Source organism: Butyricicoccus porcorum (assembly GCF_002157465.1).
GTDB classification, from domain to species: domain Bacteria; phylum Bacillota; class Clostridia; order Oscillospirales; family Butyricicoccaceae; genus Butyricicoccus_A; species Butyricicoccus_A porcorum.
This window is the reverse complement of sequence record NZ_NHOC01000008.1, coordinates 54,059-111,729: the sequence shown is the minus strand read 5'-3', so window position 1 is coordinate 111,729 and position 57,671 is coordinate 54,059. Positions and strand designations below refer to the sequence as shown.

General features: G+C 55.3%; 51 protein-coding genes, 2 pseudogenes, 1 CRISPR repeat array and 1 riboswitch (2 of these 55 running past the window's edge). Of the genes and pseudogenes, 43 read left to right on the top strand and 10 right to left on the bottom strand.

Annotation, left to right across the window (positions count from 1 at the left end; translation table 11 throughout):
* Both CBW42_RS10135 and CBW42_RS15005 read left to right on the top strand, forming a co-directional pair.
* A protein-coding gene (locus CBW42_RS10135; RefSeq protein WP_087020877.1) for a M1 aminopeptidase family protein crosses the window boundary here: on the top strand, positions 1-672 show its final stretch. 717 nt of this gene lie to the left of the window's left edge; only the last 672 of its 1,389 coding nucleotides appear in the window; its start codon lies off the left edge, out of view; the stop codon is at positions 670-672.
* Between the two features lie 186 nt (positions 673-858).
* Positions 859-1,041, top strand: a pseudogene (locus CBW42_RS15005) (transposase); the annotation flags it as partial.
* A 350-nt stretch (positions 1,042-1,391) separates the two neighbouring features.
* Here the strand turns inward: CBW42_RS15005 and CBW42_RS10130 are convergent.
* Positions 1,392-2,546, bottom strand: coding sequence for an IS3 family transposase (locus CBW42_RS10130; RefSeq protein WP_087018122.1), 1,155 nt, complete (start codon positions 2,544-2,546; stop codon positions 1,392-1,394).
* A 70-nt stretch (positions 2,547-2,616) separates the two neighbouring features.
* On the bottom strand, positions 2,617-3,708 hold the full coding sequence (locus CBW42_RS10125; protein ID WP_087020874.1) for an IS1182 family transposase: 1,092 nt from the start codon (positions 3,706-3,708) through the stop codon (positions 2,617-2,619).
* Positions 3,709-4,083: 375 nt separating this feature from the next.
* Between CBW42_RS10125 and cas5c the strand changes: the two genes are divergently transcribed.
* The 7 genes from cas5c to cas2 all read left to right on the top strand — a co-directional run bounded on the left by cas5c (position 4,084) and on the right by cas2 (position 11,637).
* On the top strand, positions 4,084-4,746 hold the full coding sequence (gene cas5c, locus CBW42_RS10120; RefSeq protein WP_087020871.1) for a type I-C CRISPR-associated protein Cas5c: 663 nt from the start codon (positions 4,084-4,086) through the stop codon (positions 4,744-4,746).
* Positions 4,743-6,500, top strand: a complete 1,758-nt coding sequence (cas8c, locus tag CBW42_RS10115) for a type I-C CRISPR-associated protein Cas8c/Csd1 (protein WP_087020869.1) — start codon at positions 4,743-4,745, stop codon at positions 6,498-6,500. Before cas5c ends, cas8c begins: the two co-directional genes overlap by 4 nt.
* A gap of 1 nt (position 6,501) precedes the next feature.
* Complete coding sequence (gene cas7c / locus CBW42_RS10110) at positions 6,502-7,386, top strand: type I-C CRISPR-associated protein Cas7/Csd2 (protein ID WP_087020864.1); 885 nt, start codon at positions 6,502-6,504, stop codon at positions 7,384-7,386.
* A 65-nt stretch (positions 7,387-7,451) separates the two neighbouring features.
* The gene (locus tag CBW42_RS10105; protein ID WP_087020861.1) at positions 7,452-9,626 is read left to right on the top strand and encodes a CRISPR-associated helicase/endonuclease Cas3; all 2,175 of its coding nucleotides are present in this window, start codon (positions 7,452-7,454) and stop codon (positions 9,624-9,626) included.
* 18 nt (positions 9,627-9,644) lie between these two features.
* The gene (gene cas4 / locus CBW42_RS10100; RefSeq protein WP_087020858.1) at positions 9,645-10,310 is read left to right on the top strand and encodes a CRISPR-associated protein Cas4; all 666 of its coding nucleotides are present in this window, start codon (positions 9,645-9,647) and stop codon (positions 10,308-10,310) included.
* Positions 10,307-11,338: a type I-C CRISPR-associated endonuclease Cas1c gene (cas1c, locus tag CBW42_RS10095; RefSeq protein ID WP_087020855.1), complete on the top strand. Its 1,032-nt coding sequence runs from the start codon at positions 10,307-10,309 to the stop codon at positions 11,336-11,338. Before cas4 ends, cas1c begins: the two co-directional genes overlap by 4 nt.
* An 8-nt stretch (positions 11,339-11,346) precedes the next feature.
* Positions 11,347-11,637 (top strand): CRISPR-associated endonuclease Cas2, encoded by a 291-nt coding sequence (gene cas2, locus CBW42_RS10090; protein ID WP_087020852.1) that lies wholly within the window; start codon positions 11,347-11,349, stop codon positions 11,635-11,637.
* Positions 11,638-11,807: 170 nt separating this feature from the next.
* Positions 11,808-17,153: a CRISPR direct-repeat array (repeat unit 33 nt; unit sequence GTCGCACCCCGCACGGGGTGCGTGGATTGAAAT).
* A gap of 308 nt (positions 17,154-17,461) precedes the next feature.
* Here the strand turns inward: cas2 and CBW42_RS10085 are convergent.
* On the bottom strand, positions 17,462-18,430 hold the full coding sequence (locus CBW42_RS10085; RefSeq protein ID WP_087020850.1) for a DUF2971 domain-containing protein: 969 nt from the start codon (positions 18,428-18,430) through the stop codon (positions 17,462-17,464).
* 434 nt (positions 18,431-18,864) lie between these two features.
* On the opposite strand from CBW42_RS10085, the gene CBW42_RS10080 reads away from it, so the two are divergent.
* From CBW42_RS10080 to CBW42_RS09950, 27 genes are all read left to right on the top strand, one after another.
* Positions 18,865-19,884, top strand: a complete 1,020-nt coding sequence (locus tag CBW42_RS10080) for a 3D domain-containing protein (RefSeq protein WP_165761135.1) — start codon at positions 18,865-18,867, stop codon at positions 19,882-19,884.
* Positions 19,885-20,097: 213 nt separating this feature from the next.
* Positions 20,098-20,964 carry a 16S rRNA (adenine(1518)-N(6)/adenine(1519)-N(6))-dimethyltransferase RsmA gene (gene rsmA / locus CBW42_RS10075; RefSeq protein ID WP_087020844.1) on the top strand — a complete coding sequence of 289 codons (867 nt, stop codon included), beginning with the start codon at positions 20,098-20,100 and terminating at the stop codon, positions 20,962-20,964.
* Between the two features lie 13 nt (positions 20,965-20,977).
* Positions 20,978-21,163: riboswitch (cobalamin riboswitch) on the top strand.
* A 121-nt stretch (positions 21,164-21,284) separates the two neighbouring features.
* Positions 21,285-22,007: an energy-coupling factor ABC transporter permease gene (locus tag CBW42_RS10070; protein WP_087020842.1), complete on the top strand. Its 723-nt coding sequence runs from the start codon at positions 21,285-21,287 to the stop codon at positions 22,005-22,007.
* 10 nt (positions 22,008-22,017) lie between these two features.
* On the top strand, positions 22,018-22,326 hold the full coding sequence (locus CBW42_RS10065; protein WP_087020839.1) for an energy-coupling factor ABC transporter substrate-binding protein: 309 nt from the start codon (positions 22,018-22,020) through the stop codon (positions 22,324-22,326).
* Positions 22,323-23,105 carry a cobalt ECF transporter T component CbiQ gene (gene cbiQ / locus CBW42_RS10060; protein WP_242969849.1) on the top strand — a complete coding sequence of 261 codons (783 nt, stop codon included), beginning with the start codon at positions 22,323-22,325 and terminating at the stop codon, positions 23,103-23,105. The genes CBW42_RS10065 and cbiQ overlap by 4 nt, the downstream gene beginning before the upstream one ends.
* Positions 23,102-23,953, top strand: a complete 852-nt coding sequence (locus tag CBW42_RS10055) for an ATP-binding cassette domain-containing protein (protein WP_087020837.1) — start codon at positions 23,102-23,104, stop codon at positions 23,951-23,953. Before cbiQ ends, CBW42_RS10055 begins: the two co-directional genes overlap by 4 nt.
* Position 23,954: 1 nt before the next feature.
* Positions 23,955-25,106 (top strand): cobalt-precorrin-5B (C(1))-methyltransferase CbiD, encoded by a 1,152-nt coding sequence (cbiD, locus tag CBW42_RS10050; RefSeq protein WP_087020834.1) that lies wholly within the window; start codon positions 23,955-23,957, stop codon positions 25,104-25,106.
* Positions 25,103-25,786 (top strand): precorrin-2 C(20)-methyltransferase, encoded by a 684-nt coding sequence (cobI, locus tag CBW42_RS10045; protein ID WP_087020831.1) that lies wholly within the window; start codon positions 25,103-25,105, stop codon positions 25,784-25,786. Before cbiD ends, cobI begins: the two co-directional genes overlap by 4 nt.
* Positions 25,783-26,538, top strand: a complete 756-nt coding sequence (gene cobM / locus CBW42_RS10040; RefSeq protein ID WP_087020828.1) for a precorrin-4 C(11)-methyltransferase — start codon at positions 25,783-25,785, stop codon at positions 26,536-26,538. The genes cobI and cobM overlap by 4 nt, the downstream gene beginning before the upstream one ends.
* On the top strand, positions 26,535-27,551 hold the full coding sequence (locus CBW42_RS10035; RefSeq protein ID WP_087020825.1) for a cobalt-precorrin 5A hydrolase: 1,017 nt from the start codon (positions 26,535-26,537) through the stop codon (positions 27,549-27,551). The genes cobM and CBW42_RS10035 overlap by 4 nt, the downstream gene beginning before the upstream one ends.
* Entirely contained in the window at positions 27,548-28,783 is a 1,236-nt protein-coding gene (gene hemA, locus CBW42_RS10030) for a glutamyl-tRNA reductase (protein WP_087020822.1), read from the top strand. Before CBW42_RS10035 ends, hemA begins: the two co-directional genes overlap by 4 nt.
* Complete coding sequence (cobJ, locus tag CBW42_RS10025; RefSeq protein WP_087020819.1) at positions 28,780-29,508, top strand: precorrin-3B C(17)-methyltransferase; 729 nt, start codon at positions 28,780-28,782, stop codon at positions 29,506-29,508. Before hemA ends, cobJ begins: the two co-directional genes overlap by 4 nt.
* The gene (cobK, locus tag CBW42_RS10020; protein ID WP_087020816.1) at positions 29,505-30,680 is read left to right on the top strand and encodes a precorrin-6A reductase; all 1,176 of its coding nucleotides are present in this window, start codon (positions 29,505-29,507) and stop codon (positions 30,678-30,680) included. The genes cobJ and cobK overlap by 4 nt, the downstream gene beginning before the upstream one ends.
* A complete protein-coding gene (gene hemC, locus CBW42_RS10015; protein WP_087020813.1) occupies positions 30,677-31,561 on the top strand; it encodes a hydroxymethylbilane synthase in 885 nt (294 codons plus the stop codon). Before cobK ends, hemC begins: the two co-directional genes overlap by 4 nt.
* A gap of 2 nt (positions 31,562-31,563) precedes the next feature.
* Positions 31,564-33,069, top strand: coding sequence for a uroporphyrinogen-III C-methyltransferase (cobA, locus tag CBW42_RS10010; RefSeq protein ID WP_330395851.1), 1,506 nt, complete (start codon positions 31,564-31,566; stop codon positions 33,067-33,069).
* A gap of 18 nt (positions 33,070-33,087) precedes the next feature.
* Positions 33,088-34,368: a glutamate-1-semialdehyde 2,1-aminomutase gene (gene hemL / locus CBW42_RS10005; RefSeq protein ID WP_087020806.1), complete on the top strand. Its 1,281-nt coding sequence runs from the start codon at positions 33,088-33,090 to the stop codon at positions 34,366-34,368.
* Between the two features lie 4 nt (positions 34,369-34,372).
* Complete coding sequence (gene cbiE, locus CBW42_RS10000) at positions 34,373-35,551, top strand: precorrin-6y C5,15-methyltransferase (decarboxylating) subunit CbiE (protein ID WP_087020803.1); 1,179 nt, start codon at positions 34,373-34,375, stop codon at positions 35,549-35,551.
* Complete coding sequence (locus CBW42_RS09995; protein WP_087020800.1) at positions 35,548-36,897, top strand: cobyrinate a,c-diamide synthase; 1,350 nt, start codon at positions 35,548-35,550, stop codon at positions 36,895-36,897. The genes cbiE and CBW42_RS09995 overlap by 4 nt, the downstream gene beginning before the upstream one ends.
* Complete coding sequence (cobT, locus tag CBW42_RS09990; RefSeq protein WP_087020797.1) at positions 36,894-37,952, top strand: nicotinate-nucleotide--dimethylbenzimidazole phosphoribosyltransferase; 1,059 nt, start codon at positions 36,894-36,896, stop codon at positions 37,950-37,952. The genes CBW42_RS09995 and cobT overlap by 4 nt, the downstream gene beginning before the upstream one ends.
* A 3-nt stretch (positions 37,953-37,955) precedes the next feature.
* Positions 37,956-38,492, top strand: coding sequence for a bifunctional adenosylcobinamide kinase/adenosylcobinamide-phosphate guanylyltransferase (locus CBW42_RS09985; protein WP_087020794.1), 537 nt, complete (start codon positions 37,956-37,958; stop codon positions 38,490-38,492).
* Positions 38,485-39,258 (top strand): adenosylcobinamide-GDP ribazoletransferase, encoded by a 774-nt coding sequence (cobS, locus tag CBW42_RS09980; RefSeq protein ID WP_165761134.1) that lies wholly within the window; start codon positions 38,485-38,487, stop codon positions 39,256-39,258. The genes CBW42_RS09985 and cobS overlap by 8 nt, the downstream gene beginning before the upstream one ends.
* Before the next feature lie 24 nt (positions 39,259-39,282).
* The gene (locus CBW42_RS09975; RefSeq protein ID WP_087020788.1) at positions 39,283-39,606 is read left to right on the top strand and encodes a bifunctional adenosylcobinamide kinase/adenosylcobinamide-phosphate guanylyltransferase; all 324 of its coding nucleotides are present in this window, start codon (positions 39,283-39,285) and stop codon (positions 39,604-39,606) included.
* Positions 39,603-40,568 (top strand): adenosylcobinamide-phosphate synthase CbiB, encoded by a 966-nt coding sequence (gene cbiB, locus CBW42_RS09970; protein WP_087020785.1) that lies wholly within the window; start codon positions 39,603-39,605, stop codon positions 40,566-40,568. Before CBW42_RS09975 ends, cbiB begins: the two co-directional genes overlap by 4 nt.
* Before the next feature lie 17 nt (positions 40,569-40,585).
* Positions 40,586-41,683: a threonine-phosphate decarboxylase CobD gene (gene cobD, locus CBW42_RS09965; RefSeq protein WP_087020782.1), complete on the top strand. Its 1,098-nt coding sequence runs from the start codon at positions 40,586-40,588 to the stop codon at positions 41,681-41,683.
* Positions 41,671-43,170, top strand: a complete 1,500-nt coding sequence (locus tag CBW42_RS09960) for a cobyric acid synthase (protein WP_087020779.1) — start codon at positions 41,671-41,673, stop codon at positions 43,168-43,170. Before cobD ends, CBW42_RS09960 begins: the two co-directional genes overlap by 13 nt.
* Position 43,171: 1 nt before the next feature.
* On the top strand, positions 43,172-43,693 hold the full coding sequence (locus CBW42_RS09955; RefSeq protein WP_087020776.1) for a cob(I)yrinic acid a,c-diamide adenosyltransferase: 522 nt from the start codon (positions 43,172-43,174) through the stop codon (positions 43,691-43,693).
* Between the two features lie 5 nt (positions 43,694-43,698).
* Positions 43,699-44,340: a precorrin-8X methylmutase gene (locus CBW42_RS09950; RefSeq protein ID WP_087020773.1), complete on the top strand. Its 642-nt coding sequence runs from the start codon at positions 43,699-43,701 to the stop codon at positions 44,338-44,340.
* Between the two features lie 316 nt (positions 44,341-44,656).
* Here the strand turns inward: CBW42_RS09950 and CBW42_RS09945 are convergent, their stop codons facing one another.
* Both CBW42_RS09945 and CBW42_RS09940 read right to left on the bottom strand, forming a co-directional pair.
* Positions 44,657-45,073 (bottom strand): hypothetical protein, encoded by a 417-nt coding sequence (locus tag CBW42_RS09945; RefSeq protein WP_087020770.1) that lies wholly within the window; start codon positions 45,071-45,073, stop codon positions 44,657-44,659.
* A gap of 3 nt (positions 45,074-45,076) precedes the next feature.
* On the bottom strand, positions 45,077-45,361 hold the full coding sequence (locus CBW42_RS09940) for a hypothetical protein (protein ID WP_087020767.1): 285 nt from the start codon (positions 45,359-45,361) through the stop codon (positions 45,077-45,079).
* Positions 45,362-45,580: 219 nt separating this feature from the next.
* On the opposite strand from CBW42_RS09940, the gene CBW42_RS09935 reads away from it, so the two are divergent.
* The gene (locus CBW42_RS09935; RefSeq protein ID WP_165761133.1) at positions 45,581-46,078 is read left to right on the top strand and encodes a metallophosphoesterase family protein; all 498 of its coding nucleotides are present in this window, start codon (positions 45,581-45,583) and stop codon (positions 46,076-46,078) included.
* Positions 46,079-46,115: 37 nt separating this feature from the next.
* Positions 46,116-46,952: a type III pantothenate kinase gene (locus CBW42_RS09930; protein ID WP_087020761.1), complete on the top strand. Its 837-nt coding sequence runs from the start codon at positions 46,116-46,118 to the stop codon at positions 46,950-46,952.
* Positions 46,953-47,005: 53 nt separating this feature from the next.
* On the opposite strand, the gene CBW42_RS09925 is transcribed toward CBW42_RS09930, so the two are convergent.
* The gene (locus CBW42_RS09925; RefSeq protein WP_087020758.1) at positions 47,006-47,233 is read right to left on the bottom strand and encodes a helix-turn-helix domain-containing protein; all 228 of its coding nucleotides are present in this window, start codon (positions 47,231-47,233) and stop codon (positions 47,006-47,008) included.
* A 269-nt stretch (positions 47,234-47,502) separates the two neighbouring features.
* On the bottom strand, positions 47,503-48,144 hold the full coding sequence (locus CBW42_RS09920) for an endonuclease III domain-containing protein (protein WP_087020755.1): 642 nt from the start codon (positions 48,142-48,144) through the stop codon (positions 47,503-47,505).
* Positions 48,145-48,375: 231 nt separating this feature from the next.
* Between CBW42_RS09920 and glyA the strand changes: the two are divergent.
* From glyA to CBW42_RS09900, 4 genes and pseudogenes are all read left to right on the top strand, one after another.
* A pseudogene (gene glyA, locus CBW42_RS09915) lies at positions 48,376-49,633 on the top strand (serine hydroxymethyltransferase).
* A gap of 17 nt (positions 49,634-49,650) precedes the next feature.
* Positions 49,651-50,898, top strand: coding sequence for a replication-associated recombination protein A (locus CBW42_RS09910; RefSeq protein WP_087020753.1), 1,248 nt, complete (start codon positions 49,651-49,653; stop codon positions 50,896-50,898).
* A 227-nt stretch (positions 50,899-51,125) separates the two neighbouring features.
* Positions 51,126-52,472 (top strand): S-layer homology domain-containing protein, encoded by a 1,347-nt coding sequence (locus tag CBW42_RS09905; protein WP_165761131.1) that lies wholly within the window; start codon positions 51,126-51,128, stop codon positions 52,470-52,472.
* 152 nt (positions 52,473-52,624) lie between these two features.
* Positions 52,625-53,914: an S-layer homology domain-containing protein gene (locus CBW42_RS09900; RefSeq protein WP_087020747.1), complete on the top strand. Its 1,290-nt coding sequence runs from the start codon at positions 52,625-52,627 to the stop codon at positions 53,912-53,914.
* Positions 53,915-53,973: 59 nt separating this feature from the next.
* Here CBW42_RS09900 and CBW42_RS09895 read toward each other — a convergent pair whose 3' ends face one another.
* The 3 genes from CBW42_RS09895 to CBW42_RS09885 are packed head-to-tail and all read right to left on the bottom strand — an operon-like array spanning position 53,974 to position 56,790.
* Complete coding sequence (locus CBW42_RS09895) at positions 53,974-54,693, bottom strand: lysophospholipid acyltransferase family protein (RefSeq protein ID WP_087020744.1); 720 nt, start codon at positions 54,691-54,693, stop codon at positions 53,974-53,976.
* Between the two features lie 16 nt (positions 54,694-54,709).
* Entirely contained in the window at positions 54,710-55,204 is a 495-nt protein-coding gene (locus CBW42_RS09890; protein ID WP_087020741.1) for a DNA-deoxyinosine glycosylase, read from the bottom strand.
* A gap of 11 nt (positions 55,205-55,215) precedes the next feature.
* Positions 55,216-56,790, bottom strand: a complete 1,575-nt coding sequence (locus CBW42_RS09885) for a ClC family H(+)/Cl(-) exchange transporter (RefSeq protein ID WP_242969848.1) — start codon at positions 56,788-56,790, stop codon at positions 55,216-55,218.
* A 201-nt stretch (positions 56,791-56,991) separates the two neighbouring features.
* Here CBW42_RS09885 and CBW42_RS09880 point away from each other — a divergent pair, with 201 nt between their 5' ends.
* Positions 56,992-57,671, top strand: partial view of a Bax inhibitor-1/YccA family protein gene (locus tag CBW42_RS09880; RefSeq protein ID WP_087020738.1) — the 5' portion only. The gene runs 10 nt beyond the window's last position; only the first 680 of its 690 coding nucleotides appear in the window; the start codon lies at positions 56,992-56,994; its stop codon lies beyond the right edge, outside the window.

The window sequence follows — 57,671 nt, the reverse complement described above, 5'->3', positions numbered from 1 at the left end:
AAAAAGCGGAAACTGTGCATATCTGGATGTTTGCTGCTGGCATGCAGTGTTGCGTGTCTGGTCTATGCCCAATTGCCAGCCAGCACATATCGCCATTATAATAGCAATACAGATTTTTACCTCTATAAAGAGCAGGCAAACGGTTTGCAGGAAGCGGCGGATATCGGCTATACGATTCAAGATTACGATTTGAAGTTGGACTTTGGTCGACAGTTGAAGGTTGAGGGAACACTTGTAATAGAGGCGGAAAAACCAATGGATGCGTTCGTTTTTACGCTCTACCGCGGCTATAAATTAAAGAGCCTGGAGAGTACACAACCGATCACATGGTCTTTGCAGGATGATCTTGTCACTATCCATACGGAAAAACCAACGGAACAATTGTCAATTACACTGCAATATCAGGGGTATAATAACTTGTTTTACAGCAACATGGACGGAGCAATGCTGCCCGGCTGGTTTCCATGGTATCCGATGGCAGGTGAAAAACAGATTTACTTAAATTTTGAAACTTGGAACTCCGAATATAATACATATAATAGAATTGAACCGGCACATATCCGGCTGGACGTTCAGGCGCCGTTTACACTGGTCAGTAATTTGGCGCAGACATCGGAACGGGTATATGAAGGCGAAAGCGACAGCATTTGTGTGGCCATGTCTGTTCTCTAACCCGGCTTTTTTGCGCTCATACCAGCGGTAAAGCGTAGACTCGCTCGGGTATCCTAACCGACGGATTACAGCAGCTATTGATCCCAGCCGCTCGTATTCTCTTAGTGCGATTTCTTCCTGCTCTTTTGTATACATTCAGTTCCCTCCTTTTGGAGTCCAACTTTTTGTCCGCAGACCCCTCCCTGCCAAGAAAAGCATGGCATGCGCTATACACAATATCGAGGCTTGGCTCAAGTTACCAACTGGGTGAAGCTTAAATTTGCTGCCATGAATCTGAAAAAGCTGGCTATGTGGAAGTGGAAGATCCATTTCCCTATTCCAGTTTTCCGGCTTTTTCCATATATGTGCCAAAACCCGGCTCTCGCTTAATGCGCAGCCGGGTTCTTCGACAGGCTCAAACGCCTGATTTCATCAAAATCAGGCGTTTATATGGAGCTGCTAAGCAGATTTGAACTGCTGACCTCATCCTTACCAATTGGCTAAAGTTGCTGTTATCGGGTGTTTGCTCCTGTTATCCTGTCCTTTCCTGTTGAAAAAGTTCAGGATTTATACGTTTTTTGTTTGAAATGCATCTCGTTTCGTACCTGCTGATATCGGCTGGTTTATAGTGGCTCAGTTGTCAAGACAAAAATCTAAGATTTTTATAATGAACTGATATAGTGGACAAGTTACAAGGAACATGTGGAGAACAGTGGAGCACTCCCCAGATTCAATATATGCTAAGCTACATATGGCATCAACATTGCCGGATAGTAGCATTCAGCCGGTGTTTGGTAATCAAGTGCAGAATGGCGCCGCTCAAAGTTGTAGATGTGGATATACTGTCCGATAGCAGCTCTTGCTTCCCTGATGTTGTTGTACTGTGTCAGATAGGCTTCCTCATACTTGAAGCTGCGGAACCAGCGTTCAATCATGATGTTGTCTGCCCAGCGACTTTTTCCATCCATACTCTGACGGATGCCGTTTTCCTTTACAAAGTCAATGTATTGCTGACTTGTAAACTGACAACCCTGATCTGAATTCAGGATTTGAGGTTTTGCCACTTTGAAAGCTTTTTTCAGGGCACTGATAACCATTCTGGTATCAAGTGTGTCATCCACTTCCCAGCCGACAATACAACGGCTATACCAGTCGATCACGGCTGTCAGATACAGAAATCCGCGCTTGATCGGGATATATGTAATGTCAATAGACCATGCTTGATTTGGCTTGTCTATGACCGCATTACGAAGAAGATATGGACATACTTTCGCCTGCTGCATTCGCTTGGAAAGATTCACCTTTGGATAGATCGGGTAAATATCCATCTCATTCATGTAGCGTCTTGCCTTGCGGCGCCCAACCTGGTAACCACGGGCTTTTAACTGTGCAGACATTTGTCTTGCGCCCCAAGTGGGATTATCTGTATGGAGATGATCAATGATCTCTTTGCAGGCCAGTTCCTCATCTGAAATAGGGGTGCCCGTGTAATAAATGCTTGTACGGTTGATGTCAAGCAACCTGGCACCAACGGAAGCCGGAATTTCCTTAGTCGTCAAAAGGTTTTGGACTAAACTTACTCTCGTAGTCAGGTCCACAAATTTCTTCAGATTTTTTTTGAGCCAGTCAACCTGCATGGTTAACTGACCAACCTTTTTGGCATACTCCGCTTTCTCTTTTCGCTCTTCGGCAAGCTTTTCTTTGAGGTTTTCCTCGCGCTTGTCGTCGAACACAACCGAAGCATTGTTCAGGAACTCCTTTTTCCAGTTACGGAGCAGATTTGGTTGGATGCTATTTTCAGCTGCCAGGGTATTGAGATCTTTCTCACCCTTAAGCAGCTCAATTACAAGGTTTGATTTGAATTTGGCACTAAAACTTCTTCTCTGTCTGGACATGATAATGGCTCCTTTCTTACATACTGGTTTAAGTATATCAGATTCATTAAAATCTGTCCGAAAAAGTGTCTTAATTTATGAGACCATTATACTCTCTGGTCGGACAATGTTCGCAGACGTATGACCTGCTCTTATATTCACGATATCCATCTTTGTTCGTTGTTGCATAATGAAGTGTTTTATACTCCGGACAGATTACACAATCATAATACTCATCATAAACATATTTCCACCATTCATGACCGCCTTTCTTTGTCATTGGACGTTTATATGCTGTAGATAATACTCTTCCACTCTCAAAAATACGTTTACAAATCGAAGGAGTTTTGTAGGCGCTGTCTGCTACTATCGTTTTATGTTCTGGGTAATGTTCGCAAAGCTGGTCATATAACGGGTCAAATGCTACACTGTCATGTACATTTCCTGCTGTTACTTCTACGTCGAGAATAAAATTATGCTTGTCACAGGCTGTATGCGCTTCGTAGGCAAAACACTTCTTGTGTTCACCTTTATGGAATACGCCGGCATCCGGATCCGTTGTCGAAACTGTTATTTCTTTCTCCTTTGGCGGTGTTGAATCGTCATCATCATCGAATGGCTTTTTGTCGTGTTCTTCGCGATCTCTGTTAATTTCTTCCCGCAGCTCCTTTGCATATCGTTTTGCTTCAACTGGAACAGCTTTTCGTGCTTTTTTCTTCATGTTTGCACTTGCTTTGATATGTGTCCCATCGATAAAAATTGCACTCGTATCCAGAAATCCTTCCTTTGCTGCTGTGTTCAATATCCACCGAAATATATATTCTACAGTTGCTGTTGTAAAACGATGCTTAAAATTATAGCTTACTGTTGAAAAATGCGGCACCTGTTCATTCAATGGATAACCGATAAACCACCTGTATGCAACATTCATATTCACTTCTTCCAGCGTCCGCCGGAGCGATGGTATCCCATATATGTGCTGTATCATTACAATCTTAAACAATACTACCGGATCGATACTTGGCCTGCCGTTGTCCTTGCAGTACAAATCATCTACAAATTCATAAATTTGTTTGAAATCTACTGCTGCATCTATTTTCCTCAGTAGATGATCCTCGGGCACTAACATATCCAGACTTACAATCTCTACTGCCTCTCTGTTTTCCTTCCCTTTTACTATCATTTTATCACCTGTCTTTCTTATCTTTATTATAACAGAAAAAGCCGCCTTTCGGCGACTTTTTCGACAGGCTGATAACTCTTCATAAAGTTCGATCAGACGATATTTGAAAATGCTGAGAGCCTGTTCTTGCTTTGGACTAAAAAATGTGATATGATATAAACAGCAGGAACTGTCAGAAAAACATATCAGTATAACGGCAGATGGGAGAATAACAGCGGAAATTTATCAAAAAAAGCTGAATCTCGGCCAAATGCATTCGGCGCTGGCAGTATTCTGATAAGAAGAGAGACTGCTGATTATGAACTGCGAGATGCACCGCTGCCTGCTGTAAGCAAATGGAATCATTTGAACATCTGTCTTGAGAGGAGAGATGATATGGCCATACGATTGGAGGTATGGGGGGAGTATGCGCTGTTTACGCGGCCGGAGATGAAGACGGAACGTGTGTCCTATGACATCATAACTCCTTCGGCGGCGAGAGGGGTGTTGGAAAGTATTTACTGGCATCCGGGTATGCGTTGGTCCATTGATCGCATTCATGTCTGTGCACCGATCCGTTTTATGAATCTGCGGCGCAATGAAGTAAAATCGGTCATCAGCGCACGATCTGCGCGCACAGTAATGGAACGCGGTACAGGAGAGCTATATCTGTCCACATCGAACGACATTCAGCAGAGAGCAGCGATGCTTCTGACCGATGTGCGTTATGTAATCGAAGCGCATTTTGATATGACAGAGCGCGCGGCTCCCGGAGATAATCCCGGTAAATTTCAGGATATTATCAAGCGGCGCATCCGGCGTGGACAGTGCTACAGCCAGCCGTATTTTGGCTGTCGTGAATTTGCTGCACAGTTCCGCGAATGTGACCACATCCCGCGCTGCCCCGAGGAGTTGAAGGGCGAACGGGATCTTGGATATATGTTATATGATCTGGACTATTCCGATCCGCAGGATATTCGCCCGCTGTTTTTCCGTGCAAAGCTGTGCAATGGTATCCTGAATGTTCCCTCTCGTGACAGTGAGGAGGTGAAGGGATGATCTTACAGGCGCTGGTTCAGCATTACGAAGACTTGGCGGCATGCGGAAAAGTAGCAAAACCGGGTTGGGGCCTGGCAAAGGTGTCGTATGCTCTGTATTTAAACGATCAGGGAGAGGTCGTCCGTATTGTCTCGGTCAAAACGGAACAGCAGCGGGGTAAGAAAATGATTTGGGCGCCACAGGAAATGGTTGTCCCGGCGCCAGTCAAGCGCAGCAGTGGTGTGCTGGCCAATTTCCTGTGCGACAATTCCAGTTATATTCTGGGTGTGGACAGCAAGGGAAAACCGAAACGAGCGCGGGAATGTCTGGAGGCCTGCCGCGAGCTGCACGAAAACATCCTTTCCGATGTCGGACATCCGGCGGCACAGGCTGTTCTGGCGTTTTTCCGAAGCTGGGATCCGGAGCAGCTACAAACACATCCGGCATTTCAGGCTGTACAGGAGGAAATGGATGATATTCTTGGAAACGCCAATTTTGTATTTCGGTATGATGGGGAATATGTACATGAAATAGAAGAAATTCGGCGCGCATGGCAGGCGTATTCGACGGCGGACGATGATGCACAGCTGCGAATCTGCCTGGTTACAGGGCAGTTTGCACCGGCAGCACAGCTGCATCCGGCCATTAAGGGAATCAAAGACGCACAGTCCAGTGGCGCTTCACTGGTATCGTTCAATGCACCTGCGTTTTGTTCCTATGGGCGGGAGCAGGGCATGAATGCGCCGACCAGCCAATATGCCGCGTTTGCCTATGGCACAGCGCTCAGCCATCTGATTGCGGACCGCGAACATATCAATTATATTGGAGATACTGCGGTACTCTGCTGGGTACAGGGCGGTGAGCCGGAATATCAGGATGTGTTCGGCGGCTTTCTGTTTGGTGACGAAAACAACGCGTATCATGCAGAAGATTATCATCAGATGGCACACGATCTGGCAACTGGTAGGCCGTTTGATTTTCATGAAAGCCGAATTGATCCGGAACGTCCATTTTATGTGCTCGGCATTGCGCCAAATGCGGCGCGGCTGTCGGTACGTTTTTTTCTGCGCAGTACGTTCGGGGATATGATCCGCAATATTCTGGCACATCAGAAGCGGCTGGAAATCATCCGACCGAGTTATGATCAGAACGAAACGCTGTCCTTGTGGCGGGTGCTGAATGAAACTGTCAACCAGAATGCGCAAAAGAAAACGGCGTCTCCGGTACTGGCCGGTGAACTGCTGCGTGCGATTCTGACCAATACACCGTATCCTGCAACGCTGCTGAACGGCGTCACGTTGCGTATCCGCGCAGAGCATGAAATCACACGCGGGCGAGCTGCTATCATCAAGGCATATTATCTGAATCAGAGAAATCCGAATCCTGATGTCCCAAAGGAGGTTTTAACTGTGTCCCTCAATCCTGACAGCAACAATGTGTATTATAATCTCGGAAGATTGTTTTCCGTGCTGGAGGATATCCAGTCTAAAGCAAATCCCGGTATCAATGCAACCATTCGTGACCGATATTTTAATGCGGCTTCGGCTACGCCGGCGCATGTCTTTCCGATTCTGCTCAATCTGGCGCAGAAGCATTTGAAAAAGCTGAATGAGGGTCAGCGCGTGTATTATGGAAAACAGCTGGGCTCGATTACAGACAAGCTCGGGGAGGAATATCCGAATCGGTTGACGCTGCCGCAGCAGGGCTCGTTCCAGCTTGGTTATTATCATCAGACACAGGAACGCTATCAGAAAAACAGCAAGGAGGACATGTGATATGAGCGAGCCAATTAAAAACCGCTATGAATTTGTGATTTTATTTGATGTAGAAAACGGAAACCCAAACGGTGACCCGGATGCGGGAAATATGCCGCGCGTCGATCCGGAAACCGGACTTGGCATTGTCACGGATGTCTGCCTGAAGCGCAAAATCCGCAATTATGTGGAGGCAGTAAAGGAGGATTGTACCGGCTACCGCATTTATGTCAAGGACGGCGTGCCGCTGAACCGCAGTGATGCGGAAGCATATGCCGCTCTGGAGGTCACAGACAAAACCGTAAAGGCGAAAAAGAAGGAAGATCCGGAGCTGGATCGCAAAATCCGCGACTGGATGTGCGCCAATTTCTTTGATATTCGCACGTTCGGCGCAGTTATGACGACATTTGTCAAAGCGGCGCTCAACTGCGGACAGGTGCGCGGACCGGTACAGCTGGGTTTTGCCCGCAGCATTGACCCGATTGTCCCGCAGGAAGTCACAATTACGCGCGTTGCAATTACAACGGAAGCGGACGCCGAGAAAAAGGGAACGGAGATGGGACGCAAATATATTGTCCCGTATGGCCTTTATAAATGCGAAGGCTATGTATCCGCGAATCTGGCGCGCAAGACGACAGGTTTTTCTGAAGAGGATCTTTCCCTGCTGTGGGATGCTATTTTAAATATGTTTGAGAATGACCATTCTGCTGCGCGCGGCAAGATGGCAGTGCGGCAGCTGATTATCTTTAAGCATGATTCTGAGTTCGGCCGTGCACCGGCTCACAAGCTGTTTGACCGCGTACAGGTAGAGAAGAAAACAGAAATTCCACGCTGCTATCAGGACTATACCGTGACGGTAGACACTGCGGATCTGCCGGAAGGCGTTACCTGCGAATGCAGAGACTGAGACAAACAGATATTATTGCGCCCTCTTGACCGGAGGGCGCATTCTTTTCAGGAGGGATGATCGGGATGGAGACAAAATCGAAATGGCTGGCACATCTCGCTGTGGATGAGAAGGGGAATGTGCTGCGAGAACAGACGGTGCTGGAGCATCTGAACGGAACAGCAGAGCGCTGTGCGGCGTTCGCCGCCGCATTTGATGCGGAGGACGAAGGGCGTAAGGTAGGAATGCTGCATGATATTGGAAAATATACAGATGCCTTTCAAAAACGGCTGCAGGGTGGCGCCATAGTAGATCATGCAACGGCGGGGGCATTTGAAGCAGCAAAAACAAACGATATTCCGGCGGCATTCTGCATATCTGGACATCACGGTGGGCTGCCGGATGGCGGCGGACGAGCAGATATAGATAAATCGACGCTGCATGGCAGGCTGAACAAGGCAAAGAAAGGAATGCTGGAGCTGTATGGCGCATGGCGGGACGAGATTGCCGTATTGCCAAAGGCAGAGTTGCCGTCCTATTGTGCCCGTGACAAGCAGAAGGCAGCATTTTTTATCCGTATGCTGTATTCCTGTTTGGTCGATGCTGATTATCTGGACACCGAGCAGTTTATGCAGGGACAGGAACCGCCACGCGGCGGCGGGAGCACGATAGACGAACTGAACCAGCGGCTGGATGCATATACTTCCGGCTGGTTCCCGCCGGAGGGGGAGCTGAACACCTGCCGATGTGATATTTTGCGGCAGTGTGAACGCAGGGGTACAGAAGAAAAGCCCGGACTATTCACGCTGACTGTCCCGACAGGTGGAGGCAAGACGGTAGCTTCGCTTGCGTTTGCTCTGCGTCATGCGCGTGCAAACGGATTGCGGCGCATGATTTATGTCATTCCTTATACGTCGATTATTGAGCAGACAGCGGATGTATTCCGCAAAATTCTGGGAGAGGAAAATGTTCTGGAACATCACTCCGGCGTGCTGTTTGATATGGATGACGAAGCAAATGAAAAAAATGTGCGGCTGATGTACGCATCAGAAAACTGGGATATGCCGGTCATTGTCACGACAGCAGTACAGTTTTTTGAGTCGGTATATGCTTGTAAACCATCCCGCTGCCGCAAGCTGCATAATCTGGCACAGAGTGTGATTGTTTTTGACGAGGCACAGATGCTTCCGCTTCCATATTTGCAGCCATGTGTGTCTGCGATTTCACAGCTTGTGGCGCAGTATCATGTATCGGCTGTCTTGTGTACGGCTACACAGCCTGCACTGGAGCCGTTATTTGCACGGTTTTTGCCGGACAGACCGGCACTGGAGCTGTGTCCGGCAGGCATGTATGAAAATCCGGTTTTTCGTCGTGTTGCGTTTGAAACAGTAGGTCAGCTGACATGGGACGCACTCGCGGAACAGCTTGGACAGCACCGGCAGGTGCTCTGCATTGTCAACAGTCGAAAAAATGCGCAGCGCGTATATGAGCAAATAGATCCAGAAGGAGCATTCCATCTGTCAACGCTGATGTATCCCGCACACAGGAGGGCCGTATTAAAGGAAATCCGCAGACGGCTGGATCCGAAACATCCACAGGTGTGCCGTGTTGTATCTACATCGCTGATTGAAGCGGGCGTGGATGTGGATTTTCCGTTTGTCTATCGGGAAACAGCTGGCTTGGATTCTGTTTTGCAGGCTGCCGGACGGTGCAATCGCGAGGGCAGGCGGGCGGCAGAGGAGAGTATTGTCACAATTTTTCGTCCGGAAACAGTTCCGCCGGTATTGTTTGCCGCATCCGTGGCAGCAGGAGAGATTGCAATGGAGGAAAACGAGGACATTGCAGGAAAAGCGGCAATTGCGCAATATTTCCGTGAATGGCGCGATTTGAAGGGGGAGAAAGAACAGGATAAAAAGGAAATCCTTACACTTCTGGATACCGGAGCCTTTCCATTTCAGACAATAGCAGAGCGGTTTCATTTGATCGAAACCGATACGTGTACCATCTATATCCCGCGGGGAAAAGGACGGGAGCTAACAGAACAGCTGAAAAGTGGTGAATGGTCAGCCAACCTGTTCCGGGAATTGGGACAATACAGTGTGTCAGTGTATCAGAATCATGCACAAGCATTGTATGACGCCGGGGATATCGAACCGGTGGAACAGCTGAAGGATACGTATATGCTGACCAATCCGGACGCATATTCTGAGGAAACCGGACTGTCCATGCGGGCAGAATCCGGGCGTGCAATTTTCTTGTGAAAGAAAGGAAGCGACGTGATGGGATATCGGGAAGAGGAATATCTCATGCTCTCGGGCATACAGCATTTTATTTTTTGCAGGCGGCAGTGGGCATTGATTCATCTGGAACAGCAATGGGCCGAAAATTACCGTACTGTTGATGGAAATCTGATGCATGAACATACACATGATTCTCGCATGCGCACACGAAGAGGAGATATCCTGACGATACGGGGACTCAAAATTCATTCACAAAAACTCGGATTATCCGGTGAATGTGATGTAGTAGAATTCCATTTGAATTCAGACGGCATCCGTCTCGCGCGGACAGAGGGCCTTTGGCAGCCGTATCCGGTTGAATATAAACGAGGAGAAAGCAAATCGAATCAGGCAGATGAAGCACAGCTGTGTGCGCAGGCAATGTGTTTGGAGGAAATGCTGTGTTGCAGTATTTCAGAAGGAGCCCTGTATTATGGTCAGCTGCGCCGCAGACAGATCGTTTCTTTTACACCGCAGCTGCGGGAGCTGACAGCTGCCACAGCGGAAGAAATGCATCAGATGTACCGGAAAGGGCATACGCCGCGCGTAAAACCATCGAAATTCTGTAATGCGTGTTCACTCAAAGAGTTGTGTGTACCCAGATTGCTGCGCAAAACATCGGTTTCAGCATATCTTGAGGAAGAGATAGAGGAGGCCAGACAATGAGAAAGCTGCTGAACACGTTATATGTCATGAATGAAGAAGCATATGCGGCGTTGGACGGTGAAAATGTTGTCATTCGGGCAAAGGAAACCGAATTGGGCCGCATTCCGCTTCATCAGCTGGAAGGAATTATTCTGTTTTCTTATGTGGGAGCTTCGCCTGCCCTGATGGGGAAATGTGCGAGAGAAGGAATTGATCTTGTATTCTGTACACCGAGAGGAAGATTTCTGGCGAGAACGTGTGCGGAAATACGAGGCAATGTGTTACTGCGCAGAATGCAGTATCGGCTGGCGGATGAACCTCTGCAGAGTGCACGCATCGCCCGGTGTTTTATTTTTGGCAAACTTGCAAATGCGAGACGGGTGCTTGACCGCACTCGCCGGGATCATGCCATTCGCATTGACGAGAAAAAGTTCCAATTAGCAATGGATCAGCTGCGCGGACGAATGGAGCAGGTGATGCAAGAGACCTCGCTGGATGCGTTGCGAGGGATGGAAGGTGCTGCGGCGACCATTTATTTTGGTTTGTTTGATGATATGATATTGAGAAATAAGGAGACCTTTTATTTTCATGGCCGCAACCGCAGGCCGCCGTTGGATCGCGTTAATGCGCTGCTTTCTTTTGTTTATACACTGCTTGGAAATGATTGTACGTCTGCGCTGGAATCTGTAGGACTGGATCCATATGTCGGATTTTTGCACCGTGACCGCCCAGGAAGAACTTCACTGGCACAGGATCTTCTGGAGGAATTGAGGCCATGTATGGCAGATCGATTTGTTTTGACTCTGATCAATGATCGCATTGTCTCTCCCAAGGATTTTGAATTACAGGAGAACGGTGCAGTGCTGTTAAAGACAGAAGGTAGGAAAAAAGTTCTCGCAGAGTGGCAGGAGAAGAAAAAAGGAAAGATTACACATCCGTTCCTGAAAGAAAAGATGGAATGGGGGCTTGTGCCATATGCGCAGGCTTTGTTGTTGGCACGATATTTGCGAGATGATTTGGATGGATATCCGCCATTTTTGTGGAAGTGAGGCGTGCGATGCTTGTTTTAATTACATATGATGTCAATACAGAAGATGCAGCCGGAAGAAAACGTTTGCGTCAGATTGCAAAGCAGTGTGTGAATTATGGGCAAAGGGTACAGAATTCCGTATTTGAATGTAATATAGATGCCGCACAGTATCGTATGCTTCAGGCAAGGCTTTGCGCAATTATGGATCCTGAAAGGGATAGCCTTCGTTTTTACAATCTGGGCAACAAATATCAATCGAGGATAGAACATTTTGGTGTGAAACCAGGATATGATTCAGAGGGATTGCTCATGATTTAATGCGAACCATAAGTGGACATAAAAATAGGAATATGTTCGCACAGATTTGAGCTCATAAAATGACAGATTGGATGGTTATTTTGTGGGTTGATATGTCGGCTTCAAAAGGATATACTATTATTGTTACGAAAGAGAAGAAAAATCATACGTGATATTTGTTTTCTTTTGCTGTCGCACCCCGCACGGGGTGCGTGGATTGAAATGTTCTGTCTGCGCCGCAACGAACTGCGACCGCGATATGTCGCACCCCGCACGGGGTGCGTGGATTGAAATATGGTATCCACGATATATTTCGGGAAATTCACGAGTCGCACCCCGCACGGGGTGCGTGGATTGAAATAGCATGGCACAAACATTTGGGAGATCATGTCGAGTCGCACCCCGCACGGGGTGCGTGGATTGAAATCATACGTGCCCTGTATGCGTCATCTATGAAACGAGTCGCACCCCGCACGGGGTGCGTGGATTGAAATATCATCCGCAACAATTTTGATGGGATTGCCGATGTCGCACCCCGCACGGGGTGCGTGGATTGAAATGGCATAGCCGGCTCTGGAAAATCCGTAGACACGGGTCGCACCCCGCACGGGGTGCGTGGATTGAAATTGCGGGCGGGAGCTTCCGCCGGTGGAAGAATATGTCGCACCCCGCACGGGGTGCGTGGATTGAAATTTTGATTTCCTGTGCTGCTTGTAGCACCTTGTCGACCGTCGCACCCCGCACGGGGTGCGTGGATTGAAATAAAAAAGCTTATCAACATCTATAAAAAACGGGGTGTCGCACCCCGCACGGGGTGCGTGGATTGAAATCTTTACTGTACTTATATTATACACGCATTGCGTGTCGCACCCCGCACGGGGTGCGTGGATTGAAATACTCAGATTCCTGCGGATACCTTTAAACAGATTGGTCGCACCCCGCACGGGGTGCGTGGATTGAAATACTGTCAAAATAAGCAATTCCATCAACGAAATCAAGTCGCACCCCGCACGGGGTGCGTGGATTGAAATAGGAAAATCTGGGAATTGCAGGAACGACATCGCAGTCGCACCCCGCACGGGGTGCGTGGATTGAAATCGCTTGGAGTGGGTACTGTGCGCATCTGATACGGTCGCACCCCGCACGGGGTGCGTGGATTGAAATAATCTGTCCGGCCGCACAGCGTGAACCTTGTGGTCGTCGCACCCCGCACGGGGTGCGTGGATTGAAATACTGGCGTGGAATACTCCGGCGACCATCAGACCGGGTCGCACCCCGCACGGGGTGCGTGGATTGAAATCGCGACGTTCGCCCTGTGTATAACGCCGACAAAGTCGCACCCCGCACGGGGTGCGTGGATTGAAATAGGAAACGGCAAGTATCTGATTTACCCTGGGCCGGTCGCACCCCGCACGGGGTGCGTGGATTGAAATATCAATTTGCTGTTGAAGGAGGCGAAAGGCAATGGTCGCACCCCGCACGGGGTGCGTGGATTGAAATACACGCCTGACCGGGAAGAAGGTACGGCGCTGCAAGTCGCACCCCGCACGGGGTGCGTGGATTGAAATCTGCGCGTGCAGGATATCCGCAAGGGCGCAGCAGGCGTCGCACCCCGCACGGGGTGCGTGGATTGAAATAAACATGTGTAATAACCTCCTCACAAAACCAATCGTCGCACCCCGCACGGGGTGCGTGGATTGAAATCATGTCTGCGGCGTTCTGCAGATATTCGTCTGCCAGGTCGCACCCCGCACGGGGTGCGTGGATTGAAATTTCCAATGCTTTGATATGTGCGGTACAGTGGCGCGTCGCACCCCGCACGGGGTGCGTGGATTGAAATAACGTGAATCATACGCTTGCGTCCAATCTGTACGTCGCACCCCGCACGGGGTGCGTGGATTGAAATTGCATTCTGCATTGCGGAAACCCTGCATGTGTCGGTCGCACCCCGCACGGGGTGCGTGGATTGAAATTGCATTCTGCATTGCGGAAACCCTGCATGTGTCGGTCGCACCCCGCACGGGGTGCGTGGATTGAAATTTATCAAGGCGCTCTTTTTCTGCAAGCACACGTCGGTCGCACCCCGCACGGGGTGCGTGGATTGAAATCCATCGGCACGTTGCAGCGTTCATAGGCCATGGCGTCGCACCCCGCACGGGGTGCGTGGATTGAAATCAAGTGACCTGCTGCATTGTTGTATTTAATCATGGGTCGCACCCCGCACGGGGTGCGTGGATTGAAATGAGGTATACATCAAGGCCGGAACGGAGGAGGCAGAATAGTCGCACCCCGCACGGGGTGCGTGGATTGAAATACATCTGAAACCCAAAGGAATCAGGCAGCCCTTGTCGCACCCCGCACGGGGTGCGTGGATTGAAATCCGAAATCCGGGGGTGATTCCATTGCATATAAACGTCGCACCCCGCACGGGGTGCGTGGATTGAAATTATGATTCAGTTTTCCGATTTTGATTTTGTCAGCGTCGCACCCCGCACGGGGTGCGTGGATTGAAATTCCGGTGTCAGCTTTGGCGGTGCCATCCGGCACCGTCGCACCCCGCACGGGGTGCGTGGATTGAAATCCGTCCTTTCTGTCCATCCGCGCCCCGCAGTGCGGTCGCACCCCGCACGGGGTGCGTGGATTGAAATTGTCGTGATACAATTTCAAAGCTCGAAAAAATTGGTCGCACCCCGCACGGGGTGCGTGGATTGAAATAACATCAATCAGCAGCGCCTCGACCAGCAGCTGCGTCGCACCCCGCACGGGGTGCGTGGATTGAAATTAACAAAAAGCGGCGCAAGAGCAATTCGGGATTTGTCGCACCCCGCACGGGGTGCGTGGATTGAAATGGTATGTTACGGATTTTGCTACTGCGCAACTCCGGTCGCACCCCGCACGGGGTGCGTGGATTGAAATGAGAAGTTTTAGAAGCTGACTGGAATGTTGACCGTCGCACCCCGCACGGGGTGCGTGGATTGAAATCGTGACCCCTACCACGAACAATGACTGGATGCGCGTCGCACCCCGCACGGGGTGCGTGGATTGAAATAATCTTGAACTCGTTTTTATTTTTCGACAGCGTGGTCGCACCCCGCACGGGGTGCGTGGATTGAAATTCAAAGTCCTACAACAACAGCCCGTGGCAGACCAAGTCGCACCCCGCACGGGGTGCGTGGATTGAAATCTCAGGTAGTTTCTCTATCACCGGAATCCACTGCGTCGCACCCCGCACGGGGTGCGTGGATTGAAATTATGCGATCTGTGTAAGTATCAACCTGCAGATGATGTCGCACCCCGCACGGGGTGCGTGGATTGAAATAGGTACGTGGAAAACAACCTGCCAATGCGCGGAGTCGCACCCCGCACGGGGTGCGTGGATTGAAATTTCTTGATTGAGATAAAAAATATGCTGCTTCCACGTCGCACCCCGCACGGGGTGCGTGGATTGAAATTTGCGCTGCATTGCATCCGCACGCTGGATCGCCGTCGCACCCCGCACGGGGTGCGTGGATTGAAATATCACTCACGAACACAAGGATCACAGCCATGCAGCGTCGCACCCCGCACGGGGTGCGTGGATTGAAATAGGCTTGCGGTCTTTTCCTTGTGGAACGGGCAGATGTCGCACCCCGCACGGGGTGCGTGGATTGAAATCTTGATTTTAACACAACATCGGCAGGAAATCAAGGTCGCACCCCGCACGGGGTGCGTGGATTGAAATCAGATTGGTGACGAACGATGTATTAACCGCCGCGGTCGCACCCCGCACGGGGTGCGTGGATTGAAATTACTAAATCACATAGATGGAACCTGCCATCATGTCGCACCCCGCACGGGGTGCGTGGATTGAAATTCCAGTTATCCCACCCCATTCGTTTGTACGGCAAAGTCGCACCCCGCACGGGGTGCGTGGATTGAAATAGATGATTTGGAGCATAATCCAAATTGCGCGTATGTCGCACCCCGCACGGGGTGCGTGGATTGAAATCCAAAATAGATCGTACTCATTGCCAAAATTTCTCGTCGCACCCCGCACGGGGTGCGTGGATTGAAATGCTTCCAACGTGTTAGCAACCCCTGCGGCGCAGGGTCGCACCCCGCACGGGGTGCGTGGATTGAAATCATCAGCTTCCATTTGGTTTAATACAGCCCGTGTAGTCGCACCCCGCACGGGGTGCGTGGATTGAAATAACTCAAACGCGTATTTTCACGATCAATTTTCTGTCGCACCCCGCACGGGGTGCGTGGATTGAAATGTCATAAATAACAGTTTTCACGGAATGATAAGTATTGTCGCACCCCGCACGGGGTGCGTGGATTGAAATCGAATTTTATTTGTATTGTATCCTGCATTTTTCAGGTCGCACCCCGCACGGGGTGCGTGGATTGAAATCTGCATGGTCATATGGTGTGTGGTATGGCAAATGGTCGCACCCCGCACGGGGTGCGTGGATTGAAATCATCCTCTGTCACTCCAAAAGAACAAATCCCAATCGTCGCACCCCGCACGGGGTGCGTGGATTGAAATAAGGTACATTCGTCAGATAACCTACATTGGCACGTCGCACCCCGCACGGGGTGCGTGGATTGAAATTCTGGAGGCATTTGATTTTATATGTAATGTGTTGCGTCGCACCCCGCACGGGGTGCGTGGATTGAAATTATCCATACCCGATCGGAGGGGAACATGGGAAGAGTCGCACCCCGCACGGGGTGCGTGGATTGAAATCTTGGCATATCCCCACTTAAACATGGTTGCGAAATGTCGCACCCCGCACGGGGTGCGTGGATTGAAATTTTAAATACACGATATCCTGCCAGCCATGGCAAGGTCGCACCCCGCACGGGGTGCGTGGATTGAAATAAACATCTAAAATATATGTATCTCTGATGCACTCCGGTCGCACCCCGCACGGGGTGCGTGGATTGAAATACTCTCGTTACTTGCAACACTTATGTGCTGATACGTCGCACCCCGCACGGGGTGCGTGGATTGAAATAGTTACCCAAAAACATCCCTATTCAAGCCAACAAAGTCGCACCCCGCACGGGGTGCGTGGATTGAAATCGGTGGTTTCTGGCAGCTTACGGACGGAAGCAAGTCGCACCCCGCACGGGGTGCGTGGATTGAAATAGCACAAACTACCCGAAAATAAGTCAAATAATAGCGTCGCACCCCGCACGGGGTGCGTGGATTGAAATCGGAAAGCGGACATTTAAGTGTTTCAGCAGCGGAGTCGCACCCCGCACGGGGTGCGTGGATTGAAATCACACTGTCCTATGGCTATATCCAGTTGAAAACCCGTCGCACCCCGCACGGGGTGCGTGGATTGAAATACCCGCAGATTACTTGTTCGCAGGGACTTGCCGGTCGCACCCCGCACGGGGTGCGTGGATTGAAATAAGTTTGCTAGAAATGGAACTTTTCACCGAATCCAGTCGCACCCCGCACGGGGTGCGTGGATTGAAATGACGAACATACATTAGGGTTTATTGATTCCGTTGTCGCACCCCGCACGGGGTGCGTGGATTCAGAAAATTTCTACAAACTATGAATATTTTAGGGGATGAGCTGGGGCTGTTGAAGCGCAGTAGGGACAGAACAGAGAATATGATCTTGTTCTGTATCATTGTGCGGCACGCATGTATTAATCACAACTTACCTGTTGTGATTCAACGTGTCAATAAAAAATACAATATGATTTAGATATTATCTGGAAACAGAGAAAATGACAAATCATGCACAAAGATGAAGGTGGATTTTCGACTTTTCAGATGCGCCTTTGTTCTGATAAAAACAGCAAAAGACCTTCGGCCTGCGGGCAGAAGGTCTTTTTTACACCTGTTATCGATAGGATACATCTGACAGGTAAATATTTGCCATATCAATTGGAATGCCGCTGCGTTCGAGGAACAGCTTGACCGTTTCGCGGTCGAGTGGACATTTGGGACCGATGGTGATGCTCTGGATAAACGGACCGCAGGGCGGATCGAACAGAACATCACGGTATGGAACCAGATTATTTTGCCGCAGGCGATAGCCAAGTGGCTGCATGCGGAAATTGTCCAATTCCTGCTCGACCATCTGGGCGGACAGCAGCTGCTGGAAACGCGCTTCATCAAAGGTTTCGGTTTCATACGGCGGTGCGGGCAGTTCGGGATAATATACACAACGCCATTCTGCTTCTTCGGAAAAAGCGCTTGACTTGAAAAACGGCAGGGCGGGATACATCATGCGAACCAGCTCGGCAGCTGCTGCTTCCACAGAGGTGCGCAGCGGCAGCCAGCGCATATAGATGCAGAACAGCCGCATACAGGTCGCTTCAATCTCTTTGGTTGAATATTTGATGCTGTGGAACAGCAGACCGGAAGGAAGGGAACAGCTTCCCTTTAATATAAGGTAGCGTTCCGCACGGCGGAACGCTTCACGGAATTCCGTACCGGACGCAACACCGATACACACACCATAACCGTTGTCACCATAGCCGCGCCATTGGCTGAGCAGGTCACGTCGAGAGGAAAAGCAGGCAGCGAGAATCATTGTGTTGTAATCGTGGAACTGGCGCTTCATTTCCGCCAGCAGGGCAGAGGCAAGCTCGGGCTGCTCGGCACAGGGATACGCTGGATTGCTGAGGTTATTTTCGATGTGCTGAAGGCACTGGCGAATGGCCCATTTTTTCTCCATGAAGTCGTTGCTCTTCTCGATGTCGGACAGGCGAAGTGTGTGATTGGATATAATATGAAAAAAGGTTTCGACCGTACAATAGTGATAAACAACATTGGGCAGCTTGGTGTGCCGCAGGATGGTTTTCATAGCGCGGGGCTCCTTTCACATGACGAAAATCAGGTCAATTCTATTGTACACCGAACAGAGAAAAATCCAAAGGGATAACAGGAAGAAAATAGGGAGAATTTTATCATGAATATAAAAAAGTTAAAAATGTGATGAAATTTTCAAAAAAAAGGCCTTTTGCAACTGTAATAGAGAATGTGGAAAATAGTAACAAAAAATTGTGAACTATCACGGCAAAATGTGAATGAATTGTAAACAGTGGCGAAAAAGTTCGCGATTTCCTTGACTTTATGCATTTTATGCGCTACAATTCACATAAATTAAAGCGTGTTACCGATTTGTAATCTGTTTGCATTTTAACTGTAATCTTTGACCGCTGTTCAACGGTGATGTTCCGGGACGGCGGCACCGCATACGCGCAGGTTTTCGTGTGCGGATCTGGCGAAAGGAGTTTTATGAACCTGTTCACATCGATGAAGGTCTTTCATCATGAGTTTGCAAAAGTACATCTGAAGCGCCGTGCTGTCCCGCTGGCAGCGCTCGTTCTGACGACAAGTATGACCGTTCCGGTTCTGGCGGCAGGCGTTGATATTTATGAAATCACCGACGGCACGACTACAGAACGTGTCAGCCTGTATCAGGAGGATGCAGAGAGTGCACTGGCACATTCGTCGTTCGGCGACGGAGACTATGCGATTGTCTCGGTCTATGACAATGGCGATGATGTATTTAGCGTAACGGTTAAGGAAAAATACGACGTCACAGTTGTGGCGGACGGAAAGACGGTTTCCTGCCACACGGGCGACGCACAGGTCTCTGCTGTGCTGCGTCAGGCAGGCATTGAACTGGGTGAGAACGATCTGGTCAGCCCGTCGCTCGATACGAAGATCACCGAGCCGACGCAGATTACTGTGACCCGTGTCACCAAGAAACAGAAGACAGAAACACAGGCAGTTCCGTTTACCACGGAGACTCGTTCGACCGGCGAGCTGTATACCGGCGAGAGCCGTGTGGCACAGCAGGGCGTCAACGGCGTGAAGGAAATCACGTTGGAGTACACCTACCATGACGGCGTACAGGTTTCCTGTGCACAGGTCGGTGAGAAGGTTGTCACTGAGCCGGTCACCAAGATTGTTGAAAACGGCACCAAACAGCCGGCGGTAGCCACTACAGGCGGCACGGTTGCCTATTCCCGTGTCCTGACTGTGGAAGCAACGGCATACAGCGGCGGTGGTGTGACCGCCAGCGGTACCCGCGCACGTGTCGGTGCCATCGCAGTTGACCCGCGCGTCATCCCGCTGGGATCGAAGCTGTATATCACTTCGGCGGATGGCAAGTCCTGGGTTTACGGCTATGCCGTTGCGGAGGACACCGGAGGTGCCATCAAGGGCAACCGCATTGACCTCTACTTCAATTCGGAGTCGCAGTGCAACAGCTTTGGCCGCCAGACGGCAAAGGTTTATATTCTGAACTGAATCATGTGAGACATTTCCTGATCCGGCAGCGTACAGCGCTGCCGGATTTTTGATTTCTTATGAACTTGTTTTGAAATCTTGCTGTCCTGCTGTGAGCATTCCGAAGGTGATTGCGAAGAACAGAAAAACAGTGTATAATGCTAAGCGATCACAGACTTTCCTGAAAGGGAAAACAAATAGAACCAATGATATGAAATTTAATGGAGAATCTGAATGGATCTTTGTAATATAGATGATATCCGCGCGGTACTCGGCAGGCACGGATTCCGCTTTTCCAAGTCGCTGGGTCAGAACTTCCTGACGGCGGCGTGGGTTCCTGCACGCATTGCGGACAGCTGTGGCGTAGATCAAACCGGCTGTGCGTTGGAGATCGGCCCGGGTATGGGCTGCCTGACCGAACAGCTGTCACAGCGCGCAGGTAAAGTCTGCGCCATTGAGCTGGATCGCGCATTGTTTCCGGTGCTTGAGGAAACACTTGCGCACTGCGATAACATTGAAATCGTACAGGGCGATGTGCTGAAGTGTGATCTTGCAGCAATCTGTCGCGAAAAGTTCGGTGATGCGCCGGTATATGCCTGCGCCAACCTGCCGTATTATATCACCACGCCGGCGATTTCCGCACTTTTGGCATCCAAGTCGTTCCAGGCAATCACTGTCATGGTGCAGAAGGAGGTTGCGGAGCGCATCTGTGCTCCGGCAGGCACCGCTGCCTACAGTGCCTTTTCCATTTATATTGATTACTATGCCGACGCGGAAATCCTGTTTGATGTTCCGCGCAACTGCTTTGTGCCGCAGCCGAAGGTCGATTCCGCTGTTGTACGCCTGACACCGCGCAGTACACCGCCTGTACCGGTGTGCGATGAAAAGCTGTTTTTCTCGCTGGTCAAGGCGGCGTTCGGACAGCGACGCAAGACGCTTGCCAATGCGCTTTCCTCCGTACTCGGCGGCTCGCTGGGTAAGGAAGGGATTGTGCAGCTCATTACCGACTGCGGCTTTGACGCGCGCGTGCGCGGTGAAAAGCTCAGCCTTGCGGATTATGCCGCGCTGACCGAACTGGCACACCAGCGTCTGGACAAATAAAAAAGAAGCAGTATCTTTTTGATACAGAACAGGCCGCAGCTTTGCGCTAAGAGAGAAGCCGGGTGAGAATCCCGCGCAGTCCCGCTGCCGTATTGCGTGAGGATGCCGGTAAGACGTCACTGGGGGACAGGTTCCCCTGGGAAGGCACCGGTATCCGATGACCCTGAGCCGGAAGACCTGCCTGTTTTGTAAATATAATATCACTCTCTACGGAGCATAGAGGAGGTATATCGATGCGTCACCGCCAATGGTCTCATTTCTGGAAAGATTCCTGACATATGCGTTCAGAGAAAACCAATTGACAGAAATGAGGAAATGAAATGAAACGAAGTGAAAAAATCTTTACGCTGACCTGCATGGCAGCCGGGCTGCTCGGCGTGAGCGCCTCTGCGATGCACATCATGGAAGGCTATCTGCCGAAGGGCTGGGCAGCTCTCTGGTTTGTGGTCTGCCTGCCGTTTGTCGTGATCGGTTTCCGCCGTATCTCGAAGTATGTGCAGGAAAATCCCAGGAATCTGACGCTGCTCGCATTGTGCGGTGCGTTTGCATTTGTCCTGTCCGCACTGAAAATTCCATCTGTGACCGGTTCCTGCTCGCATCCGACAGGTGTCGGCCTCAGTGCAATCCTGTTTGGACCCACGACCACCGCGGTTTTGGGTCTGATTGTGCTGCTCTTTCAGGCGCTGCTGCTGGCACACGGCGGCCTGACGACATTGGGCGCCAATGTGTTTTCGATGGCAATTGTCGGCCCGGTCTGCTCGTGGGCGATTTACCGTGGACTGAAAAAGACCGGATGCCCAAAAGCAGCTGCGATTTTCTGTGCGGCTTTCGCGGGCGACCTGCTGACCTATGTCACAACATCGGTTGAGCTGGGACTGGCATATCCGGGCGCGTCCCTTGCGGGCGCAGTGCTCAAGTTTATGGGTATCTTTGCCGTCACACAGCTTCCGCTTGCGGTTGCAGAGGGCCTGTTGACAGTGGTCGTGTTCAACGTGCTGGAAAAATACAGCAGCCGCGAGCTGACCGATCTCGGTGTGCTGTGAGGAGGACAACATGAAACAGACAATCTGGAAAAAGAATCTTGTCCTGCTGCTGCTTGTTGTCGCCATTGTGGTCATTCCACTGGTATTTATCCAGGGAGAATACGGCGGCAGCGATGACCAGGCGACCGACGCGATTGCAGAGCAGAACCCGGACTATGAGCCGTGGTTTTCCTCGCTGTATGAGCCGCCGTCCGGGGAAATTGAATCGCTGCTGTTCTGCGTACAGACGGCAATCGGTGCAGGTGTGGCAGGCTTTGTTCTCGGTCGCCTGACCGCAAAAAAACCGCAGGACGAAAAGAAGGAGTCGGACAAAAAATGATAGGAACCGACCGGTATGCATATGCGTCACGGCTGGCGCATGTGTCGCCGCAGTCCAAGCTGCTGGTGATGGCGGTGACCACCGTACTGTGTTTGTGCCTGGACTGCATTTCGGTCAGCGTGGTCACCATTCTGGCAATGGGGGCGGCGACCGTGTGTCTGGGCGGCGTGCGCCTGCGTGAATTCCGCCGCATGCTGCTCGTTCCGGCGGGCTTTATGATACTCGCCACACTCACGATTTTCATCGGACGGTATGACCCGGGAACAGAGATGCTGGTGGGCATTTCACTCGGAACGCATGGATACGGCGTGACGGCGGCTTCGGCCGTACAGGGCATTTCCATCTGTCTGCGTGCGCTGGGTGTTGTTGCGAGCATGTATTTCCTTGCGATGAATACGCCGATGACCGATATCACGGGTGTGCTGCGGCAGCTGCATGTACCTGAGCTGCTGGTCGAGCTGATGGAGCTGATTTACCGCTTTATTTTTGTCTTATATGAGACCATGCACCGCATTCACACCGCACAGACGTCGCGGCTGGGTTATGACGGGCTGGTTAATGTATACCATTCTACCGGGACACTGGCGGCAATGCTGTTCGTGCGCGCGTGGCAGAAATCCGACCGCGTTTATGCGGCACTGGAGTCGCGCGGCGGCGGGCAGTCGGTGCGCACGCTGGCAGAGGAATATGAAAGCGGACGTGCGGTGTATCTGATGTGCGCCGCGGCGGCAGCACTCCAGTTTGCCGCATTCTGCATGGAAAGGGGGCTGGCGGCATGACACAGCCGATACTGGAAACGCGTCATCTGCGCTATCGGTATGAGCACAGCGAAAGCTGGGCGCTGGATGATGTCTGCTTCCGTGCGCCGAAGGGAAAGATTACCGGATTGATCGGGCCAAACGGTGCGGGCAAATCCACACTGTTTCTCAATTTGAACGGTGTGCTGACACCGACAGAGGGCGAGGTGCTGCTGGACGGCGAGAAGGTCAGCTATACGCGGGCTGGGCTGCGCGAAATGCGCCGCCGTGTTGGTATTGTCTTTCAGGACCCGGATGACCAGCTGTTTTCTGCGGATGTGTACCGCGATATCTCCTTTGGTGCGGTCAATCTCGGTCTGCCGCAGGACGAGGTTCGGCGGCGTGTTGAGGACGCGATGCAGCGCACCGGTGTGTATGAGCTGCGGCAGCGGCCCACACATGCGCTGAGCTATGGGCAGAAAAAGCGTGTGGCCATTGCGGGCGTGCTTGTCATGCAGCCGGATGTGATTGTGCTCGACGAGCCGACAGCGGGTCTCGATCCCAAGGGCGTGTCGGATATTATGAAGCTGCTGTGCGATATGCGTGACCAGATGGGGATAACGATTATCGCGGCGACACATGATATTGACATCGTACCTCTGTATTGTGACTATGCCTATCTGCTCAAGGAGGGCAGGCTGCTGATGGACGGCACACCGGACGAAATTTTTGCGCGGCCGGATATCCTGCGTGAGAACAACCTGCGTCTGCCGCGCATTGCGCATCTGATGGAGATTCTGTCCGACCGCGACGGCATTCCGGTCGACCGGTCGGCGGCGACCATCGGGCGGGCGCGCCGGGAGCTGCTGCGCCTGCTGGAGGAGAAATAACATGAACCGGTATGTAGTCAAAAACCAGAAAAAGCTCGCGCTGGGCTACACAACCGGGAGCTGTGCAGCGGCGGCGGCGAAAGCCGCAGCCATAGCTTTGCTGACTGGGAATCCGGTGCGGCAGGTACAGCTGATGACACCGAAGGGCATTGAGCTGCTGCTGGATGTAGAGGATATGACGCGCACGCCGGACTGCGTGCGCTGTGCAGTGCGCAAGGATGCGGGCGATGACCCCGACATCACGCACGGCATGCTGGTGTATGCCGCTGTGTGCAACATTCCGCACGGCATTGACATCGACGGCGGCAAAGGAGTCGGGCGCGTGACGCGACCCGGACTGGCGCAGCCGGTCGGCACGGCGGCGATCAATCCCGGCCCGCGCCGGCAGATTGCGCGGGCGCTGGAGGAGACCGCGGCGGAATATGGCTATACCGGCGGGTTTTCTGTCGAAATTTCCATCCCACATGGGGAAGAGACTGCCGCGCGCACGTTTAACCCCAATCTGGGTATTGTCGGCGGGTTGTCCGTGCTCGGCACAAGCGGTATTGTCGAGCCGATGAGCGAACAGGCACTGATTGACACGATACATCTGGATATTGACGCGCGGTATGCCGCGGGTGAGCGCACGCTGCTGCTGTGCCCGGGCAATTATGGCGAGGATTTTGCGCGTGACACGCTGGGGCTGGATATAACACGCGGCGTGAAATGCTCCAACTTCATCGGCGAGGCATTGGACTATGCGGTGTACCGCGGCTTTTGCGGTGTACTGCTCGTCGGGCATGCGGGCAAGCTCATCAAGCTGGCGGCGGGCGTGTTTCAGACGCATTCCGCGTATGCCGATGCCAGACAGGAAATATTCGCGTCACATGCGGCACTGTGCGGCGCAGCGGTGGAGACTGTGCGCGCGCTGATGGACGCGGTGACGGTGGATGCCTGTCTCGAGATTTTACAGCGGGAAAAACTGGACCGGCAGGTGCTGGATTCCATTTCACATAAAATACTGGCACATCTGACACATCGGACGTCGACGAAAGCCGGCAGGCCGTTTGCGGTGGAATATGTCATCTTTACTAATACATACGGCGTACTGATGCAGACAGTCGGTGCGGCTGCATGCATCGAGGCGCGCCGGGAACAGGAGAACAGGCAATGAAGCAGGGCGTATTATACGGTGTGGGTGTCGGCCCGGGGGATCCGGAGCTGATGACCGTCAAGGCGGTGCGCATCATCCGGGAGGCGGATGTGGTTGCTGTCCCTGATGGGCAGACTGCACAGAATATTGCGGCGGACTATTTGGAGGGGAAGGAAATCCTTCCCTGTTCGATGCCGATGCTGCGCGACAAGGCACTGCTCGCGCAGAAGCATGACGAGGCGGCAGAGCGTATCTGTGCCCTGCTCGAACAGGGGAAGACAGTGGCGTTCCTGACACTGGGCGATCCGTCTGTGTATTCGACCTATATGTACGTGCATCGGCGTGTGCTGGCGCGCGGCTATGAGGCACAACTCGTTCCGGGTGTGCCGTCATTCTGTGCGGTTGCGGCGCGGCTGGGCGATTCGCTGTGCGAGGGCGCAGAGCCGCTGATGATTGTCCCTGCGTCGTATAGAAATGCCGATGCCTGCCTGGATTTTCCCGGCAACAAGGTATTCATGAAAGCGGGCAGGTCGATGGGTGACCTGCGGGACAAGCTGCGTGCACGCGGGGACAGCGCACAGATGGTGGAAAACTGCGGCATGCAGAACGAGCGGGTGTTCCGCTCGCTGGACGAAATTGATCCGGACGCGGGGTACTTTTCCGTGGTACTGGTCAGACATGGAAAGGATAAACAGATATGATTCATTTTGTCGGAGCAGGCCCCGGAGCGGAGGATCTGATTACCGTGCGCGGTGAAACTTTGCTGAAGCGGGCAGATGTGGTAGTATATGCCGGTTCGCTGGTCAACCCGGCGCATCTGGCGCGCACGAAAGCGGGCTGTGACATCCATGACAGCGCGTCGATGACGCTGGAGCAGGTTATGGACGTCATGATTCCCGCGGCAAAAGCGGGCAAAACGGTTGTCCGCCTGCATACGGGTGATCCATCGATTTATGGTGCCATTCGCGAGCAGATGGACTGGCTGGATGCCCAGGGCATCGACTATGAGGTGTGTCCGGGTGTCTCATCATTCTGCGGCGCGGCAGCGGCATTGCGCGCGGAATATACCCTGCCGGATGTCAGCCAGACGGTGATTCTCAGCCGCATGGCGGGGCGCACACCGGTACCGGAGCGCGAATCCATTCGTTCGCTCGCGGCGCACGGCAGCACAATGGTATTGTTCCTGTCGTCCGGTATGCTCGGAAAGCTGTCTGCGGAGCTGATTGCGGGCGGTTATGCGCCGGAAACCCCGGCGGCGATTGTATACAAAGCGACCTGGCCGGATGAAAAAGTTATCCGCACAACGGTCGCAGGACTGGAGCAGGCGGCGAAGGAAAACGGCATCACCAAAACGGCATTGATTACGGTCGGCGGTTTTCTGGGCGACAGCTATGAGCGCTCGAAGCTGTACGACCCGTCGTTTACGCATGGCTGCCGCGAGGCGAGCCGGTGAACATCAGCATTATTTCTTTTACCGGTCGCGGGCACGCGCTCAGCGCGCGCATTGCCGCGTGCATGCCGGAGGACTGCGTGACGCAGTACGCGAAAGCGGAGGGCTTTGCGGCGTATGACTCAGTGCGTGCGTTCGCCGCGCGCGCAATGGCGGAGGACAGCGCAGTGATTTTTGTCGGTGCGGCCGGCATTGCAGTGCGCGCCGTTGCGCCGTTTGTGCGCGGCAAGGATGTCGATCCGGCAGTGCTCGTCGTAGATGAAAACGGACGGTTTGTGATCCCTGTGTTGTCGGGTCACATCGGCGGTGCGAACCAGCTGGCGGAACAGCTGGCGGAACAGCTGCACGCAATTCCGGTCATCACGACAGCGACCGACGGACGCGGACGATTCGCCGCAGACAGCTGGGCGGTGCAGCATGGCTGTGTTGTCGCCGATATCCGCTGCATTAAGTACATTTCCGGCGCGCTGCTGCGCGGCGATTCGGTCGGCCTGCGCAGTGAGTTCCCGATTTCCGGCGCATTGCCGGAGGGTATTACGGCGGAGGGACAGCCGGAAAACGGCATTCTGATTTCAATTTATGAGCGGGCGGAACGTCCGTTTGCGCATACCCTGTGGCTCGTGCCGCGTATCGTGCATGTCGGCGTGGGCTGCCGGAGAGACCTGCCGCCGGATCAATTAAACGCCCGGGTGGAGGAGCTTCTGGGACAGCTGGGCATTGCGCGTCAGGCAGTGGCGTCGGTTGCATCGATTGACCTGAAGGCGGATGAACCGGCTGTGTGCGAGCTGGCACGCGCATGGAATGTGCCTGCGCAGTTTTATACGGCGGCGGAGCTGGACGAAGTGCCGGGGGAATTCCCACCGTCGGCATTTGTCAGAGAGACAACGGGAACAGACAATGTCTGTCAGCGCGCGGCGGCGCGCGCCTCGAAAAACGGACGCTGCCTGCTGGGCAAGACTGCGGGCGGCGGCACGACGGTTTCTGTGTATTGTGAGGACTGGAGGACGGAGTTTTGAGTATTTGCATGGCGGGGATCGACTGGAAAAGCGCCAATATGGACAAGCGCGAAGCGTTTTCGTTCACAGGCAGCCAGGTCGCACGGCTATGCCGCGTGATCCGGCAGATGAACGGCGTGGACGGCTGTGTGCTGCTGGCGACCTGCAACCGGACAGAATTGTACCTGAGCGGAGCGGATCTTTTGGCTCCGGCGCGCGTTTTGTGCCGTGCCGCAGGCGCGCAGGGGGAGGAAAGCCTGTTCACGGTGCGGTATGGCGACGATGCGGCGCGCCACCTGATGCGCGTCGCGTGCGGCCTGTGCTCACAGATTCTGGGAGAGGATCAGATCGTATCGCAGGTCAAGCGCGCCTATCAGATTGCCCATGAAGCGGACTGTTCGGATGCGGAGCTGAGCCAGCTGTTCCGGCTTGCGGCAACGGCAGGCAAGCGCAGCCGCACACAGGTGCGCCTGTCCGCTGCACCGCTGTCGGTTGCGGGACAGGCGGTTGCGCTGATGGAACAGGCGGCGGGTGATCTGCACGGCAGGCGCGCGCTTGTCATCGGCAACGGCGAGATGGGACGGCTGGCATCCAGCCTGCTCGTTGCGCGCGGCTGTGACGTGACAGTGACACTGCGTTCCTACCACCATGGTCAAACGATTGTCCCGGCGGGCTGTCAAACGATTGCCTACGGCGACCGCATGCAGCGCGCGGCGGATTGCGATATTCTTCTCAGCGCGACAACCAGCCCGCATTATACCGTTGCATTGGACGATATGAAGCAGCTTGCGCAGGTGCCGTCCATCGTCTGCGATCTGTCCATGCCGCGCGATATTGAGCCCGCAGTGCGGGAGTTGGACGATGTCGCGGTCTTTTTGGATATGGACAGCATGGGCGGGCGCGATGTGCATGTGGATGCAGACGACCGTCGGCAGGTGGAACGAATCATTGATGAGGAAATGGCGGAATTTGCGCGCTGGCGCTCGTACCGCGAGGCGCTGCCGCTGATTGATGAGCTGTGCGGGCTGGCGGCGGAGCGCGTCGCCACCGGATATGATTTTGCCGTGCTCTCGGACGGGGAGGACGGGAAAACCACAGAAAAAATGGAGAACGCCGCCAGACTGGCGGCACAGAAAACCGCACGGTTGCTGCTGAGCGGCTTACAGGGTGAATTGGGCGACGGCGCGCTGGAAACGTGCCGGGAGGCCATTTTACGCAAGGCACCGCAGCTGCGGGACGGGAGGACAGGATGAAACTTTATGTCATCGGCATTGGGCCGGGCGGCGCGGATCAGATGACGCCGCGCGCGCGTGCCGCTATCGAAGCGAGTGATATCATCGCGGGCTACACCACATATATTGATCTGGTGCGCCCGCTGATCGAAGGCAAAGAAATTTTACAGACCCCAATGAAGCAGGAAATTGACCGCTGCACGCGCGCGCGTGACGCAGCGCTGACCGGAAAGACGGTCGCCATGATCTGTTCGGGCGATGCGGGCGTATATGGCATGGCGGGGCTGATGCACGAGGTCTGTGCGGATCATCCGGACATCGACATTGAAGTCGTGCCGGGCATCACGGCGGCGTGTGCCGGTGCAGCGGTACTCGGCGCGCCGCTCGTGCATGATTTTGCGGTCATCAGCCTGAGCGATCTGCTTACGCCGTGGGAGAAAATTGAAAAGCGGCTGGATTTTGCATCTCAGGCGGATTTCTGCATCTGTCTGTACAATCCGTCCAGCAAAAAGCGCGCGGATTATCTGCAAAAAGCGTGTGACATTATGCTGAAGAGCAGGCTGCCGGACACCCCCTGCGGTTATGTGCAGAACATCGGGCGCGCGGGCGAGTGCGGCACGGTCTGCACGCTGGCACAGCTGCGCGATACGTCGGTCGATATGTTTACGACGGTCTTTATCGGCAACAGCCAGACGCGTGTGATCGGTGGAAAGCTGGTCACGCCGCGCGGATATGAAACCAAATGAAAACAGTGATTTTTTCCGGGACGAGCGAAGGGCGAACCCTGTGTGAACAGCTGTCCCGCGCGGGACAGGAGGCGGTTGCCTGTGTCGCAACGGAATATGGAAAACAGGTTATGCCGGCGCTGCCGGGCATCCGCGTGCACACCGGGCGCATGGACGCTGCACAGATGGCGGATTTTCTGCGCGGTGTGGAGACAGCCGTCGATGCCACACATCCCTATGCCGTAGAGGTCAGCCAAAATATCCGGCAGGCGTGTCAGCAGGCCGGGTGCCGGTATCTGCGCCTGCTGCGCCCGAAGACGCACGTCGAAGGCGCCGTGCATGTGCCGGACGCACGTGCGGCGGCAGACTATCTTGCGCAGACGGAAGGCGCCGTGCTGCTGACAGTCGGCAGCAAGGAACTGCACTGCTTTACCGCTGTGCCGGACTATGCAGAGCGGCTGTGGCCGCGTGTGCTGCCCGCCGAAGCGTCGATGCAGATTTGCAAAACACTCGGTTTTCCGGCGGCGCATCTCATCCTGATGCAAGGCCCGTTTTCGGAAGAGCTGAACTGTGCGCTGATTCACATGAGCGGTGCGAAATGGCTCGTGACCAAGGATACAGGTGAGGCGGGCGGATTGCCGGAAAAGCTGGCGGCTGCAAAAAAATGCGGCTGCCGGGTGATCCTGATCGACCGTCCACAGGAGGACGGCCTGACGCCGGAGCAGGTGCGGCAGCTTCTGCTGCCGGAACCGCCGATGCGTTTTCCGTTGTTTGTCGATCTGACCGGGCGCAGGTGTCTGGTTGTCGGCTGCGGCAAAATTGGCGCGCACCGCGCGGAAGTTCTGCTGCGCTATGGCGCAGAGGTTATTGTCGTTGCACCGGAGGGCGAAGCGCCTGCGGGTGCGGTGCACCATCGCCGCGCATTTGAACCGAACGATCTGGACGGCGTTTTTCTGGTGACAGCGGCGACAGACCGCCGGGACATCAATCACGAAATTTACACGCTGTGTGTACAGCGCAATGTATTTGTCAGCACCGCGGACAACCGGGAGGAATGTACGTTTTTCTTTCCGGCAGTGCGCACGGGTGCGAATCTGTCGGTCGGGCTGGTGTCCGACGGCAGTGACCATAAAAAGACGGCGCGGGCAGCCCGCGCCATTGGGCAGGTTTTGAAGGAGGAGTCGCGGACATGAACAGAGTAATCCGAGTCGGAAGCCGCGAATCCCGGCTGGCGGTGATTCAGAGTGATATGGTGATGGATGCCATCCGCGAAGCAGAGCCCGCCATTTCCACCGAACTGGTGACGATGAAAACCACAGGCGATCGAATTCTCGACCGCACACTGGACAAAGTAGGCGGCAAGGGTCTGTTTGTCAAAGAACTGGACCGCGCCTTGCTCGCAGGCGAGGTTGATCTGACCGTGCATTCGATGAAGGATTTGCCGGCCGAACTCGACCCGCGTCTGCCGCTCGTTGCGGTCTCGCGGCGCGAGACACCGTATGACGTTCTGGTATTGCCGGAGGGGTGTCAGGAATGGGACAAATCCAGACCGGTCGGCTGTGCGTCCGCACGGCGCACGATTCAGTTACAGGCGCTGTATCCGGAGCTGGAGATTCGCCCGGTGCGCGGCAACATTCAGACGCGGCTGCGCAAGCTGGACAGCGGCGAATACGGCGCGCTGGTGCTTGCACAGGCAGGGCTGCATCGCCTCGGGCTGGACAGCCGCATTCACCGCGTTTTTTCGCCGGAGGAACTGATTCCGTCTGCCTGCCAGGGCATTCTGGCGGTGCAGGCGCGGGAGGGCTTTGATACTGCCTGCCTGCGCACCTTTCACGATGCGGATGCATTCGCCTGTGCGATGGCGGAGCGCGCGTTTATCCGCGCGCTGGACGGCGGCTGTTCGTCGCCGGTGGCGGCGTTTGCCCGCCTGACCGATGCGGATACGATGCAGCTGACCGGCCTGTATGTCTCGGATGACCGCACACGTACCCGCGTCGAAACGATAAGCTGTCCGCGTGCCGACGGCGCAGACTGTGCCGCAGAGCTGGCAAAGCGGATGAAACGGGAGGGATGACCATGGGACATGTCACACTGGTGGGAGCAGGGCCGGGGGATCCGGGACTGCTCACTGTGAAGGGCCGCCAGGCGATTGCCGAGGCGGATGTTGTTGTATATGACCGGCTGGTTGGGCCGGAAATTCTGGCGCTGATGCCGAACCACGCCGAACAGATCGATGTGGGCAAGCGCAGCTGCCATCATCCCGTGCCGCAACCGCGCATCAATGAGATTTTGCTGGAAAAGGCGCGTGAGGGAAAAAATGTCGTGCGGCTCAAGGGCGGCGACTGCTTTCTGTTTGGGCGCGGCGGCGAGGAGCTGGAGCTGCTCGCGGAAAACGGCATTGATTTCGATGTCATTCCGGGCGTGACCAGCGCGCTGGCGGTGCCCGCCTATGCGGGAATCCCCGTGACGCACCGTGATTTCACCTCGTCGGTGCACATTATCACAGGTCACGCAAAGAAAAATGGCGAGCTGCACATCGATTTTGACGCGTTGGTGCGCCATGGCGGCACGTTGGTTTTCCTGATGAGCGTGACGAGCACCCCGGCGATTCTGGACAGGCTGATGCAGGCGGGGATGTCTCCCGACCTGCCCGCGGCGATGGTGGAGCGCGGCACGCTGCCGCGCCAGCGCAAGCTGGTCGCTACGGTCGGCACACTCGCGCAGCGCATGCGCGAGATGGGCATTTCCAGCCCGGCGATTTTGATTGTCGGTGCGGTCTGTGCGCTGTCCGACCGGTTTGACTGGTATGACACGCTGCCGCTGCACGGCGTGACCGTCGCGGTCACGCGTCCAAGACAGCGTGCGGGCACGCTGACCGACCGTCTGCGCAGGCTCGGTGCAGATGTCCTTTCCTATCCGTGTATTGAGACACAGGACATCTGGCCGAATATGCCGGTTGTGGAAGCGCTGGCATCGCTGGAGCAGTACAGCTGGCTGGTGCTGACCAGTCCGGCGGGCGTGGATACGCTCGCACGACTTTTGGATGCGGCGGAGATGGATGCGCGCAGCCTTGCGCATCTGAAGCTCGCCGTCATCGGCGCGGGCACGGCGAAAAAACTGCGCGAGCACGGTCTGCGTGCGGATTATGTCCCAGATGTGTACGATTCCGTACATCTGGCGGAGGGATTGATCCGTCTTGTGCGCGACGGTGAGCGCGTGCTGCTGCTGCGTGCGGAGATCGGTACACCGGAACTGCCTGCGTTGCTTTCGGAGGCGTGCGTGGCGTTTGACGATGTTGCAATTTACCGCACAGTATATCGCAGCGAGCGCAGTGAGGAGCTGGCAGGGCTGTTGGCGCGCGGCGCGGTCGATTATGTGACGTTTACCAGCGCCTCTACCGTGCACGGCTTTGTCGGCAGCCTGTCGGCAGATACCGATCTGACGAGCTTTACCGCACTGTGCATCGGCCCGAGCACACAGAAGGCCGCACAGCAGGCGGGCATGCATACCATTACCGCCGCAAATGCGACGATTGACGCGATGATAGACACCCTGCGGGAGCATTGTGCCGCGCGGGACTGACAGGAGAGGAGTAACGAGATGGACACTTCGGAGAGAATGTTTGCAGAGGCCTGTGCCGTCATGCCGGGCGGCGTTAACAGCCCGGTTCGCGCGTATCGTGCCGTCGGCATGACACCGCGGTTTATTCGCAGCGCAAAGGGAGCCTATATCACGGATGTGGATGGCGTGGAATATATCGACTATGTTGGCTCATGGGGGCCGATGATTCTGGGACACAGCCACCCGGATGTGTTGCAGGCGGTTGCGGACACGATGAAGGACGGTTTGAGCTTCGGTGCGCCGACCGGACGTGAGACTGAACTGGCAAAGCTGGTGTGTTCGATGGTGCCGGGCATTGAAATGGTGCGCATGGTAAACTCCGGTACGGAGGCGGTTATGAGTGCCGTCCGTCTGGCGCGCGGTGCAACCGGGCGCGATAAAATCATCAAATTTGAGGGCTGCTATCACGGCCATTCCGATTCCATGCTGGTTAAGGCGGGCTCTGGCGCGCTGACTGCGGGCAGGCCGGATTCCGCCGGTGTGCCGGCGGCGATTGCTTCCGGCACACTGACGGCACAGTACAACAATCTGGACAGCGTGGAAGCGCTGCTGCGCGCGAATGACGGCGAGGTCGCGGCGGTCATTGTCGAGCCGGTTGCAGCAAATATGGGTGTTGTCCCGCCTGCACCGGGCTTTCTGGAAGGACTGCGCCGCCTGTGTGACCAGTACGGCGCGCTGCTGATTTTTGATGAGGTCATCACGGGCTTCCGTCTGGCGCGCGGCGGTGCACAGGAATACTTCGGCGTGCGCGCCGACCTTGTGACATTCGGCAAAATCATCGGCGGCGGCATGCCGGTGGGTGCATTCGCAGGTTCCAAGAAGCTGATGGAGCAGGTTGCGCCGACCGGCCCGGTGTATCAGGCAGGCACGTTGTCCGGCAATCCAGTCGCAATGGCGGCGGGTCTGGCACAGCTGACCATCCTGAACGAGCATCCGGAAATTTATATGCAGATTGAAAACAGTGCCATCTGGCTGGCAACTCAGCTGCGCGCACTGGAGGAGCAGTACCACAAGGGTTGTACGGTCAACCAGATCGGCTCGCTGCTCAGCGTGTTCTTTACCGACCGCCCGGTGACCGATTTTGCGGGCGCAAAGTCGAGCGATACCGAGCGCTATGCGGCGTATTTCCGTGCGATGCTGAAGCAGGGGATTTATCTTGCTCCGGCACAGTTTGAGGCGATGTTCGTCGGTGCAGCGCATACAAAAGACGACCTGATGAACACGGTTTTGGCGGCATCCCGCGTCATGCAGGAGCTGTAAGGACATGGAATTTGTTCTGATTGGCGCGGGCATGGGCTGTGAAGCCCTGCTGACCGCGCAGGCGCGGGAGGAAATTGCGCGCGCGGATATCGTGCTTACGACGCCGCGTCTGGCGGACGGACTGTCCGGCATCCGCGATATCGAAGCCGTGCCGCTCACACAGCTGACAGAGCGTGCGTGCGCCTGTGAAGGCAGGATTGCCATCCTGCTCAGCGGCGACACCGGATTTTTCAGCGCGGCAAAGTCACTGGCGGCAAAGCTGCGCGCGCATGGGCGCGTCCGCATCCTGCCCGGCATGAGCAGCTTGCAGGTGTTTTGCGCGAAGCTGGGCACCTCGTATGACGACGCCGTATTGCTCAGTATGCACGGCAGAGAAGGCGGACTGCTCGGCGCAGTCAGCTGCCACCGCAAGGTGTTTGCGCTGACCGGCGGGAAATTCCGCGCGGACGCGCTGTGTGCGGTGCTTGCAGATGCAGGGCTGAACCATGTGCGCGTGCATGTCGGGGAAAACCTCGGTGCAGTGGATGAGCGCATGGTTTCCGGCTCGCCGGAGGAGCTTTCCCGGCTGAATTTTGCCGATCTCAGCGTGATGCTGGTCGAAAACGACTGCCCGGCGGAGATATCGCGCCCGCTGCGCGACAGCGATTTTGTGCGCGGCGAGGTGCCGATGACCAAACAGGAGGTACGCTGGCTGGCGTGCGACCTGCTGGCAGTCCACCCGGCGGATACCGTCTATGACATCGGCGCGGGTACCGGCTCAGTGTCGATGGAGCTGGCGCGGCGCGCCAATCGCGGACAGGTCTTTGCGGTAGAGTGCAAGCAGGACGCGTTGGAGCTCATCGCGCGCAATCGCGTGCAGACGGGCAATTACCATGTGACGGCGGTTGCGGCAAAGGCGCCCGAGGGGTTGGACATCCTGCCCGCACCGGATTGTGCCTTTATCGGCGGCAGCCGGGGCAATCTGCCGGACATCGTGCGCGCACTGCTGGAGAAAAACCCCAGCGTGCGCATGGTCATCTCTGCCATTGCGTTGGAAACCGTCCATGCGGCGATGCAGGCGCTTTCAGATGCCGGCATACAGCCGGAAATTTCCTGCGTGCAGGTATCGCGCGCGCGTGCGGTCGGCAGCTATCACATGATGACGGCGCAGAATCCTGTTTACCTGATCGGAGGTAACCTGTGAGGGCGGCGCCGCGGCTGGTGATCGGTGGCACGGGCAGCGGCTGCGGCAAGACAACGGTTACCTGTGCGATTTTACAGGCGTTTGTTGACCGCGGGATGGACACGGCGGCATTTAAGTGCGGGCCGGATTATATCGACCCGATGTTCCACAGCCGCATCATCGGTGCGCGTTCACGCAATCTGGACACGTTTTTGTGCGGGCGGGATACCGTCCCGCGCCTGCTGGCGAAACATGCGGGCGACATTTCCGTCATTGAGGGCGTGATGGGCTATTATGACGGGCTGGGCGGCACCTCGAGCGAAAATTCCACCGCCGATCTCGCACGGCTCACCCAGTCCCCGACGGTACTGGTCGTGTCCGCGCGCGGCATGTCGCTGTCACTTGCAGCGCTGCTGCGCGGTTATCTGAATTTTGAAGAAAATACCATTCGCGGCGTGATTCTCAACGGTATTTCTCCGTCGATGACGGATTACTATGCGAATATTGTCGAGCAGCACACCGGTCTGACCGTTTACGGCGCACTGCCGCGCGATGAGAGCTGTGCGGTGGAGAGCCGCCATCTCGGACTGGTCACGGCGGGTGAGATCACGGACTTGAAGCAGAAAATGCAGGTGCTCGCGGGTCACGCCCGCGCGGGTATCGATCTGGACGGGGTGCTGGCGCTGGCGCGCACCGCGCCTGCGCTGGACGATACTCAGCCGGAGTACCCGCATTGCGGGGACGGCTTGCGCATCGCCATGGCACGTGATGAGGCGTTCTGCTTCGATTATGCGGACAGTCTGGATGTACTCACGCAGATGGGTGCGCAGCTTGTGCCGTTTTCACCGCTGCACGATGCGCACCTGCCGGAGCATATCGATGGTTTGCTGCTGTGCGGCGGGTATCCCGAGCTGTATGCGCAGCAGCTGGGCGAAAACCGCACGCTGCTGGACGAGCTGCGCATGGCAGTACAGCGCGGCGTACCGACCGTTGCGGAATGCGGCGGCTTTCTGCTGCTGCATGATACACTGGACGGCGTGCCGATGGCAGGCATCTGCGGCGGCGCGGCGCACATGACGAAAAAATTACAGCAATTCGGCTATGTTACGCTGACAGCAAAGCACGATTCCCTGCTGTGTGCGGCGGGAGAACGCCTGCATGCGCATGAATTTCACTATGCGCAGAGCGAGCGGCAGGGGAATAGCTTCCGCGCGCAGAAGCCGCTGCGGGCGCGCAGCTGGGACTGCGTGGAAGCGACACAAACAGTACATGCGGGATATCCGCATTTCCATTTTGCGGGCAGTGTGCGCGCGGCGCAGAACTTCCTGTCCGCATGCCGGACATATCACGAGGAGGCAGAAGCATGACGCTGGAACAGACGTTAAAACAGATCGCACCGCTGGACAGCGAGGCGATGGCGCGGGCAAAATACCGCTGGGATTCCCTCTCCAAGCCGCTGCACGGCCTGGGCGATTTGGAGGATCTTTTGATTCGGATTGCGGGCATCCGCGGCACGGCGCGTATGAATTTGCGCCGCAAATGTGTCGTCGTGATGTGTTCGGACAACGGCGTTGTCGAAGAGGGCATCTCACAGACCGGGCAGGAGGTCACGGCGATCATCACTGAGAGCCTGTCTGCCGGTACATCAACCGTATGCCATATGGCGCGTGCGGCGGGGGCAGACGTGATTCCGGTGGATATCGGCGTGTCGCGCGAGGTCAAAGGTGATCGCATTCTGCGCCGGAAAATCGCTTATGGTACGAAAAATCTGTACAAAGAACCGGCGATGACGCGCGAACAGGCGGTACGGGCGATTGAGGTCGGCATCGAAACCGCGTACTGGTGCAAACAGCAGGGCTATGACATTGTTGCGACCGGTGAAATGGGCATTGGCAATACGACGACGACAGCGGCAGTTGTCGCGGCGCTGCTGCACGCCCCGGCAGAGCTGGTCACCGGACGCGGCTCAGGGCTGACAACCGCCGGTCTCGAAAAGAAAATCCGCGTCGTCACGGAGGCGCTGGAAAAATGGCAGCCGGATCAGCACGACCCGGTAGATATCCTGAGCAAGGTCGGCGGCTTTGATCTCTGCGGCCTGACCGGTATGTTCCTCGGCGGCGCAGCGTGCGGGTTACCGATGCTCATCGACGGCGTGATTTCGGGCGCGGCGGCACTGTGCGCTGTGCGCATGTGCGAGACCGTGCGCGAATACCTCATTCCGTCGCACCACACGGCGGAGCCTGCGGGCGTACTGATTGAGCAGGCGCTCGACGTACATCCGCTGATCGACGCACATATGGCACTGGGCGAGGGAACGGGTGCAGTGTGCCTGTTCGGGCCGCTGGACATGGCGGCGTCACTGTACTACAATGGCAATACGTTCGATGACAGCAATATCGAAGCGTATGTGCCGCTGGTGTAAGAGATGCTGGTGCTGGTGACGGGCGGCGCGGCGAGCGGAAAGTCCGCGCGTGCGGAGGATATTGTGTGCCGCCTTGCGAACGGAAGGCCAATGCTGTATGTCGCGGCAATGGAGCCATCTGGTGAGGAGGCACAGAGGCGCATTGCGCGCCATCGCGCTCTGCGCGCGGGCAAGGGCTTTGACACGCTCGAGCATGCGAAGCGGTTTGACCGGCTGCGCGTCCCGGCGGGGTATGAAGCCGCACTGTTTGAATGCATGAGCAACGCGCTGGCGAACGAGCTGTTTTCGCCGGACGGCGCGGGGGAGAACTGGAAGAACAGCATCCTGTCCGGCGTGGACGCGCTGGCAGAGGCCTGTCCCCATGTGGTTCTCGTGACCAATGAAGTTTTTTCCGACGGGCGCACGTATGACGCGGGCACAATGGCATATCTGCGCGCGCTTGGACAGCTCAATCTGCTGCTCGCGCAGCGGGCGGATGTGGTGGTCGAGAGCGTGTGCGGCATTCCGGTGATGAGGAAAGGGAGCGCAGATTTTGAGTGATATTTGGAGCGGACTGCTGGTGGCATTCGGGCTGTATTCGGCGCTGCCGCTGCCGCAGGTAGAATGGAAAAAGAATACCATGCGCTTTGCGCTCATTTTTCTGCCGCTGATCGGCGTATTGGTCGGGCTGTGCCAGCTCGGCTGGCTGTGGCTGGCACAGGCATGGAGGCTGAACGCAATGCTGTATGCGGCGGGGGCGGTGCTGGTGCCGGTTATCCTGACGGGCGGCATCCATCTGGACGGCTTTACTGATACGTGCGATGCACTGTGCTCGTATGGCGACCGAGAAAAACGATTGGCTATTTTGAAAGACCCACATGTTGGCGCATTCGGTGTGCTGTGGCTGCTGGTACTGCTGCTGGTGCAGTTCGGCCTGTTCGCACAGCTGTATGACGCGCCGCGCTGTGCCGCTCTGCTCGGCGCGGGCTATGCCATGGCACGTGCATGCGGCGGACACATGATCGTCGCGCAGCCTTGTGCGAAGGACTCCGGTTTGGCGCGGCTGTTTTCCGATCATGCGGATAAAAAAATCGTGGCGCGCGTCATGTGTGTCTGGATGTTTGCATGCGCGGCGGTGCTTGCGGTCACCGGGAACCGGTTCGGTGTGCTGGCAGTCGGCGCGGTGCTGGTATTCTTTGCGTACCATATCCGCAAATGCAAAAAAATTTTTGGCGGCATCACGGGAGATCTGTGCGGCATGTGCATCACCGTATGCGAGACCATCACGCTGGCCGCAGCCGTTATCGGCGGGCTGTGCCTGCGGTGACGTACATAACAGGAGAAACAAATCATGACAATTTTAATTGTCGGCGGGATGGCACAGGGCAAAAGCGCATTTGCGCGCACGCTGTCGCCGGAGGCCGGCGTTGTGGACAATTTACAGGATATTGTGCGGCAGGCGCTGGACACAGGCGCCCCGCTGCCGCAGGCGGCGGAGTTTCTGGGAAAGACTGTCGTCTGTACGGAACTGGGCTGTGGTATTGTGCCGCTGGACGCGGGCGAGCGCGAATGGCGAGAGCAAACCGGGCGGCTGTGCTGTGACATCGCGGCGCAGGCGGACCGTGTGTATCGCCTGACCTGTGGCATCGCACAGTGCATCAAGGGGGAACCATGAGCATTGTTGGAGCAGTCCTGCTGGGCTTTCTGATTGACTGTGTGCTCGGCGACCCGGAACGACTGTGGCATCCGATCTGCGGCATTGGCTCGATGATTTCCTTCTGGAAAAAGCACCTGCGCGCATGGTTTCCGGATACGCCGCGCGGACAGTTCTGGGCGGGCGTGCTTCTGTGGCCGCTCGTGGTTGTGCCGTCGTGGTTCATTCCATTTGCGCTGCTGTATATCGCGGGATTGATTCATCCCGTCGCGCGGTTTGCGCTGGAAACGGTGTTCTGCTGGCAGATTTTTGCGGCGAAGTCGCTCAAGGTCGCTGCGCTGCGCGTGTATCATGCGCTGAAGGCACAGGATCTGTCGGGCGCGCGCAAATATGTCTCGTGGATTGTCGGGAGAGACACCGCGGAGCTGACAGCAGAGCAGGTGACCAAGGCGGCGGTGGAGACCGTCGCGGAAAACGCGAGTGACGGCGTGATCGCGCCGCTGTGCTTTTTGCTGCTGGGCGGTGCACCACTTGGCTTTGCCTATAAGGCAGTCAACACGCTCGACTCGATGGTGGGCTATAAAAACGACGAATTTTTGTATTTCGGACGGTTTTCCGCCAAAATGGATGATGTGTGGAACTTTATTCCGGCGCGGCTCAGCGGTCTGCTGTTTGTGCTGGGCGCGAAGCCTGCGGGATTGGATGCGCACGGCGCATGGTGCTGCTTCCGGCGCGACCGGCTGCGGCATGCCAGCCCGAATTCGGCGCAGACGGAGTCCGCCTGTGCGGGTGCGCTTGGCGTACAGCTGGCGGGCAATGCGTATTATTTCGGCAAGCTGTATGAAAAGCCGACGCTGGGCGATGCACGGCGGCCGATTGAGCCGGAAGACATTGTGCGCACCAACCGGCTGATGATGTGGGCATCTGTATTGGCAGTTATTCTGCTGTGCGCTTTGCGCGCGGCACTTGTGACGATTTTTTGAAAGGCAGGAGCGATGAGATGACGGAAAACCGACATGGCGGCGATATTTACGCTGAGGATTTGATGGGAGAGCCGCTGGACTTTTCCGCCAGCATCAACCCGCTCGGCATGCCGGAGGGCATTCTGTGCGCGGCACAGGAGGCGCTTGCGCGCAGTGGGCATTACCCAGACCCGCTGTGCCGTCGGCTGCGCGCGGCGATTGCCGCGCGGGAGGGCGTGACAGTGGAGCAGGTGTTCTGCGGCGGCGGCGCAGCGGATGTGCTGTTCCGGCTGCTGCTCGCCCTGAAACCGAAAAAGATTCTGCTGCCCGCGCCGACCTTTGGGGAATATGCACAGGCGGCAGCGCTGGCAGGCAGTGAACTTGTCCGCGTTCCGCTGCGCGAGCAGGATAATTTTGACCTGAGAGAGGACTTCTGGGACGCACTCATACCGGACATCGATGCGGTGATTGTGTGCAATCCAAACAATCCTACCGGACGGGTCATTCCCAAATGGCTGGTGAAGAAAGGGATGGAACGCTGTGCGGCCGTCGGCGCGACGCTGATTGTCGACGAGTGTTTCCATGATTTTCCTGACGAGCCGGAAAAGATTGTCATGACCGACTGTGTGCCGGAACACCGCAATTTGGTGCTGCTGCGGTCGTTTACCAAAATGTATGCCATGCCGGGGATACGGGTCGGCTACTGTCTGTCATCCGATACCGGCCTGCTTGATCGCATGTACGATGCGGGCGCACCGTGGTCGGTATCCGTCGTCGCACAGGAATGCGGCATTCGGGCGGCACAGGATACGGAATACTCTGTGCGCACGCGGGAATATATCGCGAAACAGCGCGCACAGCTGGAAGACGGCCTGCGCGGGCTGGGCTTTTCGGTGATCCCCGGCGCGGCAAATTTTGTGTTGTTCCGCAACGATATCATCGAGAATCTTGCAGCACGCCTGCGCGCACGCGGCATTCTGATCCGTTCGTGCGCGAATTTTGAGGGACTGGATGCGCGCTGGTTCCGCGTAGCGGTGCGCACAGAGGCGGAAAATTTTGTGCTGCTGCATGCGCTGCGGGAGCTGAAGGATTCTGTATCAGAGAAAAAGGAGGGGGCAGACCAATGGCAAAGGTAATCATGGTGCAGGGCACGACGTCCAACGCGGGCAAGAGCCTGACAGTCGCGGCATTGTGCCGCATTTTCAAACAGGACGGCCTGCGTGCTGCGCCGTTTAAATCACAAAATATGGCGCTCAATTCGTTTATTACGGCGGACGGCGCGGAGATGGGGCGCGCACAGGTCATGCAGGCGGAGGCCGCCGGGATTGCGCCGGATGTGCGCATGAACCCAATCCTTCTCAAGCCGACGAGCGATTGCGGCTCGCAGGTGATTGTAAACGGCAAAGCGCGCGGTACGATGCCCGCGAAGGAATATTATGCGTATAAAAAGCAGCTGGTACCGGATATCATGGAGGCATACAATAGCCTTGCCGCCGAGTATGATGTTATTGTCATCGAAGGGGCGGGCAGCCCGGCAGAAATCAACCTGCGGGAAAATGATATTGTCAACATGGGTATGGCAGAGATGGCGGACGCACCGGTGTTGTTGGTCGGCGATATTGACCGCGGCGGCGTGTTCGCGTCGCTGTACGGCACGGTGGAGTTGCTCGAACCACAGGAGCGCGCCCGCATCAAGGGCCTGATTGTCAATAAATTTCGCGGCGATGTGGATATTTTAAGGCCGGGGCTGGAGCTCATGGAGCAGCGCCTGCACATTCCGTTTGTCGGTGTTGTACCGTATCTGTATCTTGATCTGGATGACGAGGACAGCCTGTCCGAGCGGCTGCATGCTGACCGGCAGGCAGCACTCATCGATATCGCGGTCATCCGCGTGCCGCGCATTTCCAATTTTACTGATTTTGCTCCGCTCGAGCGCATGCCGGGCGTGTCGGTGCGCTATGTCTCGCGCGCACAGGAACTGAAAAATCCCGATCTGATTGTGCTCCCGGGCAGCAAAAATACGATGGATGACCTCAAATGGATGCGGCAGAACGGCATTGAGGCGGAGATCAGGAAGCATGCCGCGGCGGGCAATCCTGTGTTCGGCGTATGCGGAGGATATCAGATGATGGGCCTGACACTGGCCGACCCGGACGGCGTCGAGGCAGGCGGCACGATGGATGGTATGGGACTGCTGCCGACACATACGGTATTCTGTGCGGACAAGGCGACGACGCAGGTGCACGGTACATTTGAAGCTGTGGACGGTGTGCTGTCCGGCCTGTCCGGTACGGCGTTCGACGGCTATGAAATCCACATGGGTGAGACGACGTATGAACCGGGTGCCAGACCGCTGACGCATCTCACGCGCGGCGAAACGCCGGTCGCAGACGGCGCGCAGAACGGTGTCTGCTGCGGCACATATGTGCACGGCATCTTCGACCGCGAGGCGGTCAGCGAAGCACTGGTTTCCGCACTGCTCGCGCGCCGGGGATTGTCAGATGCGGATATACGCGGTTTTGATACCGAGGCATACAAGCAGCAGCAGTATGACGCGCTCGCGGATGCGGTGCGCGGTGCGCTGGATATGCAGGCGGTTTACCGTATTTTGAATGGAGAATGAGATGGAACAGGGTTTACTTCATATTTACTGCGGCGACGGCAAGGGCAAGACGACCTGTGCCTTCGGCCTGGCGCTGCGCTGCGCGGGCTGCGGGTATGCGGTGCGCATTGCGCAGTTTTTGAAGAGCGGTGAGACCGGCGAGGTGTGCGCAATACAGAACATTCCAAATGTGGAGCTGCTGCGCGCCAAGCAGGGCACAAAATTCACATTTCAGATGAATGCGGAGGAGCGCGCACAGGCTGCGCGCGACCACACGGCGCTGCTCGATCAGGCATTTGCACAGACGGAGCACCTGCGGCTGCTGGTGCTGGATGAGATCATGGCGGCATGCAGCACGGGTATGGTGAACGAGGAGCATCTGATCGACCTGCTGCTTCACCGGCCGCAGGGACTGGAGGTCGTGATGACCGGACGAAACCCGTCTGACCGCCTGCTGGAGCTGGCGGGTTATGTAACAGAGATGCGCAAAATCAAGCATCCGTATGAACAGGGCATCGCGGCGCGCCGCGGGATAGAAAGGTGACAGATATGAGCAAGATGGAATATGTAAAACCGGCAGATATTGAAAAGCGCAGCTTTGCCATTATCACGGAGGAGCTGGGGGACCGCACGTTTCCGCCGGACATTGCACCGGTGGTCAAGCGCGTGATCCACACCTCCGCCGATTTTGAATATGCGGACAATCTGGTGTTTTCCGAGGGTGCCGTTGCGCGCGCACGCAAGGCAATTGAGGCCGGCGCGCACATCGTCACCGACACCAATATGGTTAAAGCGGGCATCAACAAAAAGATTCTGGCACAGTTCGGCGGTGAGGTGCACTGCTTTGTCGCGGACGAGGACGTCGCGGCAGAGGCAAAGGCACGCGGCGTGACGCGCTCCACCGTGTCAATGGAACGCGCCGCCGGGCTGGATGTACCGCTGATTTTTGCGATTGGAAATGCGCCGACCGCGCTGGTTGAAATCCGCCGCCTGGTCGATGCGGGGACACTGTCGCCGGAACTGGTGATTGGTGTGCCGGTCGGTTTTGTCAATGTGGTTGAATCGAAAGAGCTGATTCAGGAATCCGGTGTGCCGTATATCGTGGCGCGCGGGCGCAAGGGCGGCAGCAATGTCGCAGCAGCGATTGTCAACGCGCTGCTGTACCAGCTGGTGCGCCGCGAAGGATTTTAAACACATTACAGACCTACCAGCAGGAAAACGCCCGCGAGGATGAGCAGATCGCGGTCGATATTGCCATCGTCGTCTTTTAACAGGAACAGCAGAATGAGCAGGACGAGCAGGGTGTTGTCATCCAGCAGCCTGCCGAGCCCACCCTCTCCGCCGCCAAGCAGATGACTCAGAGAAGACAGCAGCCCCCCCCGCTGCTGTCTTTTTGTTTGCAGTCGCTGCGGTCATCCCGGCGGGGCGCACAGTCGCAGTCGCGGTGCGGCTCCTGCTTTTGCGGCTCATGCGGGCAGGTGTTTTGCAGGTAACGGTTGTACACAGGTCAGACCTCCCTCTGGTACAGCTGTGGCAGAAGCTGTCCTGCGGCGGCCTGTGTCATGCGCGCGGCGGACAGAATGTGTTCGGCGCGGTCGATCTGTGCGCAGGTCTGCGCCGAGAGAAATGGCCGGAGTGCGTCGAGCAGCTGAGTGCGCTCCGGACAGACCGGGCGGCGGCTGCTCTGGGCGATGGCGGAAATTGCGGGCAGTGCCCGAAGCATGAAGTCAGCAGTCGGATCATCCCCGCCTGCGGCGGGAAGCTCTGCCTGTGCCGGCGGCTCCGATTGCTCCGGCTGCTCCGGCACAGGCGGCGTATCACCCGATGCGCCTGTGCTGCCCATCAGCTGGGATGCAATGCCCGCCAGCTTTTGCATGGTTTCCGGGTCATTCAGCAGGGAGGCGAGCATATCGGAGGATTCCATGGCTCACCGCCCCATCAGTTTCGCAATCTGTGCGGCAAGCCGTGCACCTTCCGGTGTGCGCAGCAGCTCCTGTACGGACTGCTTTGCGCCTTCCAGATTGCCCGCCTGTGCCATGCGGGCGGCGTTTTCCAGCGAGCTGCTGTGACCCTCCAGAATCTTTTGGGCGGCCCGCCGTCCCTCCGGTGTGTTCAGCGCGTCGCGCATACGTCCGGCAGCCTGTGCCGCGTCGGGATTTCCGGTTTCGCGCGAGATGCGACGCATCAGTTCTTCCATATCGCGTTGCTGCATGAGAATAGCCTCCTGTATCTGCGTGTGCTGCGGCCACTGCCGCAGCCGTGTTCATTGCAGTATACGCCATAGCTGCGTCAATTGTTCTTTGACTTTCAGAAAAAAATAGTGTATATTCATTGATAGCATATCTGAGAATGGTTCATATCGTAAAAATGCCATATGGACGGTTCTCAGATATACTGCGTACATGACAGGGGTGTGGAAGGAGGTATTATGATGAAACTGATCGTTTTTTCCGATTCCCACCGCCGGAATAGTTCGGACATGCTTGTTATTATCGACGAGGAAAAGCCGGACGCAGTATTGCATCTGGGCGACGTGGTCGACGATGCAGACGATATTCGTTCGGTATATCCGGATCTGAAGGTGTATAACGTCCGGGGCAATAACGATTATGGCTGGCGCGCACAGGACGTGCAGGATAATCTGATTGTCTGCGCGGGACAGGTGAAGCTGTTCCTGACGCACGGGCATCTGTACGGTGTGCGCCGCAATACAAAGGCGTTGGCAGCTGCTGCGCGCAGACATGACTGCCAGATGGCGCTGTATGGACATACACATGAAGCGGAAATTGATCGGGATGGGGGCATTCTGATCGCCAATCCGGGCAGCATCAGCCTGCCATATGTTGCTGCACCGCCGTCTTATCTGCGGCTGGTGATCGAGGAAACGGACATTCAGCCGGAGATCATCTATCTGGATCAGAAACGCTGAATGCCGCAGAACAACACAGGAGAAGGGATCGAGAGATATGTTACTGGCGATTGACGTTGGCAACACCAACACAGTTTTTGGTATTTATCGCGGGGAGGAGCTGATTGGCAGCTTCCGTCTGTCCACAACGGCGGAACGCACGTCGGATGAGATCGGCATGAAAATTCATCTGTATTACAGCTTTCTCAAGCTGGATACAAGGGACACCGATGCGGTTATCATTGCGTCGGTTGTGCCGCCGGTCATGTATACGCTGATTAACGCAATTCGCAAATATATCGGCGTGCAGCCGCTGATTGTCGGAAAGGACATCGACACGGGACTGGTCAACTGCTATGACAATCCGAAGGAGGTCGGCATTGACCGCCTGGTCAACGCGGTGTCCGCCGTGAAAAAATATGGAAGCCCGCTGATTATCATCGACATCGGCACGGCGACAACGTTTGATGTCATCGACGAGGACGGTGCCTATCGCGGCGGCGCGATTTATCCGGGCATCAAGGTTTCCATGGAGGCGCTGTTTCAGAAGGCGTCCAAGCTGCCGCGTGTCGATATCGTGCGTCCGGACAAGGCCATTGGCACGAATACCGTCATGAGCATGCAGTCGGGTGCTGTGCGCGGCTATGCGGGCGCAATTCAGGGCATTGTCGGCGAGATGCAGGAGGAAATGGGCTGCAAATGCAACGTTGTTGCAACCGGCGGCATGGGTCGTATGATGGCGCAGTACTGCGATATCATCACGCATGTCGATGCAAACCTGACACTCGAGGGTCTGCTGATGATTTATCAGGCCAATAAAGAAAAATTTGACGCAGTGGAGCCGCTCGGCACACTCTGCGTTTCCGCAGACGAGGAAATAGAAACACGGCTGTGAGGACAGAAAAACAGGGGCAGATGCATTGCATCCGCCCCTGTTTCTGTGTGCGCCTATTGCCTGAAATCGAACAGCTTGTCGGGGGAAATGTCCAGAACGGCGCAGATAGAAAAGATGACGTCGAGTGAAACGGCGCACTCAGCGGTTTCAATCCGGCTCATATGGGTGCGGCTGATGCCGACCCGCTCTGCCAGCCTGATCTGTGACATACCGCACTGTTTGCGATAATATGCAATGTTCAGACCGAGCTGCTGATACTTTTGCTGATGCTGTTTGTCCAAATTCACCACTCCCAGCATAGTTTACGCGATAATTGGAGCACGTACGACAACGCGGTAAATTATTTCTGAAACGTGTCAGGTTACATGCTGTGCGTTTTGCAGCGCTGCGGGGGTGCGGGTACAGGGATTTTGTCCGGATTTTGACCCGGTCAGAAACAAAAGCTGCAATCCTATGGGAAAATCTGCATGTATCGATTTTGGCTATAGATATAGGTGTGAAAAAAACGCCGGATTCACGGCAATGTGAATGACGGCGTTTTTTTCGATGGTCAGGTGGTTTCGCTGCCGGTTTTGCAGATTTCACGCAGACAGCATTTGTCACACATCGGCTTGCGCGCGGTGCAAACAGCGCGCCCATGCAGCACGAGACGGTGACAGAAGTCGTTGGACGCGGCGGGCGGAACAATGGGACGCAGCGCGCGTTCCAGTCTGCCCGGTTCCTTGATGCCGTCCACCAGCCCGATGCGGTTGGACAGGCGGATGCAATGGGTATCTGCAACGATTGCGGGCTTTCCGTACAGATCGCCGAGGATGAGGTTGGCAGTCTTGCGTCCGACGCCGGGAATTTTGAGCAGTTCCTCCATGGTGCCGGGCACTTTGCCGTCGTGGTGCTCAAGCAGATACTGGGCAGCTGCGTGCAGGTCGCGTGCTTTGGTTTTGCCGAGGCCGCACGGGCGGATGATGGCTTCAATTTCGTCCGGAGTTGCGGCGGCGAAGGATTCCAGCGAAGGGAAGCGGGTGTACAGCTCCTTTGTTACAATGTTGACGCGCGCATCCGTGCACTGGGCGGACAGGCGCGTGGCGAACAGCAGTTCATAATCTTTTTTGTATTGCAGGGCGCAGATTGCGTCCGGATATTCCTGTTCGAGCAGGCGGACGGCAGCTTCGGCGCGTTCGGTTGGCGTCAGCATAAATGGTCTCCTTTATCAGATCGAATTTGGTCAGTGGGTCAAATATAGCCCGGAACATATGTATTGTATCACAAATTCTGCACAAAAAATCGACAACTTTACGAAAATTTTACTGCATTAAAGGGAAAAACTGCTCAAAGGGGAAATGTGCCTTGCAAAAAGAAGAATTTCCTGTTTTAATAGAAGAAGAAAAACTGATTCAAGCCCGATTTTTATGGAGGAGTATTCAGCATGTCCGAAGCCAAGAGAATTGAAGAAAATATTGCGTTTGTCACCAGCATGGATCCTGAGCTGGGTGCAGCAATCCGCAAGGAATATGACCGTCAGTGCCGCAACATCGAGCTGATTGCGTCGGAAAACATCGTTTCCCCGACCGTCATGGCAGCGATGGGTACCGTTCTTACCAACAAGTATGCCGAAGGCTATCCGGGAAAGCGCTACTATGGCGGCTGTGAGTGCGTTGATATTGCCGAGAATCTGGCAATCGAGCGCGTTTGCAAGCTGTTTGGCGCAAAGTTTGCCAATGTACAGCCGCATTCCGGCGCACAGGCAAACATGGCCGTTTATCAGGCACTGTGCAAGCCGGGCGACACCGTTCTGGGCATGTCGCTGGACAACGGCGGCCATCTGACCCATGGTTCTCCGGTCAACCAGTCCGGCCTGCTGTACAACATCGTAGCATATGGCGTTGATGACAACGGCTACATCGATTACGATGCCCTGCGCGCACAGGGCAAAGGGAGTCAAGCCGAAGATGATTATTGCAGGCGCTTCCGCATATCCGCGTGAAATTCGTTTCGATATCTTTGCGGACATCGCAAAGGAAGTCGGCGCATATCTGTTTGTCGATATGGCACACATTGCTGGTCTGGTTGCAGCAGGTCTGCACATGAATCCGCTGGAATATGCCGACGTTGTCACCACGACGACTCATAAGACCCTGCGCGGCCCGCGCGGCGGCTGCATCCTGACCAACAACGAGGATCTGGCGAAGAAGTTCAACAAGGCAATCTTCCCGGGTACTCAGGGCGGCCCGCTCATGCATGTCATCGCTGCCAAGGCTGTCTGCTTCGGCGAGGCACTCAAGCCGGAGTTCAAGGAATATCAGACCCAGGTTGCCAAGAATGCAAAGGCACTCGCAGAAGGCCTGATGAAGCGCGGCATCAACCTCGTTTCCGGCGGCACGGATAACCATCTGATGCTGGTTGACCTGCGCGGTACCGATGTCACCGGTAAGGAACTTCAGAACCGTCTGGATGAGGTCTATATCACCGCAAATAAGAACACCGTTCCGAATGAACCGCTCAGCCCGTTCGTCACCTCCGGCGTCCGTCTGGGCACCCCGGCTGTCACAACCCGCGGTTTCAAGGAAGCGGAGATGGACAAGATTGCACAGTTTATCACTTGGGCAATCACTGATTTTGACGCAAAGGCAGACGAAATCCGTGCCGGTGTCGGCGAGATCTGCAAGCAGTTCCCGCTGTACTGATTTGTTTGGAAGACAATATGAAATTTCAGCCTCTGGCCGACCGTATCCGCCCAACCACACTGGCGGATGTGGTTGGCCAGCCGCATATTCTGGGAGAATCCGGCCTGCTGCGCCGGATCATCGAGAGCGGCAGCATTCCGAATATGATTTTTTACGGGCCGTCGGGTGTGGGTAAGACGACGGTCGCATCGATCATTGCCGGACAGACGGAGCGAAAGCTGTACCGGCTCAATGCCACCACGGCGTCCATTTCCGATATCCGGCAGATTTTTGACGAGCTGGGCACGATGCTTGCGCCCAACGGCGCGCTCATCTATCTGGACGAAATCCAGTATTTTAATAAAAAACAGCAGCAGTCACTGCTGGAATTTATCGAGGATGGACGGATTACCCTGATCGCCTCTACGACAGAAAACCCGTATTTCTATGTGTACAGTGCAATTCTCAGCCGGTGCACGGTGTTTGAATTCCGTCCGGTCGGGGCGGAGGAGGTTGAGCCCGCAGTGCGCCGGGCGTTTTCACTGGCAGACCCTTCCCTGTCTGTCTCAGATGAAGTGTGTGCACACATTGCTTCCTCCTGTGGCGGCGATGTGCGCAAGGCGATGAATGCCGTTGAGCTGCTGGCACAGGCGGCACGCGGCGGTACGGTTACGCTGGCGGATGCCGAACAGGCGGCACAGCGCTCCGCGATGCGCTATGACCGCGACGGCGACCAGCATTATGACATTCTGTCCGGCCTGCAAAAATCTATCCGCGGCTCTGATCCGGATGCAGCGGTGCACTATCTGGCCCGGCTGCTCGAGGCGGGCGATCTGATTTCCGCCTGCCGCCGCCTGCTGGTCATTGCAGCGGAGGATGTCGGACTGGCATATCCACAGGCGATTTCCATCGTTAAGGCGTGCGTGGATACGGCAACACAGCTCGGTTTGCCGGAGGCGCGCATTCCGCTCGCAGATGCGGCAATTTTACTTGCGACTGCGCCTAAGTCAAACAGCGGCATCCGCGCGATTGACGCGGCCATGCAGGATGTCCGTGATGGCAAGGCGGGCGAGGTGCCCGACTATCTTAAGGACAGCCATTATTCCGGTGCGGGCAGGCTTGGACATGGGCTGGCCTATCGATTCCCACACGACTATCCGAACCACTGGGTCGGGCAGCAGTACCTGCCGGACACGCTGCGCGGCACACACTATTATGACTACGGCGAGAACAAGACGGAACAGCGTGCGAAAGCATACTGGGATGCCGTCAAAGGACGGATATAAGCGTCACCGACAATGGACTAGATCAAAGCATCTGGCTGTGCAATGCAGCCAGGTGTTTTTGATTTTTTTGGAAATATATGAACGCGGACAGCCGAATTGCTGAAACGGGGTTGCAATTTGGGAACTATAGTGTTAAAATTTACAACAGAACGCAAAATAAACGGCGTTTCTTGGGTAAAATGCGCAGATACTGCATGGTTTTGGTACAAAGCAGAACGGAGGTACATATGAAACGAATATTCAGACAGATCGGTGCAGCAGTGCTGACCGGAGCGATGCTGTGCGGCATGAGCGCAGGCGCCTTTGCAGCAGGAGATGTAGCAAAAATCAATTCGACCGGATACAGGACGCTGAACAAGGCGCTTGAAGCGGTCAAAAACGGACAGACCATCGTACTGCTGCAAAATGTCTCCAGTAGTACCGAGTCGTATTGGGGCGGGGAAGGAAAAGGTGTTGCTTACATCCACGAGAGCGCATCTGCCAAATCGTTTACCATCGACCTGAACGGAAAAAAGATCACTGCTTCCGGCAATGCAGATGATGCCCTGCTGATTGCTGCGGACGAAGGCGCAGGAAACCTGTCAGTCACGCTGAAAAACGGCACGATTTCTGCCAGCGGCACAGAGGTGGACAGCATCTGTGTGATGGATCTCGATTCTTCTACGCCGACGACGGTCACGCTGCGCAATATGACTGTTTCGGCAGACGGCGAGGCAGGCATCAACTGCTTCGGCGCAAATCTGGATGTACAGGCGAATGTCACCGGCGTTGGTGATGCGATTTATGCCGAGGATTCGACGATTAACCTGCTCGCCGGCAGTTTTAACGCGACCGGAACCGACAGCGATGATGGCGTGATTGCTTCGTATCAGTGGATTGACGATGATAATATAGAACTGGACATGTCGCGTGTCACGACAGCGGGTGAACCGGCAGTTGTCCGCCCGGCAGACTGGAAGACCACCCTGCCGATGAGCCTGTCGGTTACAAATTTCCAGGATGTCCAGCCGGGTGCGGATGGCAAGAATCCGTGGTATTACGATTATGTCTATGAGATGGCAAACCGGGGCGTCGTCAGCGGCGACGGTAATGTCTGGACATTCAGCCCGGCCAAAAACGTTACCCGCGAGCAGTTTGCAGTTATGCTGGCCAGTGCGGCAGGTGCTGACCTGAGTGCGTATGAAAACAAAAAGACATTCAGCGATGTCACGCATGCGTGGTCTGTACGCCAGATCGAATGGGCATATGATAACGGCATTGTCAGCGGTACCGGAAACGGAAAGTTCGCGCCGACGGCGTCAATTACCCGTCAGGAAGTTTGTGTCATGCTGTATAAGTATCAGGCAAATATCCTGAACATTGAGCCGAGACAGGTCGTTGAGGTTCCTGTCTATCCCGACGGCGATCAGGTTGCAACCTGGGCGGAGACTGCCGTACAGACCATGCTTATGGAGGGCATTATCTCTGGCAGCAAGGACAAGGATACCGTCAAGCTCCTGCCGAAGGGCAATGCAACCCGTGCACAAATCTGCACGATGCTGAGCGCAATGTTTAAATTTGCAGCACAGAGCTGATATGGAATTTCAAAACCGTCGGTCTCGGCCGACGGTTTTGTTTTGACAAAAAGGTAACAAAACGTTTACAAAACGGTAAAAATCTGTTACAATATTGGAAAGGATTCCCTGTGGGGGATGAAAAACAACAATGTCAGGAGGTATCTTTGAAAATGCGGAACAAAATAACAAAACGGCTGGGGAGCCTGTTTTTGTCGGCGGCGCTGCTTCTGCCCGCAGCGGCAGGCGCGTTTGCAGTGGAGCCGCAGGCACAGATTGGGACGACCCAATACACCACGCTGTGGGAAGCGCTGGAGAAAGTACAGGACGGACAGACCATTGAAATCCTGCGTGATATTTCCAACGAGGAGCTCACGCTGTTTTGCAGCTGTGAAGCATCGTTCAACATTACCATTGATCTGAACGATCACACCATTTATGAATCGACCACAAATTCGCCGGGATTTTCCTATATCGCGGGCGGTGGATCGGTTGCGCCAAAGGTCACCATCCGTGACGGCACAATCCGATGCACTTCAAAGGCGACGGTCGGCTCGCCGTATGCGAGCGGTATCTGGGTGGAATCGATGGATCGCACCTGTCGGCCGGTACTTGTGCTGGACAACATGACGATTTCATCGGCGAACGATGCGGGCGTCAACTGCATTGATGCGCAGGTCAATGTCATGGGTGCGGCAATCAGTGCCTATGATGACGCGATTTACGCGCAGGATGGGCCGGTGTACATTCAGGCGGGTAATTTCTATACGCCGAACGACGTGAGCAAAAACGGCGCACTTGTTGCCAAAAATAAGGCGACGATCTCTATGACTGCGCAGGACGGCATTATTCGCCCGGAAAACTGGCAGCAGCAGAAGAGCACGCTGGTGCGCGCCATCTGGTTCAAGGATGTGCGTCCGTACGACTGGTTCTATGACAAGGTCTATGACATGACCCGCCGTGGCCTCATCAGTGGTAAGAACAGCTGGACGTTCGGTTCGCTGGACAGCATTACCCGTGCGGAAGCGGTTACGCTGCTTGCGGCGGCATCCGGACAGGATGTCAGCAAATATTCTGCAAGCGCAATGTTCTATGATGTCGATCCGAACTCTTGGTACAATCATTACATTGGCTGGGCGGTGTCGAATGGCATTGCCAACGGCTATGGCTATGGTGCATTCGGCCCGAATGATACCATTACCCGCGAACAGCTGGCGGTCATGCTGTACAGCTATCAGAACAAGATCATGAAGAAGGATGTTGTCGAAACGGTCACACCGTCGGAAATGCCGGATGCGGATCAGATATCCGATTGGGCACAGACTGCGATGGATGCTATGATGCGTGAAGGCATTATCAGCGGTGATCTGGGGCAGGACGATGTTGTCCGGATCAATCCGCAGGCGGAGGCAACCCGCGCGCAGGCGGCCTGCATGCTGTATCAGCTGCTTGCCCTTGCATAACCTGAAAAAAAGAAAATGTGCGTTTCCAGCCGGAAGCGCACATTTTTTATCTGTCGGGATTATTTCTGTTCGGTCATCGCTGAAATAATCTGTGCGCGCACGCGCTCTGGCAGTTCGCGCACCTCCTGGCGGCTCATGCCTGCCGTCGGAATCGGTTCGTGGATGGTCACACGAACCTGTCCCGGATGGATGCGTCCATGTTCTTCGAGCAGGTGATAGGTGCCTTCAATCGTAACCGGAACAATCGGAACCTTTGCACTCGTCGCAATGCGGAAGGCACCGCCCTTGAATTCCTTCACCGGGCCACCCTTGCTGCGTGTGCCCTCCGGGAAGATGGTCATAGAATTGCCTGCCTTGACCAGTTTGGTGCCGTCCATCAGCGCGCGCACCGCCTGTTTCTCGTCGTCGCGGTCGAGAAATACGCACTGGAGCAGATTCATCCAGCCGTGAATGCCCGGGACCTTGGCGAGCGACTGCTTTGCCATCAGCGCATGCGGCTTGCCGACCTGAGTCAGTACAACCGGAATGTCAAAGTCACTCTGGTGGTTTGAGACAAAGACAGCAGTCTCGTCGGGGATATTTTCCTTTCCAATGACTTCCACTTTGCCGCCCGCCAGCCACAGCAGGCGCGATGCCCAGTTGGTCACCATTTTTTCAATGGTAGGCTGAACCTGTGCGCGCTGTCCCTTTTTTATCTTGTGGTTGCAGTACAGCCAGACCGGCGATACAACCGCGAGATACAGGAAAAAATAAATAAACCAGATTATTGTGCGAAGCATATGATGTCTCCTCTCTTTACGCTTCCGCGGCCTGCCGGATGACGGCGTATTTCTCGCACAGGGCATCCAGCTTTACCGCACAGTTGGCAGGAGAGGTGGATGGCAGTACCTGAACGGGTACACCGCACTGCGGCAGGCAATATTTTTTATAGAGTGCGCCTGCCTTTTGTCCCGTGGCGAAAATCGCCCGGATTGGCGCGGCGCGTAAAATTACATTCATATCGTTGGGCACGGGATTGCGGATGGAGGAATCGGATGCGCCCTCAATTTCACAGCTCGCGAGTACATCCCACAGTGCGATGTGCCGCCGGGTCAGAAAATCCTGCTGGGCTGTGATATTACCGATCAGCGGCGGCTCACCGTACAGTGCCGGCAGCACGCGCCAGAAACGGTTTTGCGGATGGGCGTAATAAAATCCTGCCTCGCGCGATTTGGGGGAGGGCATGGTGCCCAGCACCAGCACGCGCGACTGCGTGTCGTACCACGGGCCAAATTCATGTGTTACCAGCATGGTCAGGTCTCCTAAAAAGATGTTTTGTGTTTGAGCACGGATTCCATCGCCGCGAGATCACGTTCGCTGACCATGGTCGCCAGCGTATCGCCTGCTTTGAGCCGCAGCTTGCCGCGCGGAATCAGCTCATTTGCGCCGCGCGTGACGGATACTACAAGGCATTCGGACGGCAGACCGAGATCCTGAATCATGCAGTTGTCCGCTTCGCTGCCTTCTTCAATGATGGATGTAATAATGGATTTTTTATTGCCTGCGCCCTTGACAATGACCTTACCCTTCTGACCTTCCAGAAAGCGCTCGGTTAAGCTCTCAAAGAACGGTTTGCTTCCGAGCGTTTCCGCGACCACATACGCCACAAGTGCCGCGGTGGACAGCGACAGCAGATGGGAAAAGCTGCCGGTCAGCTCTGAAATCAGTACAATACCGGTAACCGGTGCGCGGACAATTGCTGCGAAAAATGCTGCCATTGCAATGATGACGAGATTCGTCGAAAAGTCGCGGTCAAAGCCGAACCAGTCCACAACAGCAGAGCCATATGCGCCGCCGATGAACGCGCCGAGCGTCAGCAGTGGCACCAGCGTGCCACCCGGTGCGGACGAACCGAAGCTGACAGCGGTAAACAGGAATTTTGCCACGATGATGGTCAGGAGCAGACCGAGATTCGGATGCTCCGCGTACAGCATCGCTACCATATGATGGCCGCCGCCCAACAGCTCCGGCATGACGAAGCCAAGCACACCGGCGATGAGAAACGGAATTGCAATACGGCAGACCTGCGGCAGAAAGCCCAGCTTTTTATATAATGTCTGTGCGCCGAGCATGCCTGCGTTGTGCACCGCGCCGAGCACGCCGCACAGTACACCCAGAATTACGATATATGCATACCCGTGCAGCGGGATCATGCCGATGAATTGGAACGAAAAGACCGGTTCCATGCCGAATATGCCGTTTGAGATATAATCCGCAATGAGGGAAGCCGCCATGCAGGACAGCAGCACCATCGCGGAAAAGTTTTTATGAATTTCCTCCAGTGCGAACATCACGCCGGCCAGCGGCGCATTGAATGCGGCGGAAAGTCCCGCCGACGCGCCGCAGGTGATGAGGAAATGCTCTTCCAGCCGGAAACGCTTCAGCCAGCGGGAAACACCTTTGCCTGCCATGCCGCCGAGCTGGATGGATGGGCCTTCGCGTCCGAGTGAGAGTCCGCCGACGATACACAGAAATCCGGCTGCGATCTTGCCGAGGATGACCCGCCACCAGCGTGGGCGGATATAGCCCAGCAGCTCTGCTTCCACCTGCGGGATACCGGAGCCCGAGATCATCGGCTCCCATTTCAGCAGCGCGGTCACCAGAACTGCCAGCACAATCAGGATGCCAAACCAACATGCCATGCGCAGCGGATGCCCGCTGCACAGCCCAAGGGCCGCATTGCGGATATCATCTGCGCGATCCAGCACATACCGGTACAGTGATGTGACCAGACCCGAAACGATGCCGACCAGCAGTCCCTCGAAGACGAGCAGTGTGCGCAGGGAGCTGTACCGGCTGACCATCTGCCCTGCTTTCATTTCCCGAGTTCTTTTCATTTTGTAAACTCCCTTTTCAGGATTTGAAAAACTGTGCCCGTACCCGCACGGACATTTCACTGCCCAGGCACAATTCGACACACTTTTACGCTATTTATTTTAATACGTTGTTCACAAAATGTATACAGAATAGTTTCACGAACTTTCTGTACATTTTGAAGCAAATGAGGTATAATACATAAAAATCAGGAGGTGCTTTTCATGAATCCAAGCTATGATCCTCAAACCTTTCAGGTGAAAAGCGATTCCATTTCATCCTATACAGCCAAAACCTTCGGGTGGATGTTCCTTGGACTGATGACGACCTTTGCTGCTTCGCTGGCAATTTATTTCACCGGTGCCATTTATTATCTTTACAATGGCATCCTGCCGTATGTCCTGCTGATCGCGGAGCTCGGTGTCGTGATCTATCTGTCCGCCCGTCTGCATAAAATGAGCATTGGAATGGCACGCGGGCTGTTTTTTGTCTATGCGTTGCTCAACGCGGTGACATTCAGTTCGATCTTCGCCATCTATTCCGTCTCATCGCTCGTCTTTGTCTTCGGCATGACGGCACTGTATTTCGGCGTCATGGCACTGTACGGTATGGTCACAAAGACTGACCTGTCCCGCATTCGTCCGGTCCTTCTGTTCGGATTGATTACACTGCTCGTGCTTGCGCTGCTGTCTGTGTTCATTCCCGGCATGGAAACCGGCATGTGTCTCATCGGCGTTGTGATTTTCGTCGCGTTTACCGCGTATGATACGCAGATGATCCGCCGCAACTACATGGCATTCCAGAGCAGCCCGGAACTGCTGCAAAAGGCATCTGTTATCTCTGCCCTTCAGCTGTATCTGGATTTCATCAATCTGTTCCTGTATCTGATCCGTCTGTTCGGCAA

Bases quoted from the DNA above. Each gene is read 5' to 3' on its own strand.
- CBW42_RS10130 (WP_087018122.1), bottom strand. From the start codon at position 2,546: ATGTCCAGACAGAGAAGAAGTTTTAGTGCCAAATTCAAATCAAACCTT.
- CBW42_RS10125 (WP_087020874.1), bottom strand. From the start codon at position 3,708: ATGATAGTAAAAGGGAAGGAAAACAGAGAGGCAGTAGAGATTGTAAGT.
- cas5c (WP_087020871.1), top strand. From the start codon at position 4,084: ATGGCCATACGATTGGAGGTATGGGGGGAGTATGCGCTGTTTACGCGG.
- cas8c (WP_087020869.1), top strand. From the start codon at position 4,743: ATGATCTTACAGGCGCTGGTTCAGCATTACGAAGACTTGGCGGCATGC.
- cas7c (WP_087020864.1), top strand. From the start codon at position 6,502: ATGAGCGAGCCAATTAAAAACCGCTATGAATTTGTGATTTTATTTGAT.
- CBW42_RS10105 (WP_087020861.1), top strand. From the start codon at position 7,452: ATGGAGACAAAATCGAAATGGCTGGCACATCTCGCTGTGGATGAGAAG.
- cas4 (WP_087020858.1), top strand. From the start codon at position 9,645: ATGGGATATCGGGAAGAGGAATATCTCATGCTCTCGGGCATACAGCAT.
- cas1c (WP_087020855.1), top strand. From the start codon at position 10,307: ATGAGAAAGCTGCTGAACACGTTATATGTCATGAATGAAGAAGCATAT.
- cas2 (WP_087020852.1), top strand. From the start codon at position 11,347: ATGCTTGTTTTAATTACATATGATGTCAATACAGAAGATGCAGCCGGA.
- CBW42_RS10085 (WP_087020850.1), bottom strand. From the start codon at position 18,430: ATGAAAACCATCCTGCGGCACACCAAGCTGCCCAATGTTGTTTATCAC.
- CBW42_RS10080 (WP_165761135.1), top strand. From the start codon at position 18,865: ATGAACCTGTTCACATCGATGAAGGTCTTTCATCATGAGTTTGCAAAA.
- rsmA (WP_087020844.1), top strand. From the start codon at position 20,098: ATGGATCTTTGTAATATAGATGATATCCGCGCGGTACTCGGCAGGCAC.
- CBW42_RS10070 (WP_087020842.1), top strand. From the start codon at position 21,285: ATGAAACGAAGTGAAAAAATCTTTACGCTGACCTGCATGGCAGCCGGG.
- CBW42_RS10065 (WP_087020839.1), top strand. From the start codon at position 22,018: ATGAAACAGACAATCTGGAAAAAGAATCTTGTCCTGCTGCTGCTTGTT.
- cbiQ (WP_242969849.1), top strand. From the start codon at position 22,323: ATGATAGGAACCGACCGGTATGCATATGCGTCACGGCTGGCGCATGTG.
- CBW42_RS10055 (WP_087020837.1), top strand. From the start codon at position 23,102: ATGACACAGCCGATACTGGAAACGCGTCATCTGCGCTATCGGTATGAG.
- cbiD (WP_087020834.1), top strand. From the start codon at position 23,955: ATGAACCGGTATGTAGTCAAAAACCAGAAAAAGCTCGCGCTGGGCTAC.
- cobI (WP_087020831.1), top strand. From the start codon at position 25,103: ATGAAGCAGGGCGTATTATACGGTGTGGGTGTCGGCCCGGGGGATCCG.
- cobM (WP_087020828.1), top strand. From the start codon at position 25,783: ATGATTCATTTTGTCGGAGCAGGCCCCGGAGCGGAGGATCTGATTACC.
- cobJ (WP_087020819.1), top strand. From the start codon at position 28,780: ATGAAACTTTATGTCATCGGCATTGGGCCGGGCGGCGCGGATCAGATG.
- cobK (WP_087020816.1), top strand. From the start codon at position 29,505: ATGAAAACAGTGATTTTTTCCGGGACGAGCGAAGGGCGAACCCTGTGT.
- hemC (WP_087020813.1), top strand. From the start codon at position 30,677: ATGAACAGAGTAATCCGAGTCGGAAGCCGCGAATCCCGGCTGGCGGTG.
- cobA (WP_330395851.1), top strand. From the start codon at position 31,564: ATGGGACATGTCACACTGGTGGGAGCAGGGCCGGGGGATCCGGGACTG.
- hemL (WP_087020806.1), top strand. From the start codon at position 33,088: ATGGACACTTCGGAGAGAATGTTTGCAGAGGCCTGTGCCGTCATGCCG.
- cbiE (WP_087020803.1), top strand. From the start codon at position 34,373: ATGGAATTTGTTCTGATTGGCGCGGGCATGGGCTGTGAAGCCCTGCTG.
- cobT (WP_087020797.1), top strand. From the start codon at position 36,894: ATGACGCTGGAACAGACGTTAAAACAGATCGCACCGCTGGACAGCGAG.
- CBW42_RS09985 (WP_087020794.1), top strand. From the start codon at position 37,956: ATGCTGGTGCTGGTGACGGGCGGCGCGGCGAGCGGAAAGTCCGCGCGT.
- CBW42_RS09975 (WP_087020788.1), top strand. From the start codon at position 39,283: ATGACAATTTTAATTGTCGGCGGGATGGCACAGGGCAAAAGCGCATTT.
- cbiB (WP_087020785.1), top strand. From the start codon at position 39,603: ATGAGCATTGTTGGAGCAGTCCTGCTGGGCTTTCTGATTGACTGTGTG.
- cobD (WP_087020782.1), top strand. From the start codon at position 40,586: ATGACGGAAAACCGACATGGCGGCGATATTTACGCTGAGGATTTGATG.
- CBW42_RS09960 (WP_087020779.1), top strand. From the start codon at position 41,671: ATGGCAAAGGTAATCATGGTGCAGGGCACGACGTCCAACGCGGGCAAG.
- CBW42_RS09955 (WP_087020776.1), top strand. From the start codon at position 43,172: ATGGAACAGGGTTTACTTCATATTTACTGCGGCGACGGCAAGGGCAAG.
- CBW42_RS09950 (WP_087020773.1), top strand. From the start codon at position 43,699: ATGAGCAAGATGGAATATGTAAAACCGGCAGATATTGAAAAGCGCAGC.
- CBW42_RS09945 (WP_087020770.1), bottom strand. From the start codon at position 45,073: ATGGAATCCTCCGATATGCTCGCCTCCCTGCTGAATGACCCGGAAACC.
- CBW42_RS09940 (WP_087020767.1), bottom strand. From the start codon at position 45,361: ATGCAGCAACGCGATATGGAAGAACTGATGCGTCGCATCTCGCGCGAA.
- CBW42_RS09935 (WP_165761133.1), top strand. From the start codon at position 45,581: ATGAAACTGATCGTTTTTTCCGATTCCCACCGCCGGAATAGTTCGGAC.
- CBW42_RS09930 (WP_087020761.1), top strand. From the start codon at position 46,116: ATGTTACTGGCGATTGACGTTGGCAACACCAACACAGTTTTTGGTATT.
- CBW42_RS09920 (WP_087020755.1), bottom strand. From the start codon at position 48,144: ATGCTGACGCCAACCGAACGCGCCGAAGCTGCCGTCCGCCTGCTCGAA.
- CBW42_RS09910 (WP_087020753.1), top strand. From the start codon at position 49,651: ATGAAATTTCAGCCTCTGGCCGACCGTATCCGCCCAACCACACTGGCG.
- CBW42_RS09905 (WP_165761131.1), top strand. From the start codon at position 51,126: ATGAAACGAATATTCAGACAGATCGGTGCAGCAGTGCTGACCGGAGCG.
- CBW42_RS09900 (WP_087020747.1), top strand. From the start codon at position 52,625: ATGCGGAACAAAATAACAAAACGGCTGGGGAGCCTGTTTTTGTCGGCG.
- CBW42_RS09895 (WP_087020744.1), bottom strand. From the start codon at position 54,693: ATGCTTCGCACAATAATCTGGTTTATTTATTTTTTCCTGTATCTCGCG.
- CBW42_RS09890 (WP_087020741.1), bottom strand. From the start codon at position 55,204: ATGCTGGTAACACATGAATTTGGCCCGTGGTACGACACGCAGTCGCGC.
- CBW42_RS09885 (WP_242969848.1), bottom strand. From the start codon at position 56,790: ATGAAAAGAACTCGGGAAATGAAAGCAGGGCAGATGGTCAGCCGGTAC.